Origin of the sequence: Peristeroidobacter soli, from assembly GCF_004138485.1 — a bacterium.
In the GTDB taxonomy this organism is placed as follows: domain Bacteria; phylum Pseudomonadota; class Gammaproteobacteria; order Steroidobacterales; family Steroidobacteraceae; genus Steroidobacter; species Steroidobacter soli.
On sequence record NZ_ML142848.1, the window covers coordinates 1,914,631 to 1,972,301 of the forward strand.

Sequence of the window (57,671 nt, forward strand, 5' to 3'; positions counted from 1 at the left end):
GAACGACCCGCGAAGTCGGGCCGGGTGACGGCGCAAAAGGGAGCTGAATCATACCCTGGTCCAACCAGATCCGCCCTGGGTACCTGGAGGTACCCAGCCGCTGCAAGCGGCGGCGAGCAGCGAAAAGTCACGCCTTTTTGCGAGCTCGCACGAGGGGGCGTGGCAGGATGCCCGATCCCGAGTCATTGAAGCAGCGGCTCAACGGCGCACGTCGCCGCCTTTCTCGGATAACAGCAGTTCCACGTCGGCCACGCCCAGCAGATTGAAATCGCCCGGAATGGAGTGCTTCAGGCAGCCCGCCGCCGCGCCGAAGTCGATCGAGGCCTGCGGGGTCATGCCGGTCAGCAGCCCATGCAGAACGCCGGCGGCGAACGCGTCGCCGCCGCCGATGCGGTCCACGATGCTGTGCAGGGGATAGGAGCGGCTGGTGTAGGTGTTCTTCGAGTCGAACAGTAGCCCGGTCAGTTGCTGAACGTCGACGCTGTGACGCGCGCGTTCGGTGCAGACGATGTAGCGCAGGTTGTTGAATGTTTTAAAAGCGACATCGGCCGCCTCGCGTCTGACATCTGTCGCCGATCCTTTGAAGCCGAGCATGAATCCGATGTCGCGGTCGTCACCGAATATCACATCGGCCTGCGCACATAGACGAGTCAACAGTTGTGGAGCCTCGGGCGCACGCGAGCCCCACAGACGAGCGCGGAAATTGCAGTCGAATGAAATTTGCACGCCGGCGTTGCGCGCCGCTTGCATCGCTTGTGAAGCAGCTTCGGCAGTGGCGCTGCTCACGGCGGGAGTGATGCCTGAAACATGCAACCAACGCGCGTTTGTCAGCAACGATGCCCAGTCATAAGTGGCTGGCGGCGCGATCGCGAAAGCCGAATTGGCGCGATCGTAGAGCACTTCCGCGGGGCGATGACCTGCGCCGTGCGTGAGGAAATACATTCCCATGCGGCCATCGCCAAAATGAATGGAGTCGGTTTCGACGCCATGACGACGCAATTCATCCGCGCAGGCGCGGCCGAGCGTCGAATCCGGCAGCGCGCTGATCACACGCGTGCGATGACCGAATTTATGCAATGAAACTGCAACATTCGCTTCAGCGCCGCCGATGTGTGCATCGAATCGGGGCGATTGCAACAGCAATTCCTTGCCCGGCGATGACAAACGTAACAGCACTTCGCCAAAGCAAACGATGGCCGGTTTCATGCGGGCGGAGGTTCCGTGAGAAGTGTGAAGAGGAGCACTGCAGCAAGATTGTAAGCGGATCAGGCTTGGTGACGCGTGTTGCAAGAATACCAAAGGGAGTGTCTTGCCGGCCGACAGTGAGCTCTGTTAGCCTGCACGCATTGTCACCGGTGTCATCGCTGTATAACAAGGCGTTATCCGGTGTCACCGAATCGGGATGGCCAATCGCAGGGTTGGCATGTCGGCCATACCCGGGCGCCTGGAGCCCTATTGGCCGAAATCAGCGGTTTTTTTGGGCGATTTCGTATGGGGGTCTCATATGTCCAAGGTAGGTCAGCCCGGCGCGCTGCGCGTCGCGGTTCGGATGGTTCTGGCAATGGCGGCGCTCTCCGCCTCCACTGCGGCGTTTTCGCAACAGAGTCAACCTCAGCTGGAGGGCGCACTCGAAGAGGTCGTTGTCACGGGCTTCAAGGAAAGTTTGAGCCTGGCGCTGGATCAGAAGCGCGCGGCGGTGGGCGCGGTCGATGCCATCGTCGCCGAAGACATTGCCGATTTTCCCGATCTGAATCTGGCTGAGTCCATTCAACGCGTGCCTGGTGTGTCCATCGCGCGTGACGCCGGTGAAGGTCGAAACATCAGCGTGCGCGGGCTGGGTCCGCAGTTCACGCGTGTACGAATCAACGGCATGGAAGCGATGAGCGCGAACGGCGGTACCGACGCTGCCGGCGGCACCAATCGCGACCGCTCGTTCGACTTCAATACATTCGCTTCCGAGTTGTTCAACTCGATCACCATTCGCAAGACCTCGGCCGCCGAGGTGGAAGAAGGCTCGCTGGGCGCGACCGTCGACCTGCGTTCCGGCCGGCCGTTCGACTATGAAGGCTTCACCATGGTCACCAGCGCGCAGGCCAGCTACAACGATATCCAGGAGGATGTCGATCCGCGCGGCGCGTTCCTCATCAGCAATACATTTGCAGACGGACGTTTCGGCGCGCTGTTCTCGATCGCGTACAGCGAGCGCAAGCTGCTGGATGAAGGCACGAGCACGGTGCGTTGGCAGGCCGGCCCCGGCGGCGCGTTCGTGCCGCGTATTCCTCGCTATGACATTTACCAGCACGACCAGGAGCGACTCGGTCTCACCAGCTCGCTGCAGTGGTCGCCGACCGACCGGACCACGATCAGCCTGGATGCGCTGTATGCCAAGTTCCAGGCCGAGCGCAACGAGATCTTCCTGGAAGCGCCGGGCTTCAGCGGCAACGTTGCGGGCAGCAACCTCTCCTTGGTCGATTCCGTGGTCGATGCGAACAACACGATGGTTTACGGCGTGTTCAACGATGTCGACATTCGTTCCGAAGCCCGCCATGACGAGCTCGAAACCGATTTCACGCACATCACGCTCGAAGGCACGCACGAGTTCAACGATCGCCTGCGCGTAAAAGGCCTGGTCGGTTATTCGGAAGCCGAGCACGACAATCCGATCCAGACCACGCTGCTCTTCGATGCCACCGACGTCGACGGTTACAGCTACGACTTCCGTGGCAACAACCGCTTGCCGGTGATCACTTACGGCAGCGTCGACGTGACCAATCCGGCCACCTGGCGCCTGTCGCAGATCCGGTTGCGTCCGCAGACTTCGGAGAACACCTTCAAGACGGTGTCGTTCGATGTGGCCTGGGACGTGACCGACATCATCACCTTGAAGGCCGGTCCGCAGTACAAGAAGTTCGAGTTCGAGACCACCGCCTTGCAGCGTTCGAATGGCACGACCTCCACTCAGGAAGGCGTCGTCACGGGCTTGCCCGTGACAGCGGTCGGACCCTACAGCGAGCTGGCGCGCATCAGCGGCAACTTGAATGTGCCCAATGGCACGCCGAGGACCTGGCTCATTCCAAACATCGATGCGGCCGCCGCGCAGCTCGGCATCTATGACCGCTCGCGCTTCCCGCTCGGCATCGAGCCGGCGCTGGGCAGCAACTACAGCGTCGATGAAGAGGACACCGGCGGTTACGTGCAGGCCGACTTCAAGACGTTCCTGTTCGATCGTCCGCTGCGCGCCAACGTCGGCGTGCGCTACGTCGAGACCAAGCAGACCTCGTCGGGTTACACCTTCACTTCGGGCTCGCCGCTGTTGACCACAGTTGAGCGGACCTACGACGACACCTTGCCGTCGTTGAACGTGGCGCTCGATGTGACGGATCAGTTCGTCATCCGTGCCTCGGCCGCGAAAGTGATGGTGCGTCCGAACGGCGGTGGTCAGACGACGGGCCTGGGCATTCTTGCGCCGGGCGCGGCGGTGGGCATCAACGGTGCCAACAAGACCGTGACTGCCGGCAACCCGCTGCTCGATCCGTATCGTGCCAAGGCGTACGACCTGTCGTTCGAGTGGTACTTCGCCGAGGACTCGCTGGTGTCGCTGGCTCTGTTCCAGAAGGACATCGACAGCTTCGTGCAGATCATCCGCAGCACCGGCGACTTCTCGACCAACACGCTCGGCTTGCCGAACAGCGTCGCGATCGCCGCTTGCGGTACCTCCATTCCGGATCCGGCCACGTGTCTGGCGGGCTGGCAGTTCTCGCAGCCGACCAACACCGAGGGCGGCGACCTGAAAGGTTTCGAGATCAGCTATCAGCAGCCGTTCTCGTTCCTGCCGGGCTTCTTCAGCCACTTCGGTATGATCCTGAACTACACCGGCGTCGAGTCGGAGATCGAATATCTGTCGGCGACCGGCGCGGTGGCGGCGAAGGACGATCTCACGGGTCTATCGAAGTCGGCTTACAATGCCACGCTGTACTGGGAAAACGAGAAGTTCAGCGCGCGCGTGTCGGCGGCTTATCGTGACGACTATCTGACGACGATCCCGGGGCGCAACGGCAACCTGGTGGAAGGGACGATCGAGACGTTGAGCATCGACGCGTCGTCGAGCTTCACGGTGAACGACCACCTCGTGCTGACGCTCGAGGCGCTCAATCTCACCGACGAGTTCCAGGACCAGTACGTGGGCGATTCGAATAGCGATCGCCTGTCGTATTACCACCACCAGGGACGCCAGTTCCTGTTGGGCGCGCGTTACAAGTTCTAAGTCCAGGAACGCCAGCTCGCGAGACGAGGATAGCGCTTGAAAACAAGTCCGGCGGCGGACCCGCCGCCGGACCATTCGTGGACTTCAGGGGACATGACGGAAATCACTCGACGCGGGCTGCGGGGCTCGGCGATTCTGGGTGCGGCGGCGGCAGCGCTTGCCACTGCCTGCAACTCCGTCGAAGACCTGGCGGCGAGGCTGAATGTGGCACGTCAGGGCGCCGCGGTGTTTCGTGACATGCGTTGCCAGGCGCTGGAGGATTTCGCGAAGCCATGATTTTCATCGGCAAGGTGCGCCATGGCGCGTTGGGATTGTTCGGGTGGCTGGCGATGATGGCCTCGGTCGCCGCGGCCGAACCGCCCGCGCAGCCTTTGTATCCGGGCGATATTCCCGGTGCCATCGTGGCGCCGGATGAAGAGTCGGTGCGCGATCCGAAGGATCCGTGGCCGTTCTTTCTGGATACCTCTCGTCCCACGATCACTGCATACCGGCCGACGCAGCAGGATCCGAAGCGCGCCGCGGTCGTCATCCTGCCGGGGGGCGGCTATCGAGGCACATCGATGCTCAAAGAAGGTTACGACGTCGCTCGGGCCTTCAACGACATGGGTGTCACGGCGTTTGTCGTGAAGTATCGAACCCCCAGCGACAAGCACATGAAGAACAAGCGCGTCGGGCCGCTGCAGGATGCTCAGCAAGCAATCGCGACGGTGCGGCGTGACGCGGCGAAGTGGCAGATCGATCCGAAACGTATCGGACTCATCGGCTTTTCCGCAGGCGGACATCTCGCAGCCACGACGGGAACGATGTTCGACACGCCGGTGCTGTCTCAGTGGCGCAGCGCCGATGTGCGTCCGGACTTTTTGATGTTGATCTATCCGGTCATCACCTTCACCGAACCCACGCTGCACCAGGGCTCGCGCAATCAGCTGTTGGGTACGGCGCCGTCGCCGGACGATGTGAAGCGCTTCTCGGCGGAATTGGCCGTCACTCGCGATACGCCGCCGACGTTCCTCATTCACGCGGCGGATGATCAGACGGTGCCGGTCGCGAACAGCATTCTGTTCTTCCAGGCTTTGCAGGCGCAGAAGATTCCCGCGGAGCTCATGATCTATCCGGCGGGTGGTCACGGCTTCGGGCTGAACAATGCCACTACCGGCGATCGCTGGATCGAGCGTTGCCGGCAATGGTTGCAGAGTCAGGGTTGGATTTCGTAACGGCGGTGTCATCGCCGCGCGCATGTTCGGCATTCGGCCTGCTGCCCCGATCCGGACTGCATGCTCGGCCCATGATCTCGCGATGAAGAGCCCTACATCGATTTCTCGCCGCGAGCTGCTCGCCAGCTCGCTGCTACTGGCCGGCGGCTTGAGCGTGCCGGCCTTCGTACATGCGAGCCCTGGCAAGAGCAGCCTCCTGCAAACTCGCGCCGGTAAAGTCGCGGGCGTCAAAGCGCAGGGCGTGCATGTTTTCAAGGGCATTCCATACGGTGCAGATACTCGGAACACTCGCTTCCTGCCGCCGCAACCACCGGTCGCATGGAAGAAGACGCGCGATGCGTTGAATTACGGCTCTTCCTGCCCGCAGTCCGGCTCGCGCGAGGAGATGAGTGAGGACTGTCTGGTCCTCAACGTGTGGACGCCGGCATTGAAAGACGGCGGCAATCGACCCGTGATGGTTTATTTCCACGGCGGCGAATTCAGCAGCGGCTCTGGATCGAGCCCGCTGTATGACGGCACGCGATTGTGTCGGCGCGGCGATGTCGTCGTAGTCACCGTCAATCATCGCCTGAATGTGTTCGGTCATTTGTATCTTGGGCGGCTCGCGGGACCTCAGTACGCTTCGTCGGGCAATGTCGGCATTCTCGACCTCGTGCAAGCACTCGCTTGGGTGCGCGATCACGCCGAGGCAATTGGCGGCGACCCGCGGCGGATCATGGCGTTCGGGCAGTCCGGCGGTGGCGCGAAGATCGCGACGCTGATGGCGATGCCGGCCGCGAAAGGTTCGTTCCATCGCGCGGCGACCATGAGCGGTCAGCAGATCACTGCTGCCGGCCCGCGTGGGGCGACTCAACGCGCGCGGGTGATTTTGGAAACATTGAAGCTCACGGATGTTGCTAAGTTGAATGACGTGCCGGCTGCCGACCTGGTCGCCGCGACTCGTGCCAACGATCCATCGATGGTCGGGCGTGGCATCTATTTCGGACCGGTGCTGGATCAGTCCGTGCTGCCGCGTCACCCGTTCTATCCCGACGCTCCGCCGCTGGCCGCGAACATTCCGATGATCATCGGCAATACTCACGATGAGACGCGCGCGTTTCTGGGCAACGAGCCCGGTGTGCACGAACTGACCTGGGAGGAGCTGCCCGATCGTTTGCTGCCGCACCTGCTCGTCGATATTCACCCTGAGTATGTCATTGCGGAGTATCGGAAGCTGTATCCGAATTATTCGCCAACCGACGTGTTCTTCGCCGCGACGACGGCGGGACGGTCGTGGCGTGGTGCTGTGATCGAGGCGGAGTTACGCGCGGCGCAAGGCTCGCCGGTGTATGCGTATCAATTGAACTATCGCTCGCCGCTCGAGAACGGGCGCTTCGGAGCGATGCACGGCATGGATATTCCGCTGGTGTTCGACAACATCTCTCAACCCGGCTCGCCGTCCGGCAAAGATGCGGATGCGCAGAAGGCGGCGGATCAGATGAGTGAGGCGTTCATTGCGTTTGCGCGCACGGGCAATCCTGCGAACGCCAATATCCCCGAATGGAAACCGTACGAGCTGCCTGACCGCGCGACCATGGTGTTCGATACCACTTCGCAGCTTGTCAACGATCCCCGCAGCGACGAACGCAAGTTATTCGCGCAGGTTCCCTATATCCAGCGCGGCACGTACTGACGGGTCGGAGCGGAGTCACGCGCGCAGGCGCAGCCGACGTATCGGCGACGCAGACCACTGACGCCTCCGAAGACGCGCCCGGTCTATTTCTTAGACCGCGGCGTCATATACCGCAAATCCCAATCCTTCTCCTCAAACTTCTGCCGCGTCTCTTTATACGAAGGATAGCCACCAACATCGTCTTCGCTATCGATGATCTCACCACGACCCTCGATCGTATCCGCGACAATCCGCGCATCGACCGGATCACGATCCCAAGGCCGCGCGCCAGCCTCACGAATCACCGCATCCTGCACGTCAGCAGCAGCGATGGGCTGAACGCCGAACGGCAGCGCCGGCTTGGCCATCGGAATGAGCTTCGCGGAGGAATTGGTATAGCGTCCCAACTTCGGCAGTTCCTGACCGGTCCAGTCCACCGCGATGTTGTCGGCTTCGTAATATTCCAGATCACCCGAACCGCCCAGCATGAACAGCGGCAGATGCGCCGGCGTCGACGGGCCGCCGCGCAGGACGTTACCGATCAGCGTGAGTTGGCCGGTTTGATACGGCTGGCCGCGCCACTCTTCAGCGATCAGGTTGTAATGAACCGCGCGCGGGCCGGGGTTGTAGATCAGATTGTTGATCACCATGCCGCGCACGCCGCCTTTGAACAGCGGGTTGCGCTCGTAGTTGTGCGCGTACAGATTGTTGATGATCAGGATGTCGCTCACGTTGTCATGGATCAGTGAGCCCTTGGAATGTTCGCCCTTGGCATGAGTGGAGTGACGCAGACCTTCGGCGATGATGTTGTTGCTGAAGGTGATGCTGTGTGACGTGCCTTTGCGCCAGTCCTCCACCGTCTTGCCGGTGAAGCGCGGGCCCGAGGCCGAGAGATTTTCATCGACGGCCCAGGTCATCGAGCAGTGATCGACGATGACGTTGTAAGCACTGATCGTCGAGAACGCATCGGGCTCCCAACCTTTGCGCGGTTCCGCGCCAGCCGAGCCGGTGCGCACGCGGATGTGCTGAAGAATCACGTCGTGGGTGAGCACATCGATGCCAGTGCGGATCAACGTGATGCCGGGCGACGGCGCCGTCTGTCCCGCGATCGTGAGGAACGGCTCCTTGATCTTGATCTCGTGTTTCTGCAGGTCGATCACGCCACCGACTTCGAACACGACGATACGCGGGCCTTTGGTGTCGAGTGCTTCGAGCAACGAGCCCGGACCCGTGGCGTCGAGCGTGGTCACGCGAATGATTTTTCCGCCGCGACCCCCCGGAGTCTGTGCCGCGGCTCCTTGCGCCCCCGGAAAAGCCAGCAGATTGTCAGCGACGGCGAGTGAGCTTGCCGCTGTTAACAATAAGAGCAGCGAGCCCAGCCTGGCGCGCAGCGACGACGGATCGATGAGCATTGAGACCCCCTCAAAGGACTTGGTATCGGCCGTGGTGGATTGTAAATGACACCGGTTTCCTCTATACAGTGTTTCGACGGCTCGCGGGTGTGCGAGCCTGTCGATATCGGGAATTTAATGTTTTCACAGGGGAATGCTGCGACATGAGTAGCGCGGTGTTGCATGGAGCGCCGGCGGGCGCCGAAATGATTGCTGAACAATTTGTCCGGGCCCGACTGGCCGGGCAATCCTTGCCCCAATATCCGGGCGCGTTACCGACCACCCTGGCCGAAGCCTATCGTTGTCAGGAGTTCGCAATCGAGCGCTTTCCGGATCGCATCGTCGGTTGGAAAGTGGCGCGCATCGGCGCGGCGTTCGCCCAGCAATTCCCCGAAGAGCGTCTGGTCGGCCCGGTGTTCGAACGCAATCTACACACCGCGCGCGTCGGGCAGGTCGTCGAATTCCCCGTGATCGAAGGCGGCTTCGGCGCGGTTGAAGCAGAGATTGTGTTGTGCGTGGATGAGGATGCGCCGGCCGACAAGAAGTCCTGGAGCATCGATGAGGCTGCGGAGATGGTTCGCAGTTTTCATCTTGGTGTGGAGACCGCGGTCAGTCCGCTTGCCACATTGAACGATCTCGGGCCCGGTGCCGTCATCTCCGATTTTGGAAACAACTGGGGCGTCATCGTGGGGGCGAGCATCGGCGAATGGCGCTCCATCGATGAAATCGTCGCGCTGACCTTCATCGAGGATGGCTTCGTTGGACGCGGTACTGCGTTCATTCGCCAGGGTGCACTCGGTGCGCTGGCGTTCGCACTGAGCAAATGCGCCGAACGCGGCCGGCCGCTGCGAGCCGGCGATTTCATTTCTACCGGCGCGATTACCGGCGTGCACGACATTCGGGCCGGGCAGCACTCACGACTCGTGTTTGAAGGCTGCGGCGAGGTCGAGTGCCGCGCCGTTCGTGCCGGTCCGTATCTGTCGCGCGCCGCGCTCTAGCCGATGCCTGCCAGAGCCTCGCTGAGTCGGGCGGGGCTGTCGACCGAGGACAGCCGTGCATAGGCATTCTCGAGCGCCGCACGGAATTTCGTGTTGCGCGCGAGTTCACCACTGAAGACTTTCTCCAGCCCGAGGAATACACCGACATCGTGGGCTACATCGCCATGGCAGCTTTTCGCCAGTTCGGTGAGCTGAGCCGCAAGCGGGTCCATGATCTGACGGTCGTGACGGACCATCCAACGGATGAAATGAAACCAGGCCGCCAGCGGCACACACAGCCGCGCGATAGAGCGACCGGCCGCCAGGTTTTCGGCAATCGTCGGTAGAATCCGGAACGGCAGCTTCTGCGAGCCGTCCCACGCGATCTGCGACAGCAAGTGACGGATGGTGGGATTGCTGAACCGACGCAGCACCGCCTCGATGTATCGATCCAGGTCGAGCCCCTGCGGCGCGGCGAGCCCCGAACGAATGTCCTCGAGCATCATCTGACGAACAAACGTCGCGAGTGCCCGGTCACTCATTGCAGAGGAAACGGTTTCGTAGCCGGCGAGACTGCCGGTGTACGCGAGAGTCGAGTGAGCGCCATTCAACAAGCGCAACTTGGCACGTTCGAAACCGGCGACGTCGTCAGTGATCGTCACGCCCACTGAGGCCCAGTCCGGCTGCGGGCCGCGCAACTTGTTCTCGATCACCCACTGGGAGAAGAACTCACGTTGCACGGGCCAGAGATCTTCGACGCCGAGTGCCTCTTTCACGCGAGCGCGAAGTGCGTCGTCAGTCGCCGGCGTGATGCTGTCGACCATCGTGCAGGGGAAAGTCACTTCCTTCTCGACCCATGCAGCGAGACTCGGATCACTCGAACGAACAAACTCCAGCACGGCGCGCCGTAGCCGGTGGCCGTTGTCCGCGAGATTGTCGCAGCTGATGGCGTTGAAAGGCTCGAGCCCGCGGTCATGGCGGATGCGCAGGGCGCGAGCGAGGAAACCTACGAACGTCTTCGGCGCTTCGGGATGTTTCAAGTCGTGAGCGACATCCGGATGTGAGAAGTCCAGCCCGCCTTCCTTGTTGAGACAGTAGCCCTTCTCCGTGATGGTCGCGCTGACGACAGTCGTCGTCGGCGCAACCATTCGCTCCAGCACGGCGCTCGGCGATTCTGGCGCCACCAGCACTTCCTTCACTGAGCCGATGACACGAAACGAAGACTGTTCATCGAGAATGGCGATGGTGTAGAGGCCGGCTTGGGGTACGAGTGCGTCTCGCACGCCGGTACTGTGCAAGGAGACCTCGCAAATGCCCCAGCGGGGATCGGAGTGCAAAACATCGTCGACGTAACAAGCCTGGTGCACGCGATGAAACGCGCCCGGCCCGAAGTGAACGATGCCGATGCCGACGGCGGCGCGATCGTACGTGGGAACTTTCACGCCGCGGCTGGCGAGAGCCGCGACAGAGGCAGGTGCTAGAGTCACAGGGTCACACCATCTTTCCAGATTGCAATTTCACGTTGCTCGTTCAGTTCGTTGCGCGCGGGCTGACCGGACGCGGTGGCGACGATCAGCTGCAGGAATTCATCGGTTACGGTTTCAGGATCGGCCACGGTCAGCGCCTTGCCGGCGTCGAAGTCGATCCAATGCGATTTGTGAGCGGCGAGCGCGGAGTTCGAGCTGATCTTGAGGGTCGGCACCGGAAAGCCCAGCGGTGTGCCGCGACCGGTAGTGAACAACAAGATGGTCGCGCCGGCGGCGACCAGCGCCGTCGATGACACGCCATCGTTGCCCGGCGCTTCGAGCAGCGTCAGCCCTGGCTTGGTCGTGCGCTCGCCATAGCGAAGCACTTGCGTAACCGTGGCGTGGCCGCCTTTCTGCACGGCGCCGAGCGACTTCTCTTCGAGCGTCGTGATGCCGCCGGCCTTGTTGCCCGGTGACGGGTTCTCGTGCACCGGCTGATTGTTCCGCAGGAAATACTCCTTGAAGTCATTCACGACATGCACGATGCCGTCGAACACCTCGCGACTCGCGGCCCGCTCCATCAACAGCTGTTCGGCGCCGAATATTTCAGGGATCTCCGTGAGCACCGCGGTGCCGCCCGCTTCGGTGACGCGATCGGCGATCCGGCCGACCAGCGGATTCGCGGTGATGCCGCTGAAGCCATCGGACCCGCCACACTTCAAACCGACGACCAGGTCGTCGAGACCGCACGGTACGCGCTGATCTTTCTCCGCGAGTTGCACGAGCTCTTCAACCGCCTGCAAGCCCGCTTCCGTCTCGTCTTCGGTCGCCTGCGCCGCGAAGTAACGAATCCGTTGGCGCTCCGCTTCCGGAATCTCGGTGAGCAACTTCGACAGCTGATTCGATTCGCACCCGAGCCCCAGGATCAATACACCGCCTGCATTGGGATGCCGCGCGAGACCGGCAATCAATCGTCGTGTGCGATCCAGATCGCCACCGAGTTGTGAGCAACCAAATTGATGAGGGAAGGCCACGACGTTATCGATACGGCCCGCATATTTCTGTGCTGCCAGCCGCGCGATGCGTTCAGCTGTGCGGCCGACACAACCGACGGTGCAGAGAATCCAGATCTCGTTGCGCGTGCCGACCTTGCCATTGGCGCGGCGATAGCCAAGGAACGAATCGTTGCTCGCGGCCTTGGTTACATTCGATGCGACCGAGCCGCCGTACTCGTATTCATCCGTGCCGCTCAACAATGTTTCCAGATTATGTGAGTGGACGTGCTCGCCGACGGCAATGTCGGCAGTGGCCCGGCCGATGGGCCAGCCGTACTTACGAACCGTTTGTCCCGCGGCGACCGGGCGAATGGCCAGCTTATGTCCACGAGGAATCGGCACAGCAACCCGCACCGGGCGATCGCCGACAGCAATCGTTTCCTGCGCGGCCAGATCGCGCAGGGCCACGGCGACGTCGTCTTCTGTCGAGACTCGATAGACAGCGGGGGAGACAGAATCTGGAGAGTTCATGGTCTGCATGATGGCACTGATCCAAGGAATCGGGAAACCGGTGTCAGCCGCCACCGGGTTCTGGTACCGTTACTGCGCTCGATGCTGGACGCAGGGTATTCTGACGCGGCCCGACTTACAGCAGGTTATTTCGTCGATGGTGAAAAAATCGGCCAAGAAAACGATTCGTCAGCCGAGTCCCCCGGCAGCCGCCGTGCGGGCGGTTGTCGACACCCGGCCGGCGCCTGTCCCGGAGCCTGTCCCTGTCCCGGTCCCGGCCACGTTCCGCCGGCCCGCTGGGAAAAAGCACACCATCAATGACATCGCGCGGCTGGCCAATGTCTCGAAGAAGACGGTCTCGCGGGTGATCAATGAATCGCCGTTCGTCCGCGAAGAAACCCGGACGCGCATTGCCGAGATCATTCGGAGCACCGGCTTCACGCCCGATCCTCAGGCCCGCGGCCTGGCATTTCGCCGCTCGTACCTGATCGGTTTGGTTTACGACAACCCGAACGCGCCTTATGTGATCAACGTGCAGGAAGGCGCGCTCGGCGCGCTGCGCCGGGTCGGCTATGAGCTGGTGGTGCATCCCTGCGATCGCAGCAGCCCGGAATTCCTGAGCGATATTCGCCAGCTGGTCAGTCGCCAGAAGCTCGACGGCATGATCATTCTGCCGCCGGTCTCGGAAAACAATGCGCTGGCCGATGTGCTGCGAGACATCAGCTGTCCGTATATTCGCATTCTGTCGGCCGCGCTGGATGAGCCGCAGAACCTGGTTCAATCGATGGATCGTCAATCCGCGGCCGAAGTTGCGGAGCACCTGGCGAAGCTGGGGCATACGCGCATCGCCATGATCGTCGGTCCGCCGACCTATCGTTCCTCGCAGGAGCGTCTCGAAGGATTCTCCAACGCGCTCGCCGATCGCGGCCTGACGCTGGCTCCGGACTACATCGCGGAAGGCGCGTACACCTTCGAATCGGGCGCCGCTTGCGCCGAAATGCTGTTATCGCGCTCGCCGCGACCCACTGCGATCTTCGCCGGTAACGACGAGACTGCGGCGGGTGTCTATCGCACGGCGTATCTTCGCGGACTGCGCATTCCGCACGATCTTACGATCATCGGCTTCGACGACAGTCCGCTCGCCTCCCGACTTTGTCCCTCATTGACCACGATGAGACAACCGATTCGGGACATGGGACGGCTGGCGGCGGAGAAACTGATTGCAAAGATTTCGCGCACGGAGGGACCGTCAGCCGCGGCCACGACGGTGTTCCCGCATCTGGTGGTGCGCGAGTCCTCAGGCCGCCCAGCGAACTGAGGCGTCGAGATCCTTCATTGGATGGGTTGCGTCCGTCCAGCGAAAGTTCAGGGCCGAAGGGCACCGGCGCGCGAATTTTGCGCACGGTTCAGGTTTCCAGGGGTAGAGATTACTGGCGGTGGACCATGACACCGGTTACCATTTACTTCACTGGACCTGCCCGCAACGGCAGACGACATCAGCCATGAGCACACCTTTACACCTGCACGAAGATCGATTGTTTCCTGCCGATCCGGCCGTTCGCCAGATTGCGCGCCGTCTCTACGCCGAAGTTCGCGATCTGCCCATCATCAGTCCGCACGGTCACACCGATCCACAGTGGTTCGCGGGCAATGCGCCGTTCAGCAATGCCACCGAGCTGTTGCTGGCGCCGGATCATTATTTGTTTCGCATGTTGTACAGCCAGGGCCTCGACCTGAACGAGCTCGGCGTCGGCTCGCGCCGCGGTCCGTCGAGCGCCAACCCGCGCGAGGCATGGCGCAAGTTCGCGGCGAATTTTTATTTGTTCAATGGCACGCCGTCGTGGCTGTGGCTGAACTATGTGTTTGCGAAAGTGTTCGGTCTCACGGTGAGACTGGAGCCCTCGACTGCCGATCATTATTTCGACGTCATCGGTGCGAAGCTCGCGCAGGATGCATTCCGTCCGCGCGCGTTGTTCGAGCGTTTCAACATCGAAGTGATTGCGACTACCGAGTCGCCGGTGGACACGCTCGAGCATCATCACAAGATTCAGAGCAGCGGCTGGAAGGGACGCGTGGTCACGGCCTATCGCCCGGATGCGGTCATCGATCCGGAGCACGAGCAATTCAAGGACGCGCTGAAACGCTTCGCTGAAATCACAGGTGAAGATGTTTACTCCTGGAAGGGCTATCTGAACGCGCATCGCAAGCGTCGTGCGGACTTCATGAAGGCAGGCGCGACGTCGACGGATCATGGTCATCCGACTGCCGCGACCGCCGACCTCAGCGACGCCGACGCGCAACGCCTGTTCGATAAAGTCGCCAAGGGACAAGCTACTGCCGCGGATGCCGAGCTGTTCCGCGCGGCCATGCTGGTCGAGATGGCAAAGATGAGCGTGGACGATGGTCTGGTGATGCAGATTCACCCGGGCGCGTTCCGCAATCACAACCGCTGGCTGTTCGACACCTTCGGTCGCGACAAGGGCGCGGACATTCCGGAGCGGACCGAGTACGTGCAGGCGCTGCGGCCGTTGCTGGATCGTTTCGGTAACAGCAAGACGCTCGGCATCATCCTGTTTACGTTGGATGAGACGGTGTACAGCCGCGAGCTCGCGCCGCTGGCCGGTCATTATCCAGCGTTGAAGCTCGGTCCGTCCTGGTGGTTCCACGATAGCCCGGAAGGCATGCTGCGCTTCCGTGAGTACACCACTGAGACCGCCGGTTTCTATAACACCGTCGGTTTCAACGACGACACGCGCGCGTTCCTGTCCATTCCGGCTCGTCACGACCTGGCGCGTCGGGTCGATTGCGTCTATCTGTCGCGCCTGGTCGCCGAGCATCGCATCGATGAAGATGGCGCGGCTCAGGTGGTTCGCGATCTGGCGTATCGGCTGCCCAAACAAGCTTACAAGCTCTGACTGCGTCATTCTCGCAGGGGAATTCAAGTGTTCAAGAAAACGTATCACGCCACGCACCCGGACATGATGGCCGGGGCCACCACCGAGCAGTTGCGCGAGCGCTATCTGGTGCAGGATCTGTTCAAGGAGAATCAGATCGCACTGAACTACACGCATTACGAGCGCTTCGTCATCGGTGGCGTCATGGCGGCGGGGCAAGCGGTGAAGTTGCCGGAGCAGACCGAGCCGGCGTCCGCGAAGGGCAAGCCTTTCCTGGAACGTCGCGAGCTGGGCGTCGTCAACATAGGCAAGACCGCGGGCAAAGTCACGCTCGATGGCACTGTGTACAACCTCGCGCCCAAGGATGGTTTGTATGTTCCGATGGGCACGAAGGATGTGACGTTCGAAGCCGCCAAGGCAGGCGAGAGCGCCAGGTTCTATCTCGCTTCGACGCCGGCGCATGCACGCTTCGAAGCGGTGCACATCTCGATCGACAAGGCGGTGCCGCTGGAGCGCGGTGCGTTGGAAACATCGAACGAGCGCACCATCTATCAGTACATCGTGCCGGCTACCTGCAAATCCTCGCAGCTGCTGTTGGGCATGACGCTGCTGAAGAGCGGCAGCGTGTGGAACACCATGCCGCCGCATCTGCACGACCGCCGCTCGGAGATTTATTTCTATTTCGATCTCGAAGGCGAGCAGCAGCGCGTCATGCACTTCATGGGCGAGCCCGATGAGATGCGTAGCATCGTCATCGGCAACGAAGAGGCTGTCATGTCGCCGCCTTGGTCCATTCACATGGGCGCGGGCACTCGCAACTACAGCTTCATCTGGGCCATGGGCGGCGAGAATCTGGATTACACCGACATGAACGTCCTCGACATCTGCCAGCTGAAATAACATGAGCCAACCCGTTTCGTTTTCGCTCGCTGGCAAAGTGGCGCTGGTGACCGGCGCCAATACCGGTCTGGGGCAGGGCATTGCCGTCGCGCTGGCGCAGGCCGGCGCGGACATCGTCGGCATCGCACGCTCCAGCACGGTCGACACCGAAAGAGATGTGGTGCAGGCCGGCCGCAAGTTTCATTCGCTGTACGCCGATCTGGAGCGCAGCCATGAGGCGCATCAGGTCGTGGCGCGAGCCGTCGACACGGCGGGGCGGGTGGATATCCTGATCAACAACGCGGGCATCATCCGTCGCAACGACGCGCTGGTGTTCACGGAGCAGGATTGGGATGCGGCGTTGAATGTGAATTTGAAGACGCCGTTCTTTCTCGCGCAGGCGGTGGCTCAGCACCTGGTGGAGGCGGGGCGCGGCGGGAAGATCATCAACATCGCGTCGATGCTGTCGTTCCAGGGCGGCATCCGCACAGCTTCATATACGGCGAGCAAGAGCGGGCTCGCGGGTGTGACTCGCTTGTTGGCCAATGAGTGGGCGGCGTATGGCATCAACGTCAATGCGATCGCGCCTGGTTACTTTGAGACCAACAACACGACGGCGCTCAGGTCCGACGAGCAACGTAACAAGGACATCCTCAACCGCATCCCCGCCGGACGATGGGGCAGGCCCTCCGATCTCGGCGGCGCCGCTGTGTTTCTCGCCTCGGCCGCCTCCGACTATGTCCACGGCACCATCATCCCCGTCGACGGCGGGTGGCTCGCGCGCTGACGCGCACTGCTCGTCTCGCTATCGCTCGCCGAGGTCTCCGGGCTACAGAAGCTAATCTGACGCCTCAAATGGGTCTTTGCGCGCGAACGGTTTGGCATGGGGCGGGAATGCGCGCTCTCTGGTCCGGGCAACCGAGTCCGCCGCAGGCCACTGAGGCCTCTGCTCTTCTCCGAAGTCCCACTGAGCTGAATCGCTAGGGGAAACCCTTAACCGAGCGCCGACGCGCGCCACAACACACTTTCAGGGCGCGGTTTTCTTCAGACTCCGGCACTTGCGGCCTGAGAGGGGTCGCTTATGTCACTCATCCAAACTCGCAAACCGGTCAAAACCCCTAGTTCATGCCTGCCGCCGACCGCAGCCCTGCCATCGACGCGTCCGTCGCGCTCGATGCCGCCGCCCACGGGATCGCTATTGCGACCCGCGCTGGCGTGCAGGTCGGACTGGCGTACGTCAACGCCGCGTTTTGCCGGCTGACCGGGTACGAGCGCGACGAGATCCTCCACGGTGGCTTGCAACTGCTGGCGGGCGACGGCGCAGAGTCACCCGTTTATCCGCATCTGCGTGAGGCGATCGTCGCCGGCGAAGACTTCAGCGCCGAATGGCTCATCCACGGTCGAGGCGGGCGGGTGCTGTGGACTCGCGTGACCGCGCGCGCCGCCGATTCCAGGCAAGTCGTCATTACTCTGGAAGACATCACCGTTTACAAACGCGCTCGCGAATCGTTGCGTGCCAGCGAGTCCCGGCTCGAGCTCGCGATGGAAGCGAGCGAGCTGTCGATGTGGGACTGGAATGTCGAGCAGGACCTGGTCTCCTACAACGATCAGTGGCGCATTTCCCTTGGCATCGATCCGAGCGAGCTGGTGAAGCGCCAGGAGCTCAGCGACCGTTTGATGCTGCCGCCCGATGACAACGGCGTGCTCGAGAAATTCGAGCGTCACTTCCATGGCGGCACGCCGTACTTCCAATCCGAATATCGCCTGACCGCGCACGACGGCACGCACAAGTGGTTCATGGCGCACGCCAAGGTCGTGCGACGTGATGCGGCGGGCAAGGCGCTGCGGGTCATCGGGGTGCTTCAGGACATCTCACGTAGCAAACAGGATCAACGCACCGCGCTCGAAGTCGAGCAACGCTGGGAGCGCGCGATCCGCGGGACATTGGACGGCCTGTATGAATGGGATCTGCTGACCGGCCACGTCTGGTACGCCAGCCGGTTCCGGGACATCATCGGTTGTGCCGATGTGAATTTCGCGAATACGTTTCAGGCGTTCCAGAACGTGCTGCATGCGGAGGATCGCGTGGCGGTATTGAGCAAGATCCGCGCACATCTGGAGAATCAAAGCCGGCTCGACACGCGTTGTCGCGTCGTCACTCGCAAAGGAAACATTGTCTGGTGTCGCTTGCGCGGCGATGCGGAGCGTGACGCTTCGGGCCGGCCGACACGGCTGGCCGGTTCGCTCAGCGACATCAGCGCGCAGATCGAGGCCGAGAAGGCGCTGACCCGGAGCCAGGATTTCTACGGCACGGTGCTGGATTCGCTGCCGCTGTTCGTTGCGTACGCGGATCGCGATGAGCGCATCCTCTACGCGAATCGAATGTTTCAACAGTTCTTCGCGGTGCCGTTGGCCGACTCTCGTGGTCGCATCATCAAGGACGTCATCGGCGATCGTCGCTATGGCGCGATCGGCCCTTACGTGCGCGAAGCCTTGCAAGGCAAGACGCTCGAAGGCCAAGGTCGTTATCGGGATGCGGCCGGCAAACAGATCGAGCTGGAAGCGGCGTTCATTCCCCACTTCGACGACAACGGCGAGCTGCAAGGCTGCTTCGTGGCCGCTCGTGACATCACCGAGAAACGTTTGCTGGAAGCCGAGTTGCGGCAGAGTCAGAAGATGGAAGCGGTGGGACGGCTCACCGGCGGCATCGCGCACGACTTCAACAATCTGCTCTCGGTGATCATCGGCAACATGCAGTTGCTGACGCGTTCGTTACATCAGACGCCGCGTTTGTTACGACAGGCCGAGACCGCGCTCAATGCCGCCATGCGCGGTGGCGAGTTGATCAAGCGATTGCTGGCATTCGCGCGTCAGCAGGTGCTCGAACCCAGAAACGTCGATTTGAATGCCTTGATCGGCGGCATGTACGAATTGCTGCGTCGTTCGTTGACAGGCGATATCGAGATTCAGAGTCAGCTGGCCGCGGACACGTGGTTCACTCGAGCCGACCCGGGGCAGCTGGAGAACGCCGTGCTCAATCTGGTGATCAATGCGCGGGACGCGATGCCGGGCGGCGGCGTTATTACAATCGCCACCCGGAATGTGACGATCGGCGCGGACCGGCAGCCCCGTGAAGATGGCCTGACGCCAGGAGAGTACGCGCTGGTGGAAGTTGCCGACACGGGCGCGGGCATGTCGAACGAGACGCTCAAGCGCGTGTTCGAGCCGTTCTTCACGACCAAAGAGGTGGGCAAGGGCAGCGGCCTGGGACTGTCGATGGTCTATGGCTTCGTGAAGCAGTCCGGCGGTCACGTGCACATCGCCAGCGCGCCTCAGCAGGGCACGAAGGTGCAGTTGTATTTCCCCCGGTCCCTGGCGGACGCCGATGCGACGATCCCGGAAGGGACGGTGCAGGAAGATCTGCCGCGCGGCCATGAAACCATCCTCGTGGTGGAGGACAATGCCGAGGTGCGGGGGACTACGGTTGAAATTCTTACCAGCCTCGGCTATCGAGTGCATGAGGCGGCCAACGGGCCTCAGGCACTGGAACGATTCATGCGACATCCGGACATTGCGCTGGTGTTCACTGACATCATGTTGCCCGGCGGCCTGCTCGGCCCGCAGCTGGTGGAAAAGCTCACAGAGCGGCGCCCCGAATTGAAGGTGCTGCTCACCTCGGGCTTCAGCGACAGCAGTCTGATGCACCGGAGCGTGCTCGATGGCAGCGTCGTGCTGTTGCCGAAGCCTTATCAATTAGAAGAGCTGGCGCGACGGGTTCGCGGCCTGCTGGATGGAAAAGAGGAGAACAAGCGTGTTCCGGCGTGAGAGGAATTTGTTACTGGCGGTCGATGACGAAGCGGACTTTCTGGAGCTGATCGAGCAGATCGGCAAGGGCGTCGGCTGCACCGTCATCACGGCCGATAGCGCGGCCAGCTTCCGCGAACAGTTGTCGCAGCGGCAGCCCGCGTTGATCCTGCTCGATCTGCAAATGCCGGGCATGGATGGCATCGAGGCGTTGCGTTATCTGGCGCGCCAGAATGTGACTTCCGGAATCCTGCTGGCGAGCGGGATGGACCAGCGAGTGCTCGCGAGCGCGCGGCAGCTCGGCGAGTCGTTGGGCTTGAAGATGCTCGGCACCTTGCAGAAGCCGGCGATGCTCGAAGACATCGAGACGCTGCTCGCCAAACATCTCGAGCCCAGCTCGCGCATCTCCGTCGAAGAATTGCGGACCGCGATCGACGAGCACGAGCTCATCGTGCACTACCAGCCGAAAGTCGTGCGCGCCGCGAACGATTGGCACGTGCGCAGCGCCGAAGCGCTGGTGCGCTGGCGCCATCCGCGCTTGGGATTGTTATATCCCGGTGAGTTCCTGCCGCTGGCGGAACAGTCCGGATTGATCGTCGATCTCACCGACTTCGTGCTCACCGATGCGATTCGTCAGATCGGTCACTGGGGCACGCGCGGCCTGGATCTCGGCGCGGCGGTGAACCTGTCGCCGCGACTGGTGCAGGATCTGGAATTCCCGGAGCGCCTGTCACGCGTGTTGCGTGAGTTCGAAGTGCGTCCCGAGCAGCTGACGTTGGAAGTGACGGAAGCGGCGTCGGTCGACGATCCGGAGCTGGTGATGGATATTTTCACGCGTCTGCGCGTGAAGGGCGTCGGGCTGTCGCTGGACGATTTCGGTATCGGCACGTCGTCGTTGACGCTGCTCTACAAAATGCCGTTCAGCGAAGTGAAGATCGACGGCCTGCTGATCTCCGAGATCGCGCAGAGCAAGGCGGCGGCGACGGTCGTGCGCGCCATCGTCGAGCTGGCGCACAACCTGTCGCTCACGGCGTGCGCGGAAGGGATCGAGAACTCGCCGTCGTTCGAGTTTCTGGAGCAGTGTGGCTGCGACGCTCTGCAGGGCGACTTCATCGCGCCGTCGATGCCGGCGGCGGAGATCGAATCGTTCATCGACGTGTGGAACGGCGCGGATCACACGCTCGTCCCAGTGCTTCGCAAATGACCAAGACCTCGCGGCCGGCGCGATCGAAAGATCAGCCGCTGGCTGCGAGACGTTTTTTGTCTTTCGATTGACGCAGCAGATGTAACGGCGCCGTCAGCGTAATCCTCGTACCCGCGCCTGGCTCATCGAAACTGATCGAGCCGCCGAGCATGCGTGCGCGGTACTCCATGATCTTCAGTCCCATGCCGGGACGGCCTTGCGCGAGACCGGCGCTCAAGCCGATGCCGTCGTCGGCGATGGACAGCTGCAACTTGCGACCCGTCGAGCGCAGATCGATGTTGATCGACGTGGCACGCGCATAGCGGGCTGCGTTCGTCGATGCTTCCTGCGCGATTCGATACAGATGGGTCGCGGCCCCCTCTTCGAGATCGGGCAGTTTCTGACCGCCCATGGTGAACGTGCACTCCATGCTGTACATGTCGGTGCAGCGAGCGACCAGATGCTTCAACGCCTCGGGCAAACCGCCGCGTTCCAGATTCACCGGCGCCAGACCGCGAGCCAGCGAGCGTGTGCTTTGAATCGCGCGTGCCAGCAGATCGGTGATCTTCATGACCTGCGGCGAGTATTGCGGCGACTCTCGCGCCATCTGCATCTCGAGGCCTTTCATCAGCAGCGACAGACCGGTGAGCTCCTGGCCCAGGCCGTCGTGCAGATCGCTGCCGAGACGGCGCTGCTCACGATTGGAGATTTCCAGGATCTCCTGTTCGAGCTCCTTGCGCTGAGTCACTTCCTGCACGGTGCAGACCAGGCCGGACACATTGCCATGATCCCGCAACGGCACGTGCGTGATGGTGAACCAGCGGACCGAGCCATCGAGGCCGATCCACGCGCGCTCCTGATCGGTGAGCGGACGGCCGGTGCGCATGGTGGTGGCCGCCTGGCCTTCGATGTCGACCACATTCTCTTCGGTCCACAACTCCGACAGACGCCGACCGATCACGTCCTCGCGCTTCTTGCCCAGTGTTTCCAGCAACGCGCGATTGACGACGGCCAAACGATTCTCGGTGTCCACCGCGTAAATGATTTCGGGCAGGCTGTCGATGAGCGTGCTGAGCAGGATGCGCTGTTCTTCGAGCGCGGCCTCGGCTTGACGTCGCTCGCGACGATCGCGCGCTTCGGAGAGCGCGCGATTGACCACCATGGGCAGTCGTTGCAGCCGGTCCTTCAACACGTAGTCGGTGGCGCCGCTCTTGAGCGCTTCGATCGCGCGCTCCTCGCCGAGCGAGCCGGAGACGAAAATAAAAGGAATGTCGGCCGAGCGCTCCAGCACGATGCGCAATGCCGTGAGACCATCGAAGCCGGGCAATGTGTAGTCCGCCAGCACCAGATCCGGAGGCGTGCCGGCCAGCGCCGCGCGAAAATCGCTCTCCGACATCACATGTCGCCAGGTGATGTTCAGATCGTTCCTCGCCAGCTGCAATTGAATCAGCTCGGCATCGTTCGGATCGTCCTCGAGCAGGACGAAATGCAGCGGTTCTGTAGAATCCTTTTTCATAACGGTGGTGGTGCCCAATGGCTGCACGGGCGCGCCGGGTGTGACCGTATCACCCTGAGGGCACTGTGGAAAATGGGGATTGCTCCCTCCTTGTGCCCCCGCAAGATAACCGGTAAGGCTAGTAACAGGAGAGGACGCCGCGACGGCGCTCCATTCGAGGAAAGACCATGGCCGATCCAACAAGGATCCTGATCGTCGATGACCATCCATTCGTCCGCGAGGGTTTGAAGCAATTGCTTGCAGGGCAGAGCGAATTCGTCCTGCAGGGAGAAGCCGCGTCGGTTCAGGCCGCGCAAACCGCCATCTCCGGCGAGGAGCCGGATGTCGCGGTCGTCGATCTGGCGCTGGGTCCCGACGACGGTATCGAGCTGGTGCGCTGGATTCGCAGTGATCATCCCAATGTTCGAGTCCTGGTGCTGTCGATGCAGGATGAAGCGCTGTACGCCGAGCGCCTGCTTCGCCTCGGGGTCAGTGGTTATGTAATGAAGAACGTCGCAGGCACCGATTTTCTCGGCGCCCTGCGCAAAGTGGCACGTGGCCAACGTCATGTCAGTTCGGCCATGGGTGAGCGTCTGCTCAGCCAGGTGGCACGCGGCCGTTCTCCCGCGGCCGACGAAGATCCGGTGTCGGCACTCACCGATCGTGAGCTGGAAGTGTTTCGCCTGATCGGTGAAGGCATCAGCACTCGCGAAATCTCGCAACGGCTCGACCTGTCGATGAAGACGGTCGACGCGCATCGTCGTCACATGCGCGAGAAGCTGAACCTGCGCTCGACCAGCGAGCTTATCCGTTACGCCACGCAATGGGTGTCGGATAAGGGCGGCGCGCCCCCTAGTGGAACCCACTGAGTAAAAGCTACTAACGAGCCTTGTGGGAGTGTGACAACTGTCACGCTCCCGGTGTTCCCGGCCGCCTGATTCGCGCCCGAGACAACATATAAGTAGTTGCCGCGCTTGGAGTTATACACCCAAGCGAGACGCGCGCCACACTCCGGGTAAAGACGCTCACACCGCGTGCGACATTAGGGGAGTGGCTGATACCCCCTACAACGCCACTACAACACCATGCTGCCCACGATTCGCGTTGGGGCAGCTTGCCCGCTGCCTTCCCTTTTCTGTCGCCCCCTGCAGGGAACAGCACGGCTTTGAAGACTGCGAAAACATTCGACCTTCCGCTCGGCGGCGCCTCGCCCGCCGAGGCCGGGCTGCGCACGACGCTGCAAACGGACACGTTGCGGCAGTTGGTCGGCGCGGTCGCCGAATTCGTTTTCGTGGTCGATCGCGGTCTGCGCATCATCATGGCCAATCGCGGTCTGGGCGAGCGCTCGGCCGGGCAGCTCGAAGGGGCGCTGGTGACCGACCTGTTCCCGCAGAGCCTGCATGCGCGCGCCCTGTCGACGATGCATCGAGTGCTCGCCAACGGTCAGGTCGACGGCTACGTCGCCGAGATTGAAGGCAACGACGGTCAGTCCCGGCACTTCGACGTCCGTGTCAGCCCGATCCGCGATGAGCAGAAAATCGTCGCGCTCGCGGTCGTGACCAGCGAGACCACCGAACAGATCCGGGCGGAACGCGCCATCGCCACCCAGGCCCGCATGATCGAGTCGATGCTCGAAGGCGTCGCGGTGATCAACGAGCAGGGTGTCATCGAGATCACCAATCCCGCCTTCGATATGTTGTTCGGCTACCGTCGCGGCGAGCTCATCGGGCGGAACATGGCGCAGCTCGCGGGCTGGCCGTACGAGCAGCCGGAGCGTTGGCAACCGCTGTCAACGAAACAGGGCCGCTCCACGCAGGTCGAGTTCGACGGACGGCGCGCCGACGACACGCATTTCGCCGCGCTCGGCGTGCTGTCGCGTTTCGAAGTCGCCGGCCGCAATCACAGCCTGCTGGTGCTTCAGGATGTCAGCGAGCGCAAACAGCTGGAGCGCGCCATCCTGCAAGCGGTCAGCCGCGAGCAATATCGCATCGGTAACGATTTGCACGATGGTCTCGGTCAGGAGTTGACGGGCATCGCGCTGATGTTGCGTGGTCTGGCCGGTCGTCTGACCACGGAATATCCGACGATTCTGCCGGAGATCGAAGGCATTACCCGACTGGTGAACAGCTCCATCGAGAGCACGCGCGCGCTGGCGCGCGGCCTGTCGCCGGTCAATCTGGAGCGAGGCGGTCTGTCGGATGCGCTCGAAGGGCTGGCAATGCATGCTCAGGAGCTTTATGGGGTCGACGTCACTTGTACTCATCGTGTGAAGACGATTCGCCCGCTGAGTACCGAATTGGCCAATCATCTGTATCGGATTGCGCAGGAAGCGGTTCGGAACGCGGTCCGCCACGGGCAGGCGCGGTCTATACGACTGCATTTGCATGGGGCCCGCGCTAAGGTTCGGCTGACGGTAACCGACGACGGCATCGGCATGCCGTCCGACGCGGTGGACGCACCGGGCATGGGCCTGAAAATCATGCGTTATCGCGCGCGGATCCTGGGCGGCGAAGTTCGTTTCGAGCGTGGCGCACCGGAGGGTTCCTCGACAACCGACGAGGGCAGACGGCCAGGCACCCGCATCGTTTGCGAATGTCCGCTCGAGCCCGCGGCCGATGCCGCGAAGGCGCGCCGTCCCCGTAAGCGCGCCAGCTGAACAAGGTTTATCTAGGAGTCATGAAATGAGCGTTGGGCCTTCTCTGTTCAAACCGGCACACAAGCCCGCGGGTGTGTCCAAGGACCAGAAGCGCCGCGTGCTGATCGTCGACGACCATCCCATCGTCCGTCAGGGATTGCGGCGGTTGATCGAAGCGGAAGCGGATCTGGAAGTGTGCGGTGAGGCCGAGACGGCCCGCGAAGCAAAGTCGATGATTCGCGAGCAGGAGCCGGATGCCGTGATCGTCGACGTGTCGCTCAAGCAGGGCGATGGCCTGGAGCTGGTGAAGGACGCGCGCGCTCACTATCCGGCGTTGCCGTTGCTGGTGCTGTCGATGCATGACGAGGCGATCTACGCCGAGCGCATGCTGTCGGCGGGCGCGAATGGTTACATCATGAAACAGGCTGCTTCGGATCAATTCCTGATCGCGCTCCGGCGCGTGCTCGATGGCGGCATCTACGTGAGCGAAGCCGTCGGCAACAGCATGATCGAGAAGTTCGCCTCCGGCGGGGCGTACATCTCCTCGAACCCGGTCGACAGCCTGACCAATCGTGAGCTGCAGGTCCTGCACATGATCGGTAAGGGACTGTCGACCCGACAGACCGCGGAAGCCTTGAATCTCAGCGTGAAGACCGTGGAATCGCATCGTCAACGTATCAAGCGCAAGCTGTCGTTGCGCACTTCCGCTCAACTGATGCAATACGCGGTCAATTGGTATGCCGGGAGGGAGCCGGGCGCGAAGCCTTAATAGCTCGCGCGCGATCGCGCAATAATGAACTCATTGCAAGGACTGCTCGGCGGGAATCTCGTCAGCCTGGCCGTGGGCGTTGCCCTCGGCCTGGTGCCGGCGTTCTTTTCCCTCGCGATGCTGGGCAAGCTCCGTAGTCATCTGCGTCGTCGGCACGCGCAACTCACTGCTGCCAACCGACGCAACCAGTCCATTGTCGAAGGCTCGGGCGAAGGCGTGCTCGAACTCGACAATGTCGGTCATGTCCGTTACGCCAACCCGGCGGCGGCCAAGATGCTCGGCTATGAGCCCGAGGAACTGGCCGGCCTCGACTATCGTGTGCTGATCAATACTCAGGAGGACGGCGATTCGCGCACCGATCCGGTCCGTCGCGTCCGTTACACGACCGACATCATGCGTGGCGTCGGCGCGCTGCTGCGTCGGAAGAACGGCACGTTCCGTCCGGTCGAATACAAAATCCTGCCGGTGACCGAAGAAGGCGCGTCGGTCGGCACCGTGCTGGTGTTTCGTGACATCGGCGAGCGCGTGCGGCTCGACAACCTGCTGAAGGACATGCAGGCCACCGCCAAGGTCGGCGGTTGGGAATACGACGTCACCAGCAAACAATTGCATTGGACCGAGGCGCTGTACGCCATCCACGATCTTCCGGTCGGGCATCTGATCGATCCCGAGGCGCATCGCGCGTTCTTTCATCCTGAAGATCGAGTGAAGCTGCAGGCCGCCGAGCGCATGGCGCTCGATGCCGGTTTGCCTTCGGATCTGCTGTTGCGAATGACCAGCGCGCGCGGTCGTCACCTCTGGGTCAGAAGCATCATCAAGGCCGAGCGTCGCGGCGGTAACACCGTGCGCCTGCATGGCACGATCCAGGACGTCACCGACCTGGTCAGCGCGGAGCGCAAGCTGCGCGAAACGCGAGACTTCTACGAGCTCACCTTGAATGCCGTGCCGACGCCGGTGACCTACGTCAACGCGGGCATGATCGTGACGTATGCGAACCGCGCGCTCGAGGAATGGATCGCACAGCCGGCGGATGCCGTGCTGGGCCGGCCGCTGCGCGAGAGCGTCGGCGATGAGCAGTTCGCCGAAATCGAGCCGTTCATCAAGACCGTCATGGGCGGCGAGCTCGTGCACGTCACGCAGACCGGCGTGCGCAACGGCCGTCATCGCGAGTGGCAGAATCATTTCGTGCCGCAGATCGGGCCGAACGGCGATGTGCTCGGCTTCTTCTCCATCATCTACGACCTGACCGAGCAGAAGCGCCTCGAAGCGCGACTCCTGCAGGCGCAGAAGATGGAAGCCATCGGTCAGCTGACCGGCGGCATCGCGCACGACTTCAACAATCTGCTCGGCGTCGTCATCGGCAACCTGCAGTTGCTCGATCGCAGCGTCGCCGAGACGCCGACCCTGGCGAGAAAGGTTCACACCGCCATGCGTGCCGCCGCGCGCGGTGCCGACCTGACGCGTCGTTTGCTCGCGTTCGCGCGCCGGCAGATTCTCGAGCCGGCGGTGCTGGACTTGAATCGTCAACTGTCGGGCTTGAGCGAGCTGGTCCAGCGAACCATTGGCGAATCCATCGAAGTGCGTATGATCCAGGCGCATGATCTGTGGCACACCAGCGCCGACCCGGGCCAGTTCGAGAACGCGATCTTGAATCTCGCCATCAACGCGCGCGACGCCATGCCTCAGGGCGGCCGGCTCACGGTGCGCACTCAGAACGTCACGCTGGATGCCAAGTTCTGCAGCGACTATCCGTCCATCGAGCCGGGTGAGTTCGTTGCCATCAGCGTCAACGACAACGGCGTGGGCATGGAAGCGGACGTGCTCAAACGCGTGTTCGAGCCGTTCTTCACCACCAAGGAATCGGGCAAGGGCAGCGGCCTGGGGCTGGCGATGGTCCACAGCTTCGCCGAGCAGGCGGGCGGTATCGCCACTATCGAAAGCACTACCGGCGTCGGTACCACCGTCAGCATCTTCCTGCCCCGTTCGCAAGAGGAACAATCGGATCGCGAGGATACGATCGTCACCCGCGTGGCTCCCGGCGGCACCGAGACCATTCTGGTGGTCGAGGACGACGCCGACCTGCGCGATACCGTCGTGACCGCACTGACTCAGCTCGGTTATCGCGCGCTGGCGGCGGCCAATGGCGCGGCGGCCGTGCGCATTCTTTCGGGACCGGAACGAATCGATCTGTTGTTCACCGATGTGATGATGCCGGGCGGGATGCTCGGGCCGGCGCTGGCCAAACGCGCGCGGGAATTGCGTCCTGACATCGATGTGCTCTTTACTACCGGCTATGCCGACAACGCCGTGCTCGCGGGGACTGCGGGGCTCACGTCGTCGGATGTAATCCATAAACCCTATCGCAACGAAGATCTGGCTATGCGTATCCGCCATGTCCTCGATAGGGAGGCCCGTGTCGCCTGATCAAACCAATAAATTGCTGGTCATCGACGATCAGCCCGACCTCTGCGAATTCATTTCGGAGGCCGCGGCCGGTCTCGGTTTCGAATCCAAGGGGGTGACCGACCCGGAAGCGTTCCGGCGCGCTGTGCAGGAATTCCAGCCCTCGGTGGTGGTGCTCGATTTGCAGATGCCCGGGGCCGATGGCATCGAGCTGCTGCGTTATCTCGGCGAACGAGGCAGCAAGGCGCAGATCCTGGTCGCGAGCGGCATGGATCAGCGCGTACTGCAAACCGCTCAACAGATCGGCAAGGCCCACGGCCTGCAGATGCTGGGCGCGCTTCAGAAGCCGATTCTGCTGGCGGATCTCGAAGCGACGTTGCGCCAATGTTTGAGCAGCGACACGCCGATCAGCGCCGCGGCCCTGACCGCCGCGCTCGACAAGCGCGAGATCATCGTTCACTACCAGCCCAAGGCGACGCGGCTCGCGCCCAATCGCTGGATCGTCGAAGGCGTCGAGGCGCTGGCGCGCTGGAATCATCCGTCGCTGGGCTTCGTCTCGCCGGTGCGTTTCATTCCGCTGGCGGAGAAGAACGGCTTGATCCGCCGGCTCACCGAGCAGGTGCTGGAGACGGCGCTGTCTCAATGCCGCGCCTGGGATGCCGTCGGTCTGCAGTTGTCGGTGGCGATCAATCTGTCGCCGCAGTTATTGAACGACCTGGCGTTCCCCGATCAAGTCGCCCGCATGGCGGCCCAGGTGGGCGCCGACGCCCGCCGGATCATTTTCGAAGTGACCGAAAGCGCGGCCATGTTCGATCCGGGCACGACCATGGACGTGCTCACCCGCATGCGCGTGAAGAACTTCGGCCTGTCGATCGACGACTTCGGCACCGGTTACTCGTCGCTGAAACAGCTGTATCTGATGCCGTTCAGCGAGCTGAAGATCGACACCTCTTTTGTCCGCGATGTGTTCGCGCACGAAGATGCCCGGACCATGGTCGAAACGATGGTGCTGTTGGCCCACAAGCTGCGGCTGACTGCCTGCGCCGAGGGTGTCGAATCCCAGGAGGTCCTGGACTTCCTCGACGGCGTCGGCTGCGACCGCGCCCAGGGCTACTTCATCGGCCGCCCGATGGCCGGCACCGCCCTGGAAATCGCCGTCCGCGAATGGAACAGCAAGCAAAAATAGGCCTGCGGCCGGCGCATGCCCGACAAAAACCCCATTGCTGTTAACCTCTTAGCTCGCGATCGGAGACGATCCGGCACAGCGCGCCCGGCTTGAAAGCCGTCAGCGGCGTGCGCGCAGTGCCAAGCAATTGGCCGACATCCCTTGAGTTAAACCTTCTCGGGCCGCGCCGCATCGAACTCCACAAAGGCGGACGTAACACGCGAAGGAAGTAGAGGGCGGAACTTGCAATACGGCGCTGGCGCCAACGACTCGGTCCCAGTTGCGGACCCTCTGCTCTCCGACGTGAGCCTGGTTACGGCTGCCCGGGGTGGCGATATGCGCGCGTTCGAGCGCCTGTATCGCACCCATAGCGGCAAGGTAATGGGCCTGTGCCTGCGGATGACGCGGCGGCGGGACGTGGCGGAGGATTGCGTGCAACAGACATTCATCAGAGCGTGGCGGAGCCTGCAGGCCTTCGAGGGCCGCAGTGCTTTCGGCACCTGGTTGCACCGGATCGCGGTCAACGAGGTGCTGAGCCACGGCCGGAATCACGGCACGCGCTCCGAATCCAATGAAGATGCCATCGAGGATGCCATCGCCTCGCCGGGCGACAGCGACAAAGAACACGACGCCGGCGAAGTGATGGATCTGGAGCGCGCGCTCAGGACCCTGCCGGAAGGTGCGCGTCACGTGGTGGTATTGCAGGCTGTGTACGGTTACAGCCACGAAGAATGCGCCGACATGCTCGGCATCGCAGTCGGTACCTGCAAGGCTCAACTGCATCGCGGACGCAAGTTGTTACGCGAGCGCATGGGTCTGGCGGCGGAGGCGGACGATGAGTAACCAAGACAACGATCCGTTGAGCCAGATGCTCGCGTCGCTGCCCAAGGACGTGCAGCCGGAACGCGATCTGTGGCAAGGCATCCAGGCCGAGATCGGCAAGACGCCGGTCGTCACCGACACCGCGCCGGTCGTGCACTTCTCCTCCACGCGCTGGTTTCAGATCGCCGCGGGGGTACTTCTCGTGCTTGCCACGTCCTTCACTACGTTTGTCATCACCCGTAATTCGGTGGAGAAAGACGCCGCCGTGCAAATCGCTCGGGCCCAACAGCAGGCACCGGTGCCGACGGCCACCGCGCCGTTGAATGCGATGCCGGCGAGCTTCGGCACCGAGGCGTTGGGCGCCGATTATCTGAAGGCCCGCTCGGAGCTGGATCAGCGCTTCGCGGAGCGCATGAAGACGCTGCCGCCGTCGACGCGCGCCAAGCTGGAACGCAATCTCGCCGACCTGCGTCACGCGGCCAACGAAATTTCCGCGACGCTGGCCGAGAACCCCTCCGATCCGCTGCTGCAGGATCTGTTGATGTCCACTTATCAGCGCGAGCTGCAGCTGCTCGCCGACGTTAGCGAAATGCCGGCTTCCCATCCCGTGAGGACTGATCTATGACCGCCCCCATGTCGGCAGCGCTGCGAGCTGCCTTGGCCCTGATGCTGGCGGCGGCGGCATCCAACGCCGGCGCCGAGGAATTCTCCAAGACCCTGCCGGCCGATGCACGCGGCGAGGTGGAGATCGTCAATGTCGCCGGCATCGTCGAAGTCAGCGGCTGGGATCGGCCCGAAGTGAAGGTCGACGCCGATCTCGGCGGCAGCGTCGAGAAGCTGGATTTCCGCACCGACGGTTCGCGCACATTGATCAAAGTCGTGCTGCCGCGGATGAGCGGTTCGTCGGGCTCCAGCGACCTGCGCATCAAAGTGCCTCAGGGCAGCGGCCTGATCATCAATACGGTGAGCGCCGACCAGATCGTCAAGGGCGTGCGGGGCATGCAGCGCCTGCAGGCGGTCAGCGGCGGCATCGAGACCGAGTTCGGTCCCGGCGATCTGGAATTGAAAACCGTCAGCGGCGACATCCGCGCCCAGGGCGACGGCAAGGGCCTGGTCCGCGCCACCTCGATCAGCGGCGACATGGAAATCACCAAGGGCGGCCCGGAGCTGGATCTGAATACGGTGTCCGGCGACATGATCGTCACGCTCGATCGCCTCGACCGCGGCCGGATCAAGACCACCAACGGCGATCTGAATCTGACCACCGCGCTGGGCGAGGACGCCCGCGTCGATGCCGAGGCCATTAACGGCGATCTGCACTTCACCTTGCGCGGCGCCATCGACACCGAATTCGATATTGAAACGTTCAATGGCGACATCGACAACTGCTTCGGGCCCAAGCCCAGCCGCAGCCGCGAATACGGCCCAGGGAACGAGCTGCGCTTCACGGAAGGCCAAGGCAAGGGGCGCGTGCGGGTCAAGACGTTGAACGGCGGCGTGATGATCTGTAAGCGCTGAGGCAACAAAGTGTGACGTCTTTCGCAAGGTTCGCGATGATTCGGCAACAGCAAGGGCGGTCGGTTTGCATATAACGTCGGTTGCGCCCTCAGGCTCAATTGCTGAGGGGTGGCCGCAAATGTGACTAAGTGCCACGGCACCGCTTTGCGACAGAAGCCTGCACCGGGTACGATCCGCGGCGATGCCCGCAACCCCATCCGACAATTCACCCGCGCAACCGGCCTGGCGGATTCTGCTCGTCGATGACGAGCCGACGCAGCGTCTGATCGTGGCGCGCCTGCTGAAGCGCGGCGGATACGAAGTCGAGATGGCGGCCAACGGCCGCGAGGCGCTCGCCAAGCTGGAACAGGGCGACTTCCCGATGATGATCACGGACTGGGAAATGCCGGAAATGGACGGCGTGGCCCTGTGCCGGGCGGTGCGCGCCAAGGAGCGCGGCTACACCTACATCATTCTGCTCACTTCGCGCGATGCCATCGAGCACCTGGTCGCGGGATTGCAGTCCGGCGCCGACGATTACCTGATCAAGCCCGTGGTCGAGCCGGAGCTGATCGCCCGGCTGAATACCGGCCGGCGCATCGTTACGCTGGAGCGCTCGCTGCGCGCGGCCAACGAAGAAAACCGCCGGTTGTCGATTACCGACCCGCTGACGGGCGTCCACAATCGTCGTTTCCTGATGGAACAACTGCCGCGGGAGATCGATCGCGCGGCCCGTTATGGCCGCCAGCTCGCAGCCATCATGTGCGACGTCGACTTCTTCAAGCGGATCAACGATACGCACGGTCACCTGACCGGCGACGAAGTGTTGAAGTGGTTCGCCAACGCGCTCAAGAGCGGCGTGCGCACCAGCGACTGGATCGCCCGCTACGGTGGCGAGGAATTCGTGATCGTGTTGCCGGAAACGAATGTCGGCAACGCCTCCACGGCGGCCGAGCATCTGCGCAAACACATCGCCGAGCAGCCGTTCAAGCTGGCCGACCAGGAGTTCACGGTGTCCGCCAGCTTCGGCGTATCCGGCTGGCAGGATAAGGTGCCGCAGGGTGCGACACTCGACAGTCTGATGGCTCGATGCGACGCGGGGGTGTACGCCAGCAAGGCCGCCGGCCGGAATCGCATCACCACCGAAAGCCAGGACTGATCGGCCGGTCCTTCAGCCCGCCTTGGCCACCGGCTCGGGCGCGTACTCCATCAAGAATTCCTTCGCGCGGCCCAGTTCCAGGGCCAGCTGTGCCACCAGCTCGCTCAATCGCTGCTGATCGACGCTCGAGGCCTGAGCCTCCAGCGTGTGCGACAGCTCGCGCAACGGCTCGGCGTAGATGTTGGCACTGGCGCCTTTCAACTTGTGCGCGATCCGGCTCAGGCCGGGCCGATCCAGCGCGGCCAGCGAGGCGCGCAGCTCATCGAGCGCCTGCTCGCCGCTGGCGATGAAGGTCGCCACCAGCTCACGGGTGAATTCCGGATCGCCATCGGTCAGCTCGTTGAGCCGGGCCAGGTGCACCGGAACGTTGGCATTGGCGTCGACTGGGGCGGCCGACGTCTCCTCGGCCGTGATACGCAGGCCGAACTTGGTCAGGATCTCGTGCAAGCGGGGGATTTCCAGAGGTTTGGTGAGGAACGCGTCCATGCCGGCTGCCATGCAGCGCTCCAGCTGACTGGCCATGGCGTTTGCGGTCAACGCGACGATGGGCGCGTTCGGACGGCCGTCGCCCGTCTCGCGCTCACGGATGCGCAATGTCGCGGTGATGCCATCCATCACCGGCATCTGCAGATCCATCAGAATCAGATCGAACGTGGTCTCTTCGCAGGCGCGCACGGCTTCGACACCGTTGTCCGCCACGCGCACCGTGCAGCCCATGCGCTCGAGGAATCGGACCGCGACCTTTTGATTGACCGCGTTGTCTTCCACCAGCAGCACGGTGCCGCGATAGGACTCGGCGATGTGCGCGGCCAGCGTGTTACGAGTGACGATGGGTTGGCTCTTCATGTGCCAGGTCTTGGAATCGTGCGCGAGCACGCGATCCAGGCATTCGAGCAGCTCGCGCGCGCGGAGCGGCTTGGTGAGATACGCCGCGAAGCCCAGCGCCGCGAAGCGGTGGATATCGCCATGCCCGTCCATCGAGGTGAGCATCACCAGGCGCGCTTGTGACAATTGCGCGTCGGCGTTGATGCGTTCGCCCAGCGTCGCTCCGTCCATATCGTGCATGCGGTGATCGGCGAGCACGACTTCGAACGGCTGGCCGTCGACCGCCGCCGTATGTAACAAACTCATCGCCTCGATGCCGCCGGCCGCGAGACTGACCTCGAAGCCCGCATGCATGAGCTGACCGGCCACCACGCGACGATTCGTTTCGTTGTCGTCGACGACCAGAATGCGTCGACCGATGCGCGTCGGCACCAGCAGGCGCACCGGCGCCGGCGCCGATGAAAACTCCGCGGCGGGCAGCGGCAACGTGAACCAGAAACAGGAGCCCCGATTGAGCTCGCTCTGCGCGCCGACATCGCCGCCCATCATCTGCACCAGGCGGCGCACGATCGACAAGCCGAGCCCCGTGCCGCCGAAGTGACGCGTGGTCGAGGAGTCCGCTTGCACGAACGGCTGGAACAGGTTCTGCAACGTACCGGCCGCGATACCGATGCCGGTGTCACGCACTTCGAAGCGCGTGCCGAGCTCATCGCCGCCCAGATCCACACAGCTGACCTCGATGACGATTTCGCCTTCGCGCGTGAACTTGATGGCGTTGCTGATGAGGTTGATCAAACATTGACGGATGCGCTGCGGATCGCCGACCACCCGATCCGGCACGTCCGGATGAATGTGCACGACCAGCTCCAGATTCTTCGCGGCGGCCTGAAATGCCAGCATCACCGCGGCTTCTTCCACGACATTGCGCAGATCCAGTTCCAGCGCTTCGATGTCGAGCTTGCCGGCCTCGATCTTGGAGAAATCCAGGATGTCGTTGATCACGATCAACAACGAGTCGGCGCTGGAGCGGATGGTTTCCGCGTAGTCGCGCTGAGTCCGGTGCAGCGGGCTTTCCAGCAGCAGACCGGTCATGCCGATGATGCCGTTCATCGGCGTGCGAATTTCATGACTGACGTTCGCGAGAAATTCGCTCTTGGCGCGGTTGGCGCTTTCGGCGGCTTCGGTGGCTCGTAACAACGCTTCACGTGCCGAGCGCGCTTCGGTCACGTCTTGCAGCGAGCCTGACAATCGCAGCGGCCGGCCCTGCGCATCGCGCTCGGCGGTGGCGCGTGCGCGATACCAGCGATATTCGTTCCACCGGGTGCGCAGACGAATCTCGACGTCGTAGGGCAGGCGCTGCTGGAAATGCAGGCGCGTCGCATTGGCCACGGCGTCGGCGTCGTCGGCGTGCAGACATTGTTTGAGGAAGTTCGCGTTGGCAGGCAGCTCCGTATATTCGAAGCCCAGCAGTTCGGCGACGCGCGGCGAATGCCAGGACGAGCCATCCGCATCCATTTCCCACAGACCGTCCTGGGTCCCGTTGATGGCGCGTTCCAGACGTTCCTGAGTGTGTCGAAGTGCGTCTTCGGCGAGCTTCTGTTCGTGCGCGTCCTGAATGGAGCCGGCAATCGAAACCGCGCGCCCCTGGTCGTCGCGTTCGGCCATGCCGCGATGACGGAACCAGCGATATTCTCCGCTCTTCATCCGCAGGCGCAGAGCGACGTCGAACGCCGCACCTTGTTCGACGTGTTCGAGCAACGACTGGCGTCCCCGACCGATGTCTTCCGGATGAACCAGCGCTTCGATTTGTTCGGAGTCTGCCGACAGCTCGCCATCTTTGTAACCCAGCAACGCGTGATAGCTCGACGAGAACCACATGCGTCCCTGTACCAGATCCTTTTCCCAGTGACCCTCGGAGCTGGACAGCGACGCGCGTTCCAGTCGTTTCTCGACCTCGCGCAATATCTGCGCTTGCTGTTGCAGGCGGTTGGCGGCTTCGATTTCCTTGGTGATATCCCAAGACACACCCAGCAGTCGCACATTGGTGGGGTCGACGTGCAGGACTCGCGCATGCGCCTGTACGGTCACTTGCTTGCCGTTGACGCCGCGAATCCGGTAACGATACGAGAGGCGATCCTTGCCGGTGGCTCGCGCATCTCGCACCAGCGCCACGATCATGTCGCGATCGTCCGGATGCATGCGCTCGAGATAATGGTCGAGATCGGGGTCGGGCTGGCCGCTGAAGATCTCGCGCAGCGGATTCTCGATCCAGCCGAAACGCCGATCCCTGGTGTTCATCTCCCAGCAGCTGATGCCGGCGGCTTCGGTGGCCATGTTGAGGCGGACCGCGAGCTTCTGCTGATTCGCTGCGTGCTCCACTTCGTCGGTGATATCGCGCGTGACGCCGATCAACTCACCCCGCGGGTGGGCCGGACTGCTGTACGGTAGCTTCCGGAAATGAGTCTCGATGTGACGAATCCTGCCGTCCGGGTGCACCACCCGGCTGCGTACCGAGCCGCCGTGGTTGGAGCCTTCGACCTGCGCGTTGATATCCTGACGGGTGCGTTCACGATCGTCGGGATGCACGGGCAGCAGCCCGTCCTCGAGCGTCGCCTCGATGCCCAGCATGCGTTGCAGGGTTGGATCGCAGACCACCCGGCGCGTGGCCAGGTCCAGGCGCCAGACGCCGATGCCCGCGATATCGGTGGCGAGCTTGAGCTCGGCGCGCAGCGTGCCTTCTTCCGGGCCATCCGCCGGCCGTGCCGCGCCCCGCACGCGCCAATAGGCCCAGAGTGCCCCCGCGCCCATGGAGGCGCCGAGCACGATGCTGGCCAGGTGCGTAACGTCGAGCTGAAGCATTCGATCCGAAGTCAGACTGCCGGGGCGGCACAACACCATCTGTATCGGCAGGGAACAAGGAAGCCTGCCTCCCCCATCGGATATTCAGGGATGGCCTTAATAGTGCCGAGAAGGCCAGGGCGAGCCACTGTGACGTAGTTCTCTGGTCGAAAGTGGCCAAGGCCCTTGCGACGCGTTCGGCCAGAGGCGCGACTCTGGCCGAACTAGTGCCGCATCCCGGCTGTTAGAATCCCGTAGCGTGTGACTTTGCTCACACTGCGTGTAAGAGAGGAACGGACATGCGGGCATTGAAGATCGCGGGAATCGTTGTCGGCGGCATCGTGGCGCTCATCGTCGTGCTGCTGCTGGCGGTGGTGCTGTTCGTCGACCCGAACGACTACCGCGCCGACATCGAGCGCGCGGTCGAGAGCAAGACCGGCCGGCAGCTGACCCTGAGCGGCGACCTGCATCTGTCGATCTTCCCCTGGCTGGCGCTCAAGGCCGGCCCGGCCAGCCTGGGCGACGCGCCGGGCTTCGGCGATGAGCCTTTCATTGCCATTCAGGAAGCCCGGGTGGGCGTGCGCCTGCTGCCGTTGCTGAGCGGCAAGATCGAAGTCGGCGATGTCCGTCTGGCGGGGGCGCGCATCCGGCTCATCACCGATGAACAGGGTCGTAACAATTGGGCCGACCTCGGCGAGCGGAAGGAAGCAACCACGCCCGCGCCTGCCAACGAGAAGCCGATGGAGGTACCGACCATCGCGGGCCTCGAGATCGAGGACGCCGCGGTCACCCTCGAGAACCGTCAGGAGAAAACGCGCCGGGTGGTGCGCGACTTCAATCTGAAGACCGGCCGGCTCGCCTCGGGCGAACCGTTCGATCTGAACACCGACTTCGTGCTCGACCAGGAGCCGTCGCTGTCGGCCAGGGTGAAGCTCGCCACCCAGGTCACGGCGGATCTCGAAGCCAACGCGCATCGACTGGCGAAGCCGGAGATCGATGTCACGATCACCGGCCAGGGTTATCCGAAGGAAGGCATCCCGGTAAAGATCGTCGCCGACTCGCTCAGCGCCGATGTCGCCAGGGAACTGTATCGTCTCGAAGCCTTGAGCGTGACCACCACCTGGAAGGGCGAGGGCTTCCCCGCCGCGGGGGTGCCGGTGGTTCTGCAAGCGAAAGATTTCAACGCGAATCTGGCCGCGCAGACCCTGGAGCTCAGCGGCCTCGCGCTCGATCTCGCCGGCGCTCATCTGTCGGGTTCGCTCACCGGCAAGGAAATTCTCGATGCGCCGGCCATGAGCGGTCCACTCAAGCTCGATCAGGTTTCATTGCGGACCTGGGCGCCGAAGCTCGGCGTGTCGTTGCCCGCCACCACCGATCCGAAAGTGTTCGAGAAGCTGAGCTTCTCCGGCACGGTGTCGATGACCAAGTCGAGCGCGGAAGTGGGCGACATCGTGCTGCAGCTCGACGACACGATTGCCAAGGGCATGCTCGGCGTCGCGGACTTCGATTCCAAGGCGCTGCGTTTCGATCTCAACGTCGATCGCATCAACGCCGATCGCTACCTGCCGCCGCCCGTGGAGCAGCCCGCCAAAACCGCGACCAAGGAGCCGCCGACGCCGATTCCAGTGGAAACATTGCGCAATCTGAATGCACGCGGTCAGTTGCAGGTCGGCGAGGCGATCTTCGCCGGCATCAAATTCACCAAGCTCAAGCTCGGCGTGAATGCGCGTGACGGCAAGGTGCGATTCAATCCGTCGCAAGCGTCCATGTACGGCGGCAACTACAGCGGCGATATCGGCATCGATGCGACCAGCGATGTAGCGCGCATTTCCCTGGACGAGCACATCAGTGGCGTCGACTTCGCGCCGTTGTTCAAGGATTTCTTCGAGACCGATCGGGTCGCCGGCAAGGGCGCGGCCAACCTCAAGCTGACCGGCTCGGGCAAGAACACCGACGACATCATGAAGACGCTGGAGGGCACGGTCGATTTCAAAGTGGCCGACGGCGCGCTCGAAGGCACGGATCTCTGGTATGAGATTCGTCGTGCTCGCGCCGTGTTGAAACAGCAGGCCATTCCAGAACGCACCGGGCCGGCGCGTACCGCGTTTACCGCGCTGACCGGCAGCGGCGCGATGAAGAACGGCGTGCTCTCCAATAACGACTTGAACGTGGCCATGCAATATCTGAAAGTCACGGGGCAGGGCACGGTCGATATTCCGGCGAGCACGCTCGACTATAAGTTGATCGCCGCGGTGTTGAAGATTCCGCGCGAAGGCGCCGACACCGCGCAGATGCAGGACATGGTCGACGCCGAGATTCCGGTGAAGATCACCGGCTCGCTGACCGATCCGAAAGTGCGCCCCGATCTGGAGGGTTACCTGAAGAACGAGCTCAAGCAGCGCGTCGACAAGGAAAAGGGCAAGGTCGAGGAGAAGTTGAAGGACAAGCTGAAGGATTTGTTCAAGCGTTGAAACTAAAGTGCCACGGTGGGCGACTTATGCTGTGACGGTCGCGCACATTTCCCCGGGTCGCTTCGATGCCAGCACTGAAGTCAGATGGGTTACGAACGCTGCTGGCGGCGACGGCGCTGTTGACTGCTCCGCTGGCCGGCGCCTTCAACATCGAGCACAGTGAGGCCCGTTACGTCGACAAGCACTTTCGCTACGAGCTGATCGTCACGCTGGACGCGCCCATCGAACGCGTCGACGAAGTGCTGCGGGACTACGACGACTATCCATCGCTCAACCGCCGCATCCTCAGCTCCAAGGTGCTGGACCGCCCCGAACCGGGCGTGGTCACGCTGGAAACCACCGTCGAGGTTTGTTTCGGCCCGTTCTGCCGCAACGTCACTCGCGTCGAACGCGTGCAGGAATCGAAGAACACATTGCTGGCGGTCGCCGATCCCGAGCGCAGCGACGTGAAGTTCAGTGAGACCCGCAGCGAGCTGAGCCCCGGTCAGCACGGCGCCACTCGCGTGAAATACGAGACCAACGTCGTTCCCGATTTCTGGGTGCCGCCGGTGGGTGGGCGGCGCATCCTGTTGCGCAAGCTGGAGACCGAGACCCGGGACCTTTTCATGAACGTCGAGCAGAAGGCCAGGCAGCCGGAGCCCACTTCGCCTCCTGGCCCCTGATCGACGCAGCGGCGCGCCGCCGTGGCATCATGGCGGCATGCCAGCCGCCGCCAAGCCCGCCACTCTCGCCAAGCAGTTGACTCTCTCGCCACCGTCCGAGACGGGAGAGCCGGCGGAGGGGCGGGAAAACCGGGACAAAAAAAATAAAAAAGGCGAGTGTCCGCGTGCGCTCGCTGCAGGCCCGAGTGGCGAAAAATTCGCCAGTGCGCTGCTGGCCTGGTTCGATGTTCACGGCCGCAAGCATCTGCCGTGGCAGCAACAGATCACGCCGTATCGCGTCTGGATCTCCGAGATCATGTTGCAACAGACGCAGGTCACCACCGTCATTCCCTATTACGAGCGCTTCATGCAGCGCTTCCCCGACGTGCGGGCGCTGGCGGCTGCCGCCGACGATGAAGTGCTGCATCTGTGGACTGGCCTGGGCTACTACGCCCGCGCGCGCAATTTGCTCAAGGCCGCCCGGACCATCGTTGCCGAACATGGCGGTGAATTCCCGGAAACCCTCGACGCCGTGCAAGCCTTGCCGGGGATTGGCCGCTCGACCGCCGGTGCCATTCTCGCGATCTCGAAATCGCAGCGACATCCCATCCTCGACGGCAACGTCAAACGAGTGCTGACGCGCTGTTTCGGTATCGAAGGCTTTCCTGGCGAAACGGCGATCGAACGCGAGTTGTGGTCCATCGCCGATGCCTGCACTCCGGCGCAACGCGTGGCTCACTACACCCAAGCCATCATGGATCTGGGCGCCACGGTTTGCGTTCGCTCGCGACCGTTGTGCGTCGTTTGTCCCATGCATGAGTTCTGCGTCGCGCGGCGCGAGGGGATGCAGGCCGTCTTGCCGACGCCGAAGCCGCGCAAAGAGCGCCCTGAGCGCACGGCTTACGCGGCGATTCTTCAACGAGCCGATGGCGCAGTGTTGTTGGAGCGCCGTCCGCCCGTGGGCATCTGGGGCGGGCTGTGGACGTTTCCTCAGTTCGACGACCGCGTCGATGCGGTCACGTGGATGGAGCGGCACACCGGCGATTCCTCGCTGGCAACGCTTGCCCTGCCGCCCTACTCACATTCATTTACTCACTTCGATCTCAACCTGCAGCCGTTGCTCGTGCGAGATGCGCGCGAGCAGCCGGCAGTCGCCGATGCCGAGCGTTATTGCTGGTACGACGTGAAACAGCCCGCGAAGATCGGCCTGGCCAAGCCGGCCGTCGATTTGATTCGCGGTCTGGCAGAACGAGTCGAATAACTGATCCGGGAGTCGCTATGGCCAGAATGGTGAACTGTGTAGTGCTGGGCGTCGAAGCCGAAGGGCTCGACTACGCGCCGTATCCCGGCGAGCTGGGGCAGCGCATCTACAACAATGTTTCCAAGGAAGCGTGGCAGCGCTGGCTCAAGCACCAGACCATGCTGCTCAACGAATACCGCCTCACGCCCATCGAGCCCAAGGCCCGCAAATTCCTGGTCGAGGAAATGGAAAAGTTCTTTTTCGGCGGCGGCTCGGACAAACCCAAGGAGTTCAAGCCCGAAGGCGAGTGATCACCCCGCCTTGCGCTGCCATTGCTTGTCGAGCAGCGTCCTGAGGTGCTCCGAGATGCGCTCGAATTCCGCCGAGATCATCTTCAGCTCTTCGCTCCAGTCGTTGCGACCGCCGCCCCGGGCACGCGTTTCCACGTCCGCCGTGAGCAAGCCGAGTCGGTCCACGTGCATGTTGTTCGCGGCGCCCTTGAGCTTGTGAGCCGCGCGAGCCAGCTGGTCCAGATCCTGGCGATGCGCGGCGGCGCGTAGCTCCAGAATCGCTTCTTCGCCGCTCATGATGAAGGCGCTGACCAGCTCGGCGGCGAATTCCTCGTCATCGCCCGCGATTTCCAGCAGCCGTGCCTTGAGCGAGTCGTCGAGATTGCGATTCATTGACGCGATCACCGTCGGCTCCAGGTCCGAGGAGTTGGCGCTCATGAATCGATCCAGCACGTCCTGCAGACGCGAGATGTCGAGCGGCTTGGTGAGATAGTCGTCCATGCCGGCTTCGAGACAGCGCTCCAGCGTGCCCATCATCGCGTTGGCGGTCAGCGCCACGATCGGGGTGCGGCGTCCTTCGCCTTCGATCTGACGGATCCGCTGCGTGGCCTCCAGACCGTCCATCACGGGCATCTGCATGTCCATGAGAATGAAGCCGTACTTGTTGTGCTCGAACGCATCGACCGCCTGCTTGCCGTCGCCCACGACGTGCACTTCGCAGCCCAGGCGTTCCAGGAAGCGACGCGCGACGCGTTGGTTGATGGCGTTGTCCTCGACCAGCAGCACGCGGCCCGAGTAGATGCGCTTCACTTCGTTCGCCACCAGCGTGCCGCGAGTGATGATGGGCTGGCTGTGCATGTGCCAGTGCTCGGCCTCGCGGGACAGCGCGCGTTTCAAGCAATCCAGCAGCTCGCGAGTGCGCACCGGCTTGGTCAGATACGCCGAGAAGCCGATGTCGGCAAAGCGTTGCATGTCGCCGGAACGATCCAGCGACGTGAGCAGCATCAGGCGGGTCGGCGGAATGTCGCGCGCCTTCATGATCGATTCGCCGAGCATGGAGCCGTCCATGTCGGGCATCTGATAATCGAGCACGACCGCGTCGAACGCGCCGCGACCCGAACGCAGGATGTTCAATGCCTCGTGAGCATGCGAGGCCGTGATGACTTCGTAGCCGGCATGAACCATCTGGCTCGACAGCACGCGACGATTGGTGTCGTTGTCGTCCACCAGCAGAATGCGACGCCCCTGCTGAACCGGCGCCCGTTCCGGCTCGTGGTCGCTCACGCCCGCCGGCTCTTCGACCGGCAGCGTGAACCAGAAGGTCGAGCCCTTGCCGACTTCGCTCTGCGCGCCGGTCTGGCCGCCCATCATTTCGACCAGCTTGCGAACGATCGACAGACCGAGCCCCGTGCCGCCGAAACGACGCGTGGTCGAGGAGTCCGCCTGAATGAACGGCTGGAACAACTTGTCCAGCGACTCGCGCGGAATGCCGATGCCGGTATCGCGCACTTCGAAGTGCAGCAGCGCGCGACCGTTCTGGCGGCCGAGCAAGCAGACTTCCAGCACCACTTCGCCGGTCTGCGTGAACTTGATAGCGTTGCCGACCAGGTTGAGCAGACATTGACGGATGCGCTGGGGATCGCCGAGCACGCGCGGCGGCACTTCGGGCCGGACATTGACCACCAGCTCGAGGCTCTTGGCCGCGGCCTGGAACGCCATGATGGAGCCGACGTCATCGACGTTGGAGCTCAGGTCGAGCTCGAGGTTCTCGATGTCGAGCTTGCCGGCCTCGATCTTCGAGAAGTCCAGGATATCGTTGAGAATGGTCAGCAGCGAATCGGCGCTGGCGCGAATCGTTTCGGCGTAGTCACGCTGCACGCGATCCAGTCCGGTGTCGAGCAGCAGGCCCGTCATGCCGATGATGCCGTTCATCGGTGTGCGAATCTCATGGCTCATCGTGGCGAGGAACGAGCTCTTCGCGCGGCTGGCCTCTTCGGCTTCCTCGGCGGCGCGCTCCATCGCAACGCGCGCGGCGCGCTCGTGCGAGATGTCATGAATCGAACCGGCGAGCCACAGCGGACGGTCGTCGTCATCACGTTCGGCGGAGGCGCGTGAGCGCACCCACAACCAATCGCCGTCTTTCTTGCGCAGACGATATTCGATGTCGTACGGCACGCGATGCTGGAGATGATCGCTCATCGCCTTGCCGACGATGGCGCCGTCATCCGGGTGCACGAACGCTTCGGGGCGACCCTCGTCGTTGCGCTCGGTGCCGTCGTAACCCAGCATCTTCCGGAACTGCGGAGAGTGCCAGATCTCGCCAGTCTGCAGATTGAACTCGAACAGCGCGTCCTGCGTACCGGACACGGCGCGCTGGAAGCGTTCCTGCGCTTCCTTGATCTCGGTCGCCTGACGAGAAATTTCGTCGTTGGCCTGCGCTTCCTTGGTGACGTCCCAGTCGATGCCGAGCACGCTGATGGCGTAGCCGCGATTGTCGCGAAGAATACTGGCGTGGGTCTGGATGTGACGAACCGTGCCATTCGCGTCGATCACCCGATAACGCTGCGCCAGGAAGCTGCGGTTGCTGCGAATGGTCTGGCGGAACATCTCCTGCCAGGTCGCCTGCTCATCCGGGTGCACGAACTTGAGGGAATATTCGCTGCCCTTGAGCTGGCGCAGGCCGCCGCAGCGCTCGATCATCGGGCCGCCTTCGTCGATCACCAGCACATCGGTGGCGATGTTCCATTCCCACACCGACAGACCGGCGGACTCGTTGGCCATGCGCATGCGCTCGACCATGCGGCGATTGTTGCTTTCAGCGGCCTCGGCTCGCTCCAGGGCGGCCCGCAGGTCGGCGGTCTCGTTACGAGAGCGCAGCGCTTCGGCCAGCGCCTCGGTCTCCGCCTGCGTCTTGCGCATATTCGCGGCACCGAAGAACGCCGTGACGAAGATGGCGAACACGGCGACCGCATGACTCTCGAGATAGGCCCACCAGCCACCGTGGTAGGACGAGACGATCGGTGAGATCAGCAGGCACATCGCGCTGACGAAGCCGATCACGCTGACGTGCCAGTGACGGTTCGAAGACAGCGCCAGGATCACGGCCAGCACATAGCCGATGCCGATGATGGAATCCTGCACGTTGACCAGATCGGCCGCGAACACCAGCGCGCAGATGCCGAACAGCCAGGGCAACAGATTGCGACGATCGCCGGTCGTGCCGTCGAGACCCTGGCTGATGAGCTGGCGCCGTTCGCCTTCGGGCAGCGCGGCCAACGAACGCAGGTAGTAGCGCAGACCGAACACACCGAGCAGCAGCAACCCGACCAGGATGTAACCCAGCGTGCTGGCGGAGAGATAGGACTGGCCGAAGAAGCGGTAGATGGTCGCCTGCTCGCGCTCCATCGACAGGTCGATCAGCAGGATGCCGCCGGCGCGGTCCGGCACGGCGTAGAACAGGTGCGGCGTGCCCGCCAGCTCGGCGAAATGGACGAACGGCTGTTTGGAGTTGGCTCGAAGTGTCGCGACGGCCTGCGCGCCGATCTCGTCCTTGGGCTCAGCCTGCTCGTCGCTCAGCGCGCCCGCGAACTGACGGGCCGTAAACGCTTGCGTGAACGTATCCAGCGATTGCCCCGGGGCAGCATGGGACAACAGCGCCTCGCTCAGCGCATAGGCCTTGGTGATGGCGACTTCGGTACTGATGTTCTCCGCCACCACCTTCTTCTGTTGCAGCAACGGTGCGCCCGCGACGGCCAGTATCAGTACCAGCACCAGGATCGCGACCACCGAGCTCTGTCCGGCGATGACGGCGAGCAGATTTCTTGATTGTTTCATCGCCACTCCCAGCGATGCGTTTCCTCCCGAAGGGTGCAGTACAGTCAGTGGCGAGCATTGCGGCAAGTACCAACGTCGCGTTATGACCCATCATCCACAGCTTCGTGTGGATTTGTGACGCGACTCGCATTCCGCGGCGGCTTACCTGGCCAGGAAATCGGTCGTCAGGGTCAACATCGCCCGGACGCCGGTGATCAATCCGGCCTCGTCCATGTAGAACAACGGCGAGTGATTGAACGGCACCGTGGCCGCGTCCTTGTCGCGCGGCGTGACGCCTACCCAGAAGTAGATCGACGGGACTTCCGTGCCGAAGAAGGAGAAATCGTCGGCCGTGGTCTGCAGGCTGATCTGTTTCACATTGTCCTTGCCAACCAGTTGTTCGAACAGGGGCACGGCGCGGTTGGTCAGCTCCAGGTCGTTGACGACCGGCGGCAGCGAGACTTCGTTGCGCACTTTCACTTCGGCCTTCGCGCCGCTCGCCGCGGCGATGTTGGTGGCGGTGGTCTGCATGCGCTTGACGATGTCGTCGCGCATGCCGCGATCGAAATTGCGAATGGTGCCGACCATTTCCACCGAGTCGGGAATGATGTTGAAACGAATGCCGCCCTTGATGGCGCCGATGGTGATCACCGCCGGCACCTGGGTGATGTCGATCTGACGGGACACGATGGTCTGCAGCCCGGTGATGATCTGGCCCGACACCGTGATCGGATCGATGCCATTCCAGGGCCGCGAGCCGTGCGTCTGCGCGCCGGTCACCGTGATCGTGAAATAGTCCGAGCCCGCCATCAGCGGCCCCGGCTTGTAGCCGATCACGCCGGTGTTGAGCGACGCCATCAGATGCAGGCCGATCATCGCGTCCGGCTTGGCGATATTGAACAGCCCTTCTTCCATCATGAGCTTCGCGCCACCGCGCTCACCCTCGGGCGGACCTTCCTCGGCGGGCTGAAACACGAACAGCACCTGCCCGGGCAGCGAGGCCTTCATCTTGACCAGCGCCTCCGCGACGCCGAGCAGAATCGCTACGTGCCCGTCGTGACCGCAGGCATGCATGACACCGACCTTCTCGCCCCGGAATTCGGTCGTGACCTTGGACTTGAACGGCAGATCGTTCTGCTCGGTGACCGGCAGCGCATCCATGTCGGCGCGAAGCGCGATGGTGCGGCCGGGCTTGCCGCCCTTCAGCAGCGCGGCTACGCCGGTGTGACCGATGCCGGTCTTCACGTCCAGGCCCAGGCCCTTCAAACGTTTGGCGATGAACTCAGAGGTCTTGAACTCCCGATTGCTCAGCTCGGGACTGGCGTGCAGCTGACGACGCCACTCGATCACCTGAGGCTCAACCGCCTTCGCCGCGGAATCGATGGGTGACCCGTCGGCGCTCGCCAGCATCGGTATCGCCAGCGCCAGCGCGCCTCCGGTGAGCGTGGCGGCAAGCTTTCTGGTGCGAGCGGAACGATGCATGCGGATCTCCAGTTGATCTTCGGTGGAGTGTACAAGCCCGCACCGGAGGGTGGTATTTTTCCGTCATGCGCGTCCTCGCCCTGAACTGCGGCAGCTCCTCGGTCAAAAGCGCCCTCATCGATACGGCGCACGGCCGGCGGCTGCAAGAAATGCATGTCGAGAACATCGGCTCGGATCACGCGCGGCTGCATGCCGGCAATGAGGTGCGCGAGTTGAGGCAGGGCATCGATTTGCCCGGTGCGGTCGATGAATTGCTGGCGGCGTATCGGTCGGCGGCACCCGAGGCGGTGGTCCATCGCATCGTTCATGGCGGCGAGAAGTTTCGCGAGACCTTGCGGTTGGACGATGCCGTGCTCGGCGAGATCGAGCAGTTGAATCACCTGGCCCCTCTTCACAATCCGCCTGCGCTCGCGGCGATTCATCGCGCGCGGGCTGCGCTGCCTGATATCCCTCACTTCGCCGAGTTCGACACCGCGTTCCACTCGACGCTGCCTGCTCATGCACGTGAGTACGCGCTGCCGGCCGATGTCCGGCGGCGGTTCGGAATCCGGCGCTTTGGCTTTCATGGCATCAATCATGCGCATGTGGCTCGGAGTGTCGCGGGATATTTGAAAAGCGATGGGCTGCGTATCGTCTCCTGCCATCTTGGCAATGGCGCGAGTGTGACTGCCATCGAGGGCGGGCGCAGTGTGGATACGAGCATGGGAATGACGCCGCTCGAAGGCCTGGTGATGGGGACACGAGCGGGCGATGTCGATCCAGGCGTGCTGTTACAGCTGCGTCGCGAAGGACACCTCGACGCCGATGAGCTGGACGATTTGCTCAACAAACGTTCCGGTTTGAAAGGGCTGGCGGGAACGAACGACATGCGCGAGATCGAGCGCCGCGCGGGTGCGGGCGATCAGGATTGCGAGCTTGCCATTGCGATGTATGTGCATCGGATTCGGAAATACATCGGCGCCTATGCGGCGGAGATGGGCGGTGTGGATGTCATCGCGTTCACGGCGGGCATCGGAGAGCACAGTGCGCTGATTCGGCGCCGGTGTTCGGAGCGGCTGGAGTTCATGGGCGTAGCGCTGGATGCCGCGAGCAACGATGCACTCAAACTCACGAATGACAATCCCGTCGCGATATTCAGTGCAGCCGGCTCGCGCGTGCACTTGCTCGCTGTGCGAGCCGACGAGGAGCTTGCGATGGCTCGCGCCACTGCCGCCGCGTTGGGTCACTGACGTTCGCCGAGTGCCTCCGCATCTGCCGAAGGCTGGCGCAACGCGCCTGCACCAGTGCGTGGCGCGACCAGCATCAGCTCAACGTGGTGGCTTTGAGCCACTCCACAACCTTGAGCAGCGCCTCAACGCTCTCATCGCCAGCCGCGCGACTGTCGTTATAAATCTTCAGCTGCTGATGCGCGCTGGTGCCTTCGCTGAGAATCCGCTCGATAGGGGCGAGCGCCTCGCGGCAGCCGAGCCGCTCGATCTGCTCGTCGCAGGTCTCGATCAAATCGCCGACGACCTTGGCCAACGGCACCGCCTCGTTGGACGACTCGAGAATGAACTCCGCCTTGACCCCATCCCGCTTCGCCCGCCAGCGATTCTCGTCGATGAGCCGCCGGGTATGGGTGCTTCGTTCCTTCCCCATCTCCGGATTGGCCACCAACGTCGCGACCAGCGCGCGATACAACGCCGCGATCGCCAGCGCATCCTCCAGCCGCGTACAAACATCGGCGATGCGCATCTCCAGCGTCGGAAAGCGCAGTGCCGGCCGGATCGCCCACCATAACTGCGACGAGTCGCCGATCGCCCCGGCCGCCCGCAAGCGATCCGCGAACGCCTGATAGTCCGCTTCGTCGTGAAAGAAATCCGGAATGCCACTGCGTGGCCACTCGTCGTAGAGCGCCTGCCGATAGCTCAGCAAGCCCGTGACGCGGTGATTCCAAAATGGCGACGACGTGCTCAACGCCAGAAACACCGGCAACCAACGCATCGCCCGATTCATCACGTCGATGCGATCGACCTGCTCGGGGACGGCCACGTGAATGTGCAGCCCGCACACCAGATTGCGCTGAGTGACGATGCGGAAGTCCGCGATCAGCTTGTCATAGCGCCGCTTCTCCGTAACGAGCTGCTCTTGCCACACCCCCAACGGATGCGTGCTGGCCGCAAGAATTTGCAATCCATGACCCGCGACAACCTCACTCAACACCCGCCGAGTCCGCGACATCACTTCGCGCGCTTCCGAGTGACTGCGCAGAATCGGCGACGCGATCTCGATCTGTGATTGCAACAGTTCGGACGTGACGACATCGCCGAGCCTGGCGCGCGCGTCATCCATGAGCCGGTCGAGCGCCGGCGCGCCGAGCATTCCCGTGGAGGCATCGACGAGAAAGAACTCTTCCTCGATGCCAAATGAGTGATCGAACGACATGAATTACGGGGCGGGTTGAGACGGCGGGATGACGGGAGGCACCGTCTGCAACCAGCGCAACACTTCGCTGACACCGCCCAGCCGATGCTTCGCGCACGTCGCGGCGGCCTGGCCTACGCGAATCGATACACCATTCATTTCGTTCACCACCTCGAACGCATCCTCATCCGTGACGTCATCGCCAATGAATACCGGCGTGCGGCCTATGAACGGCGCTTCCTGCATGAAGGACGTAATGGAGCTGCCCTTGGTCCACGCGCCAGGCCGTAACTCCAGCACGCTCTTGCCCGCCTGCAAGGCGAAGGTCGGACCGAGCTGCACCAGAACCTCGTTCATGATGCGATAGACCTCATCCTTCATCTCCGGTGCACGACGAAAGTGCATCGCGACCGCGTAGTGTTTGTCTTCCAACAAGAGTCCTTCATGCCCGCGCACGAAATCGGCGAGCTGATTGCGCACACGTGCGATCAATGCCGCGTCCACTTCGGGGCGTAGCACATGCCCATCGGCGGTGCGTCGCTCGCATCCGTGCACGCCCGAGCCGATGAATTTCAGCGGCGAGAACAGATTGTCGAGGTTCGCGAGGCTGCGGCCACTGACCAGCGCCAGCGCTCCATCGAGGCGCCAGCGAGCGGCTTCGAGCAAATGTTTGAGGGTGGTGGGCACGTGCACTCCCTGTGGCGTCTCGGCAAGCTCCAGGAGCGTGCCATCGACATCGAGGAATAGCGCCCACCCCTGCGTGTTAGGAGCGGATTCCGACATGACCGTGGACCATACGTGGCTTTGCCTCCTGGCTCAACTCCGCAGGTCCGTCGGTAGTTCTATTGCAGTCGAGCCGGCTCCAGCAATTGCACGCTGAACAGCTTGTTCGGATCCATCCACACACGCTTCACCGCCAGGCCGGCGGTCGCGGCCAGTTCGTTGAAGGTGTCGAGTGTGTATTTGTGGCAATACTCGGTGCGCAGATGTTCACCGCGACCGATGCGGACTTTCTCGCCGCCGAGGTGCACGGTCTGTTCCTTCTTGCTGACCAGATGCATCTCGATGCGGCTCTCGTTCTCGACCCACACGGCGAGATGATCGAAGGCGTCGAGGTCGAAATCGGCGCCGAGCTCACGATTCACGTGGCGCAGGGCGTTGATGTTGAACTCCGCTGTCACGCCAGCGGCATCGTCATAAGCGCGCTCGAGGACGCGAGGGTCCTTGCGCAGATCGATGCCGATCAGCACCGCGCCATTCTTACCCACCAGATCCCGCATGCGAGCCAGCAGGGCCCGCGCCTGAGGGCGATCGAAATTGCCCAAGGTCGAACCCGGGAAATAAACGATGCGACGCTCGGCGGCGCGGATGAAATTCGGCAGCTCGAAGTTCTGCGTGAAGTCGGCGCAGACCGGCACGATGTGCAGATGGGGGTAATCCTTCGCGAGCGCGCCCGCCGCTGCAAACAAATGTTCGCGCGAAATATCGACCGGGGCGTAGGCGAGCGGACTCTCCAATCGATCCAGCAGCAGACGAGTCTTCATGCTGGTGCCGCTGCCGAACTCGATCAGCGCCGCGTCCGGGCCGATGTACTGTGCCATCTCATTCGCATGGCCGTGCATGATCTGCAGTTCGGTGCGAGTGATGTAGTACTCGGGCAGCTCGCAGATGTTGTCGAACAGGAACGAGCCCAGTTCATCGTAGAACCAGACGGCCGACAATTCCTTGGGCTCTTTTTTCAGCCCGTCGAGAACGTCGTTGGTCAGTGCGTCTTGCGTGGATTTGGCGGGGGCGGTGCTCGGATGCTTTGCCATCGTTCTTCCTTCGATTACAGGTCGCGTGCCAGGCGCACGCCCATGAACTGCCAACGAGATTGCGGATAAAAGAAATTGCGATAGGTCGCGCGCACGTGATCGGCCGGTGTCACACACGAGCCGCCGCGCAGGACCAGCTGACTGCACATGAACTTGCCGTTGTACTCGCCGAGCGCACCTTTCGCCGCGCGATAACCGGGATACGCGACATAAGGAGATGCGGTCCACTCCCACACATCGCCGAACATTTGTTTCAAGCCGGGCTGATCGCCGGCCGGAAGAGGTTTGAGCATGTCGGTCTTCAATAAGTTTCCGCGGACCGGCAACGATTCGGCGGCGAGCTCCCACTCGGCTTCAGTCGGCAGCCGCGCATTGGCCCAGCGCGCGAACGCGTCCGCTTCGTAGTAACTCAAGTGACAGACCGGCGCCGCCATATCTAGGGCCTGCAAGCCTCGCAATGTGAATTCAGCATCGAGCGCCGGCGTCCAGTAGAACGGCCGCGCCCAACCCTCCTGAGTCACCGTACTCCAACCGTCCGACAACCAGAATTCAGCGCGGCGATAGCCGCCGTCGCGCATGAACTCCAGATATTCGCCGTTGGTGATCAAGCGATCGCCGAGCGCATACGGTTCCACCAGAGTGCGATGACGTGGGGTCTCGTTGTCGAAACAAAAGTGCTTGCCGGTGGCGCCAATCTCGCGAACGCCGCCTTCGAACGTCAGAAACTGCAACGGCCCGCAGCTGCGCACTTCGGTGGCGGGTTGCGGCTTACGGGTGTAGGCCGGCAGCAAGGGATTCTTCGACAACAGGTGCTTGATGTCGGTGAACATCAACTCCTGGTGCTGCTGCTCGTGATTCATGCCCAGCGTGATCAGCGGCTCGAACTGCTCGTCGTCCTCGCTGCGCGCCTCGAGCAGCTTCAGCATGTGCTCATCGACATGCCGGCGATACGCGAACACTTCCTTCACCGTCGGCCGCGTCAGCAAGCCTCGCTCCGGCCGCAGGTGCATGGGGCCGACGGCTTGGTAATACGAGTTGAACAGCACCTCGAACCCGGCTTGAAAGGGCTGATAGCCGCTCAACAAGGGGCGTAACAGGAATTGCTCGAAGAACCAGCTGGTATGCGCCAGGTGCCACTTGGCCGGGCTCGCGTCCGGCATGCTCTGCACCACGTAGTCCTCGACTTCCAGCGGGCTGCAGATGCCCACCGACGCCTCGCGGATGCGGGTATAGCGGCAGGCCAGGGGTTCGTGAGAGCGATCAGGGACGGGAGTGGCTGCCGGGTATACCGCTGCCATGAATGGACTCCTTATATATGTGGACCTGGATGCCTGCCGGGATGCGCCACCCTTGTCCCAAGGAGTCGCCCCCAACAACGCCCGGTCGCACCGAAAAGTTGCAAACCCAAGTAAACCGAGGGGTTAGCCGCGGACCCGCGGACCGGAGAGTATAGAACCTCAAACCTGACAGTTAGCGCCGGCATTTCCGTGCGCATTTGTGGCCGGAATCGGTATGCAACCGCCATGCGGGTATCGGGTAAGGGCCGAATTTCGCCCTCAACCACTCGTTTTTCTTGACGCCTCGCCAAGCCCCCGCTCTAATACGCGCCCGCTTCGGCGCATGCCGCCGCAGCGACCTTCTTCAGGCCCCGACCTCGTCCGGGCCCACCCAGTTGGCCGGGTAGCTCAGTTGGTAGAGCAGCGGACTGAAAATCCGCGTGTCGTTGGTTCGATTCCGACCCCGGCCACCATTCAGACCCATTCGCTAAGCGGCTGTGCGTTTTGCCGCCGGTATATGTAGCCGGCCGCGTTCGCCGGGAAAGTTGGCGCCTTCCTTCGGTCGCCACATGAGTTCGATTTTGAGTTCGAGGCCCAGCGCCTGAGCTGCGGTAACGACGCCGCGGCAAGCCCCGTTCGCGTCTTGTCCCTGCACAGAGATGTCTATGTCCGCCAAGTGGGTGTAGCCCTCGTCGTTCTTTCTGCCCTTGATCATATTCACAGGGCAAATCCTGCGGAGCTTGTCGAAGTCTCGGACCTGTCTGATTGCCCGGCGCACCGTTTCTTCGAGGAGCCGATTCCAGTTCGGACGGGAAAGCGACGCGCCGCCAATCGAGGCATCCAGCAATTTCGTGTGGGTGAGCTTGGGGAGGTCGCGCGGATCGATCCGCCGCTCGGCGACGCTGGTCTCAGCCGGCAGGGCGCTGGCGGCGCCCGCAGCGCTGTTCTGGATAAGCCCATCCATATTTTTGATAGCCACATCCACGGAATCGACGAAAGGTCGAGCATAGCGCTGCAAGATGGCCAGCGATTCCTCGCTAATCGTAATAGTGGGCATCGAAAATCCCCGTTCAAACATACGAAAATACGAGTATATGGAGCCATATGTATAAATCAAGGAGCAGATCGCCCGGTTTGTTACGCTGAGAAGGTCACGCACTGCCCAGCGAGGTCTTAATGTCGATTCGTGTTTGTCTCGCCGGAATCACCGGCGACGTTGGCCGCCTGCTCGCCACCGAAATCCTCGCGCACGACGATCTGACGCTGGCGGCCGCCGTTGCGCGCTCAGCGGCGGGACAGAAGGTCGGTCAGGTGCTCGGGTGCGATTGCGAAGTTGAGATTCGTGCGTCGGTGGTGGAGGCGTTGGCGAGCGATTCGTTCGACGTGTTGGTCGATTACACCTCAGCGACAGCGGCGTTCGAGAACGTCCGAGCCGCCATCGCGTTTGTCCTTGTCTAGCGACCTGATGTGCGCGCGGATTTCCTTGCACAGCTCGGAATGCGTGCCCTGCTCCAACGGAGCAGTGAACTGCCGCTCAATATCATTCGCCGCCGTGTTGAGTGCCTTCAGTGCGTTGTCGAACGCACGGGTGCAGCGCTTCTGTGCCTTCTCCGCGTGTGTCGCCATCAGCAGAACTTTCTGAGCAGAACGCGTTGCGTGCCTGCGCCAGTGCAGGGTCGGACCCTGGTCCACTTTCCTGGGGCGCGCTTTCCGCTGCGCACATCGCCGAGCTTGATGTCCCTTGTTCGGCCGCTCTGCGGGTTACCCAGTCGACGATTTCCCTCGTCAATATGAAGCCTGAGAGCTCAGAGAGTTTCGGGGCATGCGTTCGTCCGATCATGCCCAGACGCTTGCGAATGGAACTGCTCGCAAGTTATCCGCAAATGATATTGGGCGTTCGCCGTCGTACAGGACGATTCCTTGCACGAAGCGCTCACTGGCGATGGACGCGAGCCGGTCCAACCCTGAGAAGTCACGGCGCGCGATCGTCGCGGCTGACTTCACCTCAATTCCTACGATCTGTCCTTCCGCGTTCTCCAGCACGAAATCGACTTCGTTCTGATCCCGGTCGCGGAAATGAAACAAGCTGACTCGTTGCTGTGATACCGAGGAAAGTTTCAGAAGCTCCGTGAAAATGAATCCTTCCAGAAGTGGGCCAAGTAGTCCTCGCTCTTTACGTATGCGCGCGACGGTGAAGCCGCGTTGAGAAGTCAGCAGACCGGAATCTACAAAATGCAATTTGGGTGTCTTGACGATTCTGGAGAGTTCGTTGCGTGACCAGGGCGGGAGGCGGCGTAAGAGAAAGAGTTGTTCCAGAACTCGCAGGTAACTATCGGTGGTTTTGTGGTCGAGGGCAACGCAGCGGCCGATCTCCGAGAGGTTGAGCAGATTGCCGGCGTATTGAGCGGCGAACTGCAGAAGTCGAGGGATCTGGTTAGGGCGCGCCAGGGACGCGATCTCCGGGACGTCCCGGTCCACGATGGATTCGATATAGGCACGGTGCCAGTCCTGCCGGCGCCGCTCCGTCTTCCTGGCGAGCGCTTCTGGATAGCCTCCGCTTGCAACCATCTGCACGAGCCTGTCGGAACTCATTGTTTCGGCTGGCTGAGGTACCGTGCCTCCAAGCACGCTATCAATGAACTGGGTCCGTTTCCGCCGCAGCAATTCACTTCTTGACAGAGGCAGGAGCGGAATCGTTTCGATGCGACCTGCCAGTGATTCGCGAACTGTCGCTATCGTGGAAAGGTCCGCGGAGCCGGTCAGGAGGAAACGACCGGGACGCCTGTCCTCGTCCACGGTGCGTTTGATTGCCAGAAGAATGTCAGGAGCGCGCTGTACCTCATCGATAACCGCTCGATCCAATTCTCGTATGAACGCACGGGATCGCTCTTGGCTGCGGCCAGAGTCGCGGGATCGTCCAGCGTGACGTACGAACGGCCTTGTCGCGCGAAACGTCGTGCGAGCGTCGTCTTGCCTGATTGTCTGGGGCCGGTGATTGCGACGACTCGAGTATCGCGCAACGCAAGTCGGATGCGGGTTTCGACATGACGGGGATAAGCGGCCATGGTTGATCAGCGTAGCGGCTAATTGGGAGCGCGGCAACGGCTAATTGGGAATGGATTGGCGGCCAATTGGGATCACCTCCGCGGTTTGGTGCCGCGGCGTCGATTGGACAGTTAATCGCCACTCGGAAGTGAAAATTGCAGACGATATGGGCGCGGATTCTTTCAGCCATATTCAACTTTCGTGAGCGCGGTGCAAAAATGGATGCCAACGCTTGGTGTAAGTCATGCACATGCCAGGCCACGGTACGCATAGCTAAATAGACTATAACTGCCGCGGCCCAACCGCCGCGCGTCAACGAGGTACCCATGTCGATCCGAATCTGTCTCGCCGGAATCACCGGCGACGTTGGCCGTCTGCTCGCCACCGAAATCCTCGCGCACGACGATCTGACGCTGGCCGCCGCTGTTGCGCGCTCAGCGGCGGGACAGAAGGTAGGTCAGGTGCTCGGGTGCGATTGCGAAGTTGAGATTCGTGCGTCGGTGGTGGAGGCGTTGGCGAGCGATTCGTTCGACGTGTTGGTCGACTACACCTCAGCGACAGCGGCGTTCGAGAACGTCCGAGCTGCCATCGCTGGTGGCAAGCACGTTATCGTCGGCAGCTCCGGTATCACGGCTGAACAGTACGCGCAGCTTGATGAGGAAGCGCGGCGAGCCAAGGTCGGTGTCGTTCACGGAAACTTCGCGATCACCGCCGTGCTGGCTCAGGTGTTCGCGACGGCGGCGGCCAAATACATCAAGAGTTGGGAGATCATCGAGTACGCGCACGACGACAAGATCGATGCGATCAGCGGCACAGCGCGTGAGCTCGCCAACAGAATGGCATCGCAAGGTCCGTCACAGCATGCGATCGCGGCGGACGATTTCGTCGGTGATTCCCGATCGCGAGGTGCGACCGTGCAAGGCACGCAGGTGCATGCGGTGCGCTTGCCGGGTCATGTATTCGGATTCGAAGTTATTTTCGGACGCTCTCATGAGCGTCTCATCATCCGGCATGAAGCGGGCAGTCATGCCGAGCCTTACATTTCAGGAACGCTGCTGGCGATAAAAGCCGTGCCGCGTTTGGTCGGGTTGCATCAGGGTCTGGAATCGATTCTCGATCTGAAGCTGGATCGTTGAAGGCTCGGAGCCGCCTTCACTTGACCACCTTCTTCACCACAGGCGACGGAGCACTCTCCTTGCCCTGCGAGTTGTAGGAGCGCACCGAAAAGTAATAGGTGCCCGGCGCGAGATTCGACACGACGTAGCCGCTGGCGGCGGGATTCGGTAGCTCGATGTTCTCAGTGAGCGCGGTCTCGCTGGTGCCATACGAGATGCGATAGCCGGCCAGATTGGCCAACGATGTGCCGTTGTCGTTTTGAGTCGGCGCCGCCCAGGTCAGTGTCGCCGTGCCCGTGCCCTTCGCCAACGAGCGCTGCACACCCGCACCCGCGCGCGCAGCTGACCCCGTGATCGTAATCGTGGCCGGCGGCAGGCTCGCGGTGTTGCCGTGTGAGTCGCGTACGCTGATAACGATGTTCGAAAAGATGCCTTCGGTATCGGGTTGCCCGACGATCCGGCCATCGCTCGCGCGGAAGCGCATCCAGCCTGGTGCGCCGCTGATCGAGAACGTCAGCGTGTCGCCATCCGGATCGCTGGCCTTGGGCATGAAGTAATAGTCGGCGCCGACCTGCGAATTGCTGAGCGTGCCACTGATCGTTGGCGCTCGATTCGATGGAGTGGCAGCCTCGGCACCAGCCGCCAGCAGGCAGAAAACAAGCAGAAGGCTTCGCATCGTCATCTCCGGGCAGCGTCTCGGTCAGGCCCGGAGAGGGTAGATAACACACGAATATTTTACGATGAAGGCAGTCACAGCGTTCCGGCCCCGCCGATCGGCAGTCTAGGGACTTGGACCGGCTCCCGGCGATTGGTTCCGCGGAGCCTGCAATGACCGCAGGAAGAACTCGAACTGCCGCCGCTGAACATAAGGAATCGGCCCTGTCGACCGACCCACGCTGTGCTCGCCGCCCGGAACCACCAGCAATTCAAAATCTTTGTCCGCTTTGATCAGCGCATCCACGACCTGCATGGTCGACGCCGGGTCCACGTTGGAGTCCTGCTCGCCGACGATCAACAGGAGCTGGCCTTGCAGCCTGGCGGCGTTGGCGACGCCGGACGCGGCTGAATAGCTCGCATCGACGGGCCAGCCGAGCCATTGTTCATTCCAGCTGATCTTGTCCATTCGGTTGTCGTAGCAGCCTGCGTACGCAACCGCCGCTTTGTAGAAATCGGGATAGAACAGCAGTGCATTGAGCGCGCTCTGGCCGCCGGCGGAGGCGCCGTAGATGCCGACGCGGCTGATG

Annotated in this window: 44 protein-coding genes and 1 tRNA gene (1 of these 45 running past the window's edge); 28 read left to right on the plus strand and 17 right to left on the minus strand. The window is 62.5% G+C overall.

Features of this window, described 5'->3' with window-relative positions; translation table 11 throughout:
* Nucleotides 1-198: 198 nt before the first annotated feature.
* A complete protein-coding gene (locus EKO19_RS08060; protein WP_129775812.1) occupies nt 199-1,206 on the minus strand; it encodes a sugar kinase in 1,008 nt (335 codons plus the stop codon).
* A gap of 298 nt (nt 1,207-1,504) precedes the next feature.
* Between EKO19_RS08060 and EKO19_RS08065 the strand changes: the two genes are divergently transcribed.
* The 4 genes from EKO19_RS08065 to EKO19_RS08080 all read left to right on the plus strand — a co-directional run bounded on the left by EKO19_RS08065 (nt 1,505) and on the right by EKO19_RS08080 (nt 7,150).
* Nucleotides 1,505-4,264: a TonB-dependent receptor gene (locus tag EKO19_RS08065; RefSeq protein WP_217705175.1), complete on the plus strand. Its 2,760-nt coding sequence runs from the start codon at nt 1,505-1,507 to the stop codon at nt 4,262-4,264.
* 36 nt (nt 4,265-4,300) lie between these two features.
* Nucleotides 4,301-4,540 carry a hypothetical protein gene (locus tag EKO19_RS08070; protein ID WP_129775813.1) on the plus strand — a complete coding sequence of 80 codons (240 nt, stop codon included), beginning with the start codon at nt 4,301-4,303 and terminating at the stop codon, nt 4,538-4,540.
* Nucleotides 4,537-5,478, plus strand: a complete 942-nt coding sequence (locus EKO19_RS08075; RefSeq protein WP_217705176.1) for an alpha/beta hydrolase — start codon at nt 4,537-4,539, stop codon at nt 5,476-5,478. The genes EKO19_RS08070 and EKO19_RS08075 overlap by 4 nt, the downstream gene beginning before the upstream one ends.
* Before the next feature lie 82 nt (nt 5,479-5,560).
* Nucleotides 5,561-7,150, plus strand: coding sequence for a carboxylesterase/lipase family protein (locus EKO19_RS08080; protein WP_129775814.1), 1,590 nt, complete (start codon nt 5,561-5,563; stop codon nt 7,148-7,150).
* A gap of 83 nt (nt 7,151-7,233) precedes the next feature.
* On the opposite strand, the gene EKO19_RS08085 is transcribed toward EKO19_RS08080, so the two are convergent.
* Nucleotides 7,234-8,541, minus strand: coding sequence for a pectate lyase family protein (locus tag EKO19_RS08085; RefSeq protein WP_129775815.1), 1,308 nt, complete (start codon nt 8,539-8,541; stop codon nt 7,234-7,236).
* Between the two features lie 143 nt (nt 8,542-8,684).
* Between EKO19_RS08085 and EKO19_RS08090 the strand changes: the two genes are divergently transcribed.
* The gene (locus EKO19_RS08090) at nt 8,685-9,518 is read left to right on the plus strand and encodes a 2-keto-4-pentenoate hydratase (protein ID WP_129775816.1); all 834 of its coding nucleotides are present in this window, start codon (nt 8,685-8,687) and stop codon (nt 9,516-9,518) included.
* Here EKO19_RS08090 and EKO19_RS08095 read toward each other — a convergent pair.
* Nucleotides 9,515-10,984, minus strand: a complete 1,470-nt coding sequence (locus EKO19_RS08095; protein ID WP_217705177.1) for a mannitol dehydrogenase family protein — start codon at nt 10,982-10,984, stop codon at nt 9,515-9,517. The genes EKO19_RS08090 and EKO19_RS08095 overlap by 4 nt on opposite strands.
* Nucleotides 10,981-12,489 carry a UxaA family hydrolase gene (locus EKO19_RS08100; RefSeq protein WP_175596982.1) on the minus strand — a complete coding sequence of 503 codons (1,509 nt, stop codon included), beginning with the start codon at nt 12,487-12,489 and terminating at the stop codon, nt 10,981-10,983. The genes EKO19_RS08095 and EKO19_RS08100 overlap by 4 nt, the downstream gene beginning before the upstream one ends.
* Before the next feature lie 136 nt (nt 12,490-12,625).
* Here EKO19_RS08100 and EKO19_RS08105 point away from each other — a divergent pair, with 136 nt between their 5' ends.
* From EKO19_RS08105 to EKO19_RS08130, 6 genes are all read left to right on the plus strand, one after another.
* Complete coding sequence (locus EKO19_RS08105; protein WP_129775818.1) at nt 12,626-13,786, plus strand: LacI family DNA-binding transcriptional regulator; 1,161 nt, start codon at nt 12,626-12,628, stop codon at nt 13,784-13,786.
* A gap of 184 nt (nt 13,787-13,970) precedes the next feature.
* Nucleotides 13,971-15,383, plus strand: a complete 1,413-nt coding sequence (gene uxaC, locus EKO19_RS08110; protein WP_129775819.1) for a glucuronate isomerase — start codon at nt 13,971-13,973, stop codon at nt 15,381-15,383.
* A 27-nt stretch (nt 15,384-15,410) separates the two neighbouring features.
* Nucleotides 15,411-16,262 carry a 5-dehydro-4-deoxy-D-glucuronate isomerase gene (kduI, locus tag EKO19_RS08115; protein WP_129775820.1) on the plus strand — a complete coding sequence of 284 codons (852 nt, stop codon included), beginning with the start codon at nt 15,411-15,413 and terminating at the stop codon, nt 16,260-16,262.
* A gap of 1 nt (nt 16,263) precedes the next feature.
* A complete protein-coding gene (kduD, locus tag EKO19_RS08120; protein ID WP_129775821.1) occupies nt 16,264-17,028 on the plus strand; it encodes a 2-dehydro-3-deoxy-D-gluconate 5-dehydrogenase KduD in 765 nt (254 codons plus the stop codon).
* Nucleotides 17,029-17,366: 338 nt separating this feature from the next.
* The gene (locus tag EKO19_RS08125) at nt 17,367-20,066 is read left to right on the plus strand and encodes a hybrid sensor histidine kinase/response regulator (RefSeq protein WP_129775822.1); all 2,700 of its coding nucleotides are present in this window, start codon (nt 17,367-17,369) and stop codon (nt 20,064-20,066) included.
* A complete protein-coding gene (locus EKO19_RS08130; RefSeq protein WP_175596983.1) occupies nt 20,053-21,249 on the plus strand; it encodes an EAL domain-containing response regulator in 1,197 nt (398 codons plus the stop codon). Before EKO19_RS08125 ends, EKO19_RS08130 begins: the two co-directional genes overlap by 14 nt.
* 31 nt (nt 21,250-21,280) lie before the next feature.
* On the opposite strand, the gene EKO19_RS08135 is transcribed toward EKO19_RS08130, so the two are convergent.
* The gene (locus tag EKO19_RS08135; RefSeq protein ID WP_175596984.1) at nt 21,281-22,744 is read right to left on the minus strand and encodes a hybrid sensor histidine kinase/response regulator; all 1,464 of its coding nucleotides are present in this window, start codon (nt 22,742-22,744) and stop codon (nt 21,281-21,283) included.
* 167 nt (nt 22,745-22,911) lie between these two features.
* On the opposite strand from EKO19_RS08135, the gene EKO19_RS08140 reads away from it, so the two are divergent.
* The 9 genes from EKO19_RS08140 to EKO19_RS08180 all read left to right on the plus strand — a co-directional run bounded on the left by EKO19_RS08140 (nt 22,912) and on the right by EKO19_RS08180 (nt 33,173).
* The gene (locus EKO19_RS08140) at nt 22,912-23,592 is read left to right on the plus strand and encodes a response regulator (protein ID WP_129775825.1); all 681 of its coding nucleotides are present in this window, start codon (nt 22,912-22,914) and stop codon (nt 23,590-23,592) included.
* A gap of 296 nt (nt 23,593-23,888) precedes the next feature.
* On the plus strand, nt 23,889-25,379 hold the full coding sequence (locus tag EKO19_RS08145; protein ID WP_129775826.1) for a PAS domain-containing sensor histidine kinase: 1,491 nt from the start codon (nt 23,889-23,891) through the stop codon (nt 25,377-25,379).
* A gap of 25 nt (nt 25,380-25,404) precedes the next feature.
* Nucleotides 25,405-26,127: a response regulator gene (locus tag EKO19_RS08150; RefSeq protein ID WP_129775827.1), complete on the plus strand. Its 723-nt coding sequence runs from the start codon at nt 25,405-25,407 to the stop codon at nt 26,125-26,127.
* A 24-nt stretch (nt 26,128-26,151) separates the two neighbouring features.
* Nucleotides 26,152-28,551 (plus strand): PAS domain-containing protein, encoded by a 2,400-nt coding sequence (locus EKO19_RS08155; RefSeq protein WP_129775828.1) that lies wholly within the window; start codon nt 26,152-26,154, stop codon nt 28,549-28,551.
* Nucleotides 28,541-29,716, plus strand: a complete 1,176-nt coding sequence (locus EKO19_RS08160; RefSeq protein ID WP_175596985.1) for an EAL domain-containing response regulator — start codon at nt 28,541-28,543, stop codon at nt 29,714-29,716. Before EKO19_RS08155 ends, EKO19_RS08160 begins: the two co-directional genes overlap by 11 nt.
* Nucleotides 29,717-29,998: 282 nt before the next feature.
* Nucleotides 29,999-30,538 (plus strand): RNA polymerase sigma factor, encoded by a 540-nt coding sequence (locus EKO19_RS08165; protein WP_281281044.1) that lies wholly within the window; start codon nt 29,999-30,001, stop codon nt 30,536-30,538.
* Nucleotides 30,531-31,142: a hypothetical protein gene (locus EKO19_RS08170; RefSeq protein ID WP_129775831.1), complete on the plus strand. Its 612-nt coding sequence runs from the start codon at nt 30,531-30,533 to the stop codon at nt 31,140-31,142. Before EKO19_RS08165 ends, EKO19_RS08170 begins: the two co-directional genes overlap by 8 nt.
* Nucleotides 31,139-32,035 (plus strand): DUF4097 family beta strand repeat-containing protein, encoded by an 897-nt coding sequence (locus EKO19_RS08175; RefSeq protein WP_129775832.1) that lies wholly within the window; start codon nt 31,139-31,141, stop codon nt 32,033-32,035. The genes EKO19_RS08170 and EKO19_RS08175 overlap by 4 nt, the downstream gene beginning before the upstream one ends.
* A gap of 181 nt (nt 32,036-32,216) precedes the next feature.
* Nucleotides 32,217-33,173 carry a diguanylate cyclase gene (locus EKO19_RS08180; RefSeq protein ID WP_129775833.1) on the plus strand — a complete coding sequence of 319 codons (957 nt, stop codon included), beginning with the start codon at nt 32,217-32,219 and terminating at the stop codon, nt 33,171-33,173.
* 12 nt (nt 33,174-33,185) lie between these two features.
* Here EKO19_RS08180 and EKO19_RS08185 read toward each other — a convergent pair whose 3' ends face one another.
* Nucleotides 33,186-36,857: a PAS domain-containing protein gene (locus EKO19_RS08185; protein WP_175596986.1), complete on the minus strand. Its 3,672-nt coding sequence runs from the start codon at nt 36,855-36,857 to the stop codon at nt 33,186-33,188.
* Between the two features lie 278 nt (nt 36,858-37,135).
* On the opposite strand from EKO19_RS08185, the gene EKO19_RS08190 reads away from it, so the two are divergent.
* From EKO19_RS08190 to EKO19_RS08205, 4 genes are all read left to right on the plus strand, one after another.
* Nucleotides 37,136-39,307, plus strand: coding sequence for an AsmA family protein (locus tag EKO19_RS08190; RefSeq protein ID WP_129775835.1), 2,172 nt, complete (start codon nt 37,136-37,138; stop codon nt 39,305-39,307).
* Nucleotides 39,308-39,372: 65 nt separating this feature from the next.
* Nucleotides 39,373-39,969: an SRPBCC family protein gene (locus EKO19_RS08195; RefSeq protein ID WP_129775836.1), complete on the plus strand. Its 597-nt coding sequence runs from the start codon at nt 39,373-39,375 to the stop codon at nt 39,967-39,969.
* 37 nt (nt 39,970-40,006) lie between these two features.
* On the plus strand, nt 40,007-41,209 hold the full coding sequence (gene mutY, locus EKO19_RS08200) for an A/G-specific adenine glycosylase (RefSeq protein ID WP_129775837.1): 1,203 nt from the start codon (nt 40,007-40,009) through the stop codon (nt 41,207-41,209).
* 17 nt (nt 41,210-41,226) lie between these two features.
* Complete coding sequence (locus tag EKO19_RS08205) at nt 41,227-41,499, plus strand: oxidative damage protection protein (protein WP_129775838.1); 273 nt, start codon at nt 41,227-41,229, stop codon at nt 41,497-41,499.
* Here EKO19_RS08205 and EKO19_RS08210 read toward each other — a convergent pair whose 3' ends face one another.
* Together EKO19_RS08210 and EKO19_RS08215 are read right to left on the minus strand one after the other, a co-directional pair.
* On the minus strand, nt 41,500-45,312 hold the full coding sequence (locus tag EKO19_RS08210) for a hybrid sensor histidine kinase/response regulator (protein WP_129775839.1): 3,813 nt from the start codon (nt 45,310-45,312) through the stop codon (nt 41,500-41,502).
* A 141-nt stretch (nt 45,313-45,453) separates the two neighbouring features.
* Nucleotides 45,454-46,773, minus strand: a complete 1,320-nt coding sequence (locus EKO19_RS08215; protein ID WP_129775840.1) for an amidohydrolase — start codon at nt 46,771-46,773, stop codon at nt 45,454-45,456.
* 65 nt (nt 46,774-46,838) lie between these two features.
* Here EKO19_RS08215 and EKO19_RS08220 point away from each other — a divergent pair, with 65 nt between their 5' ends.
* Nucleotides 46,839-48,002: an acetate/propionate family kinase gene (locus EKO19_RS08220; protein ID WP_129775841.1), complete on the plus strand. Its 1,164-nt coding sequence runs from the start codon at nt 46,839-46,841 to the stop codon at nt 48,000-48,002.
* A 73-nt stretch (nt 48,003-48,075) separates the two neighbouring features.
* On the opposite strand, the gene EKO19_RS08225 is transcribed toward EKO19_RS08220, so the two are convergent.
* Genes EKO19_RS08225 through egtB form a run of 4 tightly spaced genes read right to left on the minus strand, consistent with a single transcriptional unit; the run spans nt 48,076 to nt 52,288 of the window.
* Nucleotides 48,076-49,197, minus strand: a complete 1,122-nt coding sequence (locus EKO19_RS08225; RefSeq protein ID WP_129775842.1) for a carboxylate-amine ligase — start codon at nt 49,195-49,197, stop codon at nt 48,076-48,078.
* Between the two features lie 3 nt (nt 49,198-49,200).
* Nucleotides 49,201-49,959, minus strand: a complete 759-nt coding sequence (gene otsB / locus EKO19_RS08230; protein WP_129775843.1) for a trehalose-phosphatase — start codon at nt 49,957-49,959, stop codon at nt 49,201-49,203.
* A 59-nt stretch (nt 49,960-50,018) separates the two neighbouring features.
* The gene (gene egtD / locus EKO19_RS08235) at nt 50,019-50,990 is read right to left on the minus strand and encodes an L-histidine N(alpha)-methyltransferase (protein WP_129775844.1); all 972 of its coding nucleotides are present in this window, start codon (nt 50,988-50,990) and stop codon (nt 50,019-50,021) included.
* A gap of 14 nt (nt 50,991-51,004) precedes the next feature.
* Complete coding sequence (egtB, locus tag EKO19_RS08240; protein WP_129775845.1) at nt 51,005-52,288, minus strand: ergothioneine biosynthesis protein EgtB; 1,284 nt, start codon at nt 52,286-52,288, stop codon at nt 51,005-51,007.
* Nucleotides 52,289-52,664: 376 nt separating this feature from the next.
* Here egtB and EKO19_RS08245 point away from each other — a divergent pair.
* A tRNA-Phe gene (locus EKO19_RS08245) sits at nt 52,665-52,740 on the plus strand.
* A gap of 14 nt (nt 52,741-52,754) precedes the next feature.
* Here the strand turns inward: EKO19_RS08245 and EKO19_RS08250 are convergent.
* Nucleotides 52,755-53,324 (minus strand): T4SS efffector SepA family protein, encoded by a 570-nt coding sequence (locus EKO19_RS08250; RefSeq protein ID WP_129775846.1) that lies wholly within the window; start codon nt 53,322-53,324, stop codon nt 52,755-52,757.
* Between the two features lie 119 nt (nt 53,325-53,443).
* Here EKO19_RS08250 and EKO19_RS08255 point away from each other — a divergent pair, with 119 nt between their 5' ends.
* The gene (locus EKO19_RS08255; protein WP_129775847.1) at nt 53,444-53,725 is read left to right on the plus strand and encodes a Rossmann-fold NAD(P)-binding domain-containing protein; all 282 of its coding nucleotides are present in this window, start codon (nt 53,444-53,446) and stop codon (nt 53,723-53,725) included.
* Between the two features lie 378 nt (nt 53,726-54,103).
* Here EKO19_RS08255 and EKO19_RS08260 read toward each other — a convergent pair whose 3' ends face one another.
* Nucleotides 54,104-55,129 carry an ATP-binding protein gene (locus EKO19_RS08260; protein WP_217705178.1) on the minus strand — a complete coding sequence of 342 codons (1,026 nt, stop codon included), beginning with the start codon at nt 55,127-55,129 and terminating at the stop codon, nt 54,104-54,106.
* Nucleotides 55,027-55,332: an AAA family ATPase gene (locus tag EKO19_RS39775; protein WP_217705179.1), complete on the minus strand. Its 306-nt coding sequence runs from the start codon at nt 55,330-55,332 to the stop codon at nt 55,027-55,029. The genes EKO19_RS08260 and EKO19_RS39775 overlap by 103 nt, the downstream gene beginning before the upstream one ends.
* Nucleotides 55,333-55,638: 306 nt before the next feature.
* On the opposite strand from EKO19_RS39775, the gene dapB reads away from it, so the two are divergent.
* On the plus strand, nt 55,639-56,448 hold the full coding sequence (gene dapB, locus EKO19_RS08265; RefSeq protein ID WP_129775848.1) for a 4-hydroxy-tetrahydrodipicolinate reductase: 810 nt from the start codon (nt 55,639-55,641) through the stop codon (nt 56,446-56,448).
* 16 nt (nt 56,449-56,464) lie between these two features.
* On the opposite strand, the gene EKO19_RS08270 is transcribed toward dapB, so the two are convergent.
* Nucleotides 56,465-57,103, minus strand: coding sequence for a putative Ig domain-containing protein (locus EKO19_RS08270; RefSeq protein ID WP_129775849.1), 639 nt, complete (start codon nt 57,101-57,103; stop codon nt 56,465-56,467).
* 105 nt (nt 57,104-57,208) lie between these two features.
* A protein-coding gene (locus tag EKO19_RS08275; protein WP_129775850.1) for a S9 family peptidase crosses the window boundary here: on the minus strand, nt 57,209-57,671 show its end. It continues 1,823 nt past the right edge of the window; 463 of the gene's 2,286 nt are visible here — the last part of the coding sequence; its start codon lies beyond the right edge, outside the window — the gene reads right to left on this strand; the stop codon is at nt 57,209-57,211.

Excerpts from the sequence above, each read along its gene's own strand:
- EKO19_RS08060 (WP_129775812.1), bottom strand. The coding sequence starts at position 1,206 with ATGAAACCGGCCATCGTTTGCTTTGGCGAAGTGCTGTTACGTTTGTCA.
- EKO19_RS08065 (WP_217705175.1), top strand. The coding sequence starts at position 1,505 with ATGTCCAAGGTAGGTCAGCCCGGCGCGCTGCGCGTCGCGGTTCGGATG.
- EKO19_RS08075 (WP_217705176.1), top strand. The coding sequence starts at position 4,537 with ATGATTTTCATCGGCAAGGTGCGCCATGGCGCGTTGGGATTGTTCGGG.
- EKO19_RS08080 (WP_129775814.1), top strand. The coding sequence starts at position 5,561 with ATGAAGAGCCCTACATCGATTTCTCGCCGCGAGCTGCTCGCCAGCTCG.
- EKO19_RS08085 (WP_129775815.1), bottom strand. The coding sequence starts at position 8,541 with ATGCTCATCGATCCGTCGTCGCTGCGCGCCAGGCTGGGCTCGCTGCTC.
- EKO19_RS08090 (WP_129775816.1), top strand. The coding sequence starts at position 8,685 with ATGAGTAGCGCGGTGTTGCATGGAGCGCCGGCGGGCGCCGAAATGATT.
- EKO19_RS08100 (WP_175596982.1), bottom strand. The coding sequence starts at position 12,489 with ATGAACTCTCCAGATTCTGTCTCCCCCGCTGTCTATCGAGTCTCGACA.
- EKO19_RS08105 (WP_129775818.1), top strand. The coding sequence starts at position 12,626 with ATGGTGAAAAAATCGGCCAAGAAAACGATTCGTCAGCCGAGTCCCCCG.
- uxaC (WP_129775819.1), top strand. The coding sequence starts at position 13,971 with ATGAGCACACCTTTACACCTGCACGAAGATCGATTGTTTCCTGCCGAT.
- kduD (WP_129775821.1), top strand. The coding sequence starts at position 16,264 with ATGAGCCAACCCGTTTCGTTTTCGCTCGCTGGCAAAGTGGCGCTGGTG.
- EKO19_RS08125 (WP_129775822.1), top strand. The coding sequence starts at position 17,367 with ATGCCTGCCGCCGACCGCAGCCCTGCCATCGACGCGTCCGTCGCGCTC.
- EKO19_RS08135 (WP_175596984.1), bottom strand. The coding sequence starts at position 22,744 with ATGAAAAAGGATTCTACAGAACCGCTGCATTTCGTCCTGCTCGAGGAC.
- EKO19_RS08140 (WP_129775825.1), top strand. The coding sequence starts at position 22,912 with ATGGCCGATCCAACAAGGATCCTGATCGTCGATGACCATCCATTCGTC.
- EKO19_RS08150 (WP_129775827.1), top strand. The coding sequence starts at position 25,405 with ATGAGCGTTGGGCCTTCTCTGTTCAAACCGGCACACAAGCCCGCGGGT.
- EKO19_RS08155 (WP_129775828.1), top strand. The coding sequence starts at position 26,152 with ATGAACTCATTGCAAGGACTGCTCGGCGGGAATCTCGTCAGCCTGGCC.
- EKO19_RS08170 (WP_129775831.1), top strand. The coding sequence starts at position 30,531 with ATGAGTAACCAAGACAACGATCCGTTGAGCCAGATGCTCGCGTCGCTG.
- EKO19_RS08175 (WP_129775832.1), top strand. The coding sequence starts at position 31,139 with ATGACCGCCCCCATGTCGGCAGCGCTGCGAGCTGCCTTGGCCCTGATG.
- EKO19_RS08180 (WP_129775833.1), top strand. The coding sequence starts at position 32,217 with ATGCCCGCAACCCCATCCGACAATTCACCCGCGCAACCGGCCTGGCGG.
- EKO19_RS08185 (WP_175596986.1), bottom strand. The coding sequence starts at position 36,857 with ATGCTTCAGCTCGACGTTACGCACCTGGCCAGCATCGTGCTCGGCGCC.
- EKO19_RS08190 (WP_129775835.1), top strand. The coding sequence starts at position 37,136 with ATGCGGGCATTGAAGATCGCGGGAATCGTTGTCGGCGGCATCGTGGCG.
- EKO19_RS08195 (WP_129775836.1), top strand. The coding sequence starts at position 39,373 with ATGCCAGCACTGAAGTCAGATGGGTTACGAACGCTGCTGGCGGCGACG.
- mutY (WP_129775837.1), top strand. The coding sequence starts at position 40,007 with ATGCCAGCCGCCGCCAAGCCCGCCACTCTCGCCAAGCAGTTGACTCTC.
- EKO19_RS08205 (WP_129775838.1), top strand. The coding sequence starts at position 41,227 with ATGGCCAGAATGGTGAACTGTGTAGTGCTGGGCGTCGAAGCCGAAGGG.
- EKO19_RS08210 (WP_129775839.1), bottom strand. The coding sequence starts at position 45,312 with ATGAAACAATCAAGAAATCTGCTCGCCGTCATCGCCGGACAGAGCTCG.
- EKO19_RS08215 (WP_129775840.1), bottom strand. The coding sequence starts at position 46,773 with ATGCATCGTTCCGCTCGCACCAGAAAGCTTGCCGCCACGCTCACCGGA.
- EKO19_RS08220 (WP_129775841.1), top strand. The coding sequence starts at position 46,839 with ATGCGCGTCCTCGCCCTGAACTGCGGCAGCTCCTCGGTCAAAAGCGCC.
- EKO19_RS08225 (WP_129775842.1), bottom strand. The coding sequence starts at position 49,197 with ATGTCGTTCGATCACTCATTTGGCATCGAGGAAGAGTTCTTTCTCGTC.
- otsB (WP_129775843.1), bottom strand. The coding sequence starts at position 49,959 with ATGTCGGAATCCGCTCCTAACACGCAGGGGTGGGCGCTATTCCTCGAT.
- egtD (WP_129775844.1), bottom strand. The coding sequence starts at position 50,990 with ATGGCAAAGCATCCGAGCACCGCCCCCGCCAAATCCACGCAAGACGCA.
- egtB (WP_129775845.1), bottom strand. The coding sequence starts at position 52,288 with ATGGCAGCGGTATACCCGGCAGCCACTCCCGTCCCTGATCGCTCTCAC.
- EKO19_RS08250 (WP_129775846.1), bottom strand. The coding sequence starts at position 53,324 with ATGCCCACTATTACGATTAGCGAGGAATCGCTGGCCATCTTGCAGCGC.
- EKO19_RS08255 (WP_129775847.1), top strand. The coding sequence starts at position 53,444 with ATGTCGATTCGTGTTTGTCTCGCCGGAATCACCGGCGACGTTGGCCGC.
- EKO19_RS39775 (WP_217705179.1), bottom strand. The coding sequence starts at position 55,332 with ATGGCCGCTTATCCCCGTCATGTCGAAACCCGCATCCGACTTGCGTTG.
- dapB (WP_129775848.1), top strand. The coding sequence starts at position 55,639 with ATGTCGATCCGAATCTGTCTCGCCGGAATCACCGGCGACGTTGGCCGT.
- EKO19_RS08270 (WP_129775849.1), bottom strand. The coding sequence starts at position 57,103 with ATGCGAAGCCTTCTGCTTGTTTTCTGCCTGCTGGCGGCTGGTGCCGAG.